The following is a 57016-nucleotide window of genomic DNA, read 5'->3' as shown; positions in this document are numbered from 1 at the left end:
GTCACGCCCAACGCATCGCGATCGGGCAGCGCGCCGACCTAGTGGTCCTCGACCGCCCGATGCGAGATGTGTTGGCCGACCCCTCACGCACCGCGGCGGTCGCCACCATCATTGACGGACGTAGGGTGTGACCGGACGGATCTCGTCGACGAGACCCCACTGCAGAGCTGTGGCGGCATCGATTATGTCGCCGCTGACGGCCATGTGGAAAGTCCGCCATCGACCTATACGTCGGGGAATGCTGACGGTACCGCCAGCCCCGGGGATCAACCCCATCGACACCTCCGGGAGCCGAAAGTATGCGCCGGGATCGGCTGTGATCCGGCAAGCGAATGCCGGGATCTCGATTCCCGCACCCACACACGCGCCATGTAAGAAGGCGTCGCTTCGATCCGCAACCTGCGCCAGCCGCACAGCTGCGCCAGCCGCGGTACGAACGAAATGGGCGGTTACCGGATCCGGAGTGGTACCGAACTCGGCGAGATCGCCACCGGCACAGAAAACCGGACCACTGGCGCGTATCTCCACCGATCTGATCGAGTCATCGATGATCGCGATGTCCAGCGCAGCGCAGAGAGAATCACGCAGCGCCGCCCCGTAGGCGTTACGACGCTCGGGTCGGTTCAACACGATGACCAGAGTGTCGTTGTCGCGCTCGACCACGACACCATCGTCGACCTCACCGGGCAGATCGCGGTCACCACGCCCGCCCAGCCACATGCTGAACTCGACGCCTCCGAGAAGAGTTGAGTACGCCCACGATTCAACATCGAGACCCGCACGCACCGACATCGAATCACTGGCCCGCAACACCGACGCCAAGATCGCCGACGCCTGCGGGTTGTCCTCGATGTGACTGCACAGCGCCTCAGCAGCAGCATGGACGTCCGGGACTGCTATGGCGCACCGCCTGACGGCATGGGCGCCCGATCGAATATAGACCAGGTCGCAGTAGTTCTGCATCGCGGCCCAATCACCGTCGCCTACCGAGCCGTCAAGGACACCGATCCGAATCGTCTTGTCGAGAGAATCACGATGATCGAAGTGACCCTGCGGCCCTGCGAGATCCACGACTTGAGTGGCGGGAACCGGGAACACGCTGGGAGCCTATCGTGAGAGCGAACCGACGACAACGCCTTCCTCGACGCCGGTAGCTCTCTTCGGTGCCACACCGATTATTGGACGAAAGCAGCGAGATACTGCCCCGCGGAGTGGTGGACTGCGGATCGGCGTGGACTCACGCGTTGTGATCAACGAGTTACGGTGAGTGCTAGTCGTTTTGGTGGGTTTGGTCCAGTGGCGGCGTGTTGTTTGGCGGCGATCACCTTCCTGAGTTCGAGCATGGAAACATCGGACAGGTAGCGGCGGGTGACCTGCCATTCGTCGTGGGCCTCGATCACGACCGCGGTCGCCAGCCGCAGGAACGCCGCTGGGTTGGGGAAGATATCCACAACATCAGCGCGGCGTTCGATCTCCTTGCTGCTCCGTTCGATGGGATTGTTCGACCAGATCTTCTGCCAGTGAGCGTTGGGGAACGCGGTGAACGCGAGCACGTCGGGTTTGGCTTCGGACATCATTGCCGCCACTTTGGGGAACGACATTTCCAGGGTGTCGGCGACCTGATCCCACCGCTCGGCGGGCTCGGTGTGAGTGACGATGGTCTTGACCGCCGCGGTGACCACCGGTGCCTGTTTCGCTGACACCGCCCCGTGCAGGTTCCGCATGAAGTGTACCCGGCATCGTTGCCAGGTCGCGTTGGTGAACTGTTGTGCTGCAGCGGCTTTAAACCCAGCGTAGGCATCGGAGATCGCCAGATGCACCCCGGACAGACCCCACGCTTTGAGGGAGGCGACAAATTCGCGCCAGAACTCGAAGGACTCCGAGTCGCCGACTGCGGTACCCAACACTTCACGCGTGCCGTCGATCGACACTCCCGTCGCTACGACCAACGCTCGTGAGAGCACGTGCACACCGACGCGAACCTTGCAGAAAGTGGCATCGGCGAACACGTAGGGGAACTCGGTGTGGGTGAGCAAGCGCTCGCGGAACGCGGCGATTTCCTGGTCCAGGCCGGCGCAGCTACGGGAGACCTCGGACTTGGAGATCCCGGTCGAGACGCCAAGGGCGTTGACGAGGTCATCAACGCTGCGGGTGGACACGCCGTGGACGTAGGCCTCCATCGCCCCTGCGTGCAGTGCTCTGTCGATGCGTCCGCGTCGTTTTAGCAGGCTCGGGAAGAACGATCCGGACCGCAGCTTGGCGATCTTGACTTCGACATCACCCGAGGTCGTCGACACGTTCTTGGTGCGATGGCCGTTTCGGTGAGTCGAGCGTTCCACGGAACGCTCATAGCGGCCGGCACCGCTTTTCTCGCTGGCTTCAGCCTCAACCAGGGCTTGTGGACCAGCTCGGATCAACCCGGCGAATACCGCCCCGGAATCAGCGGCCGTAAGTGCGTCGAGTTGGGCGAGCAAGGCAGAGTGGTCGTGGGTCATCGCGTACGTGTTCCTTCTGTGAGTCACCTTGGTCGGTAACTCACCGACCACTACGCGATGGCCCACCCACAGCCCCAACGACACGCCGCACCAGACCGAACCTGGCTCAGCTGACGTCACCCCCGAAACCCCACCACCCCAAGGGACTTACCCTTCACGAACCGCATCGCGTTGCGGATCAGGTGCACCACACACGTTTGCACCACCTCCAGCGGCCAGGTTGCCTCGATCGCCTCGGGGAACCCGCTCGGCCCGCTAAAGCACACGATCACCACGTCCTTGACGCCACAGTTGGCCAGATTCGCACACACGCCGGCCCAGAAAACTCAGACACGCTCCGACCGGAACTGCGCGACGACGTTGCGCCGCACCAGTTTGCCTGTCTCGGTCCGCGGCAACTCGTGCCAGAAGACGATCTGGTCAGGAGTCTTGCTCGACCGAAGGGTGCCACGAACAAACTCGCGCAACTCGTCGGACGTTGCGCTCGCCCCTTCGTGGAGAACGACCACGGCGACGACGCACTGGCCCCACTCCTCGTCGGGGATCCCGATCACCGCCACGTCCGAAACCGCCTCATGGCGGTAGAAGACGCTCTCGATCTCAGCCGGCGCAATGTTCTCGGCGCCCCGGATGATGGTGTCGTCAGTACGCCCGCCTACGAACAGGTAGCCGTCCTCGTCGAGGAAGCCCTCGTCTCGCGTGTCGAAGAATCCGCGCTCGTCGACCATGCGGCCGATGCCGGCGTACTCCGCGGAGACCTGCTCCCCGGAAATCCAGATGTGACCCCGTTCGCCGGCCCTTACCGCCCAGCCCTCGTCGTTGCGGATCTCGATCTCGACCCCAGGCACCGCGCGACCCACCGAGCCGAGCCGGACCCGCACGAAAGGGTCCGGCGACTCATACGCGGCCCGGTGGTCGTCGGGTGACAGCAGGGCGACCGTCGAACTCGTCTCGGTGAGCCCATACGCATTCACGAAGTTGACCTCGGGCCAGGTCTCCATCGCGCGACGGATGACCGGAGCAGGCATCGGCGCACCACCGTAGGCGAGGTTTCGCAGCGAGGGAGCGGACTTGTCACCGTCGAAGTCCACGATCCGAGCGAGCATCGTCGGCACCACCAGCGCGCTGGTGATCTCCTCCGAGCGCACGGTCCCGAGCCACTCGGACGGCTCGAAGCGGTCGAGCACGATGGTGCGGCGCCCGGCGAAGAGGTTCGAGATGACGTTGGCGACCGCGGCGATGTGGTAAGGCGGCACGCTGACCAGCGCTGCCTCCTCCTCGTCGGCGCTGGCGAACTCGACGGTGCCGAGGACGTACGAGGTCAGGTTGGTGTGCCGCAGCAGCACGCCCTTCGGCGCGGACGTCGTACCTGAGGTGTAGATGATCGCCGCCGGCGCATCACTCTCGACGAGACTCGCCTCAAGCTCGGCGCCGACGGTCGTCTCCGCGACCCACTGTTCGGTGGTCCGGGCACGCTCCCCACCGCGAGCGAGAAGGCCGGTCGCGGTGGGATCCACGATCATCAACGCGCCGGGGTGCTTGTCGAGGAGATCGACCAGCTGCTCCTCGCCGAGCCGGAAGTTCAGCGGCACCAGCGGCACACCGGCATATGCTGCGGCGAACATGGCGACCGGGAAGGCCGGTCCGTTGACCGCGACGTAGACGATCGCCTCGGCCTCGGTCGCGGCCACCAGCTCCGCACCGCGCAGCGCCGCCTGGCGCAGGTCGCCCGCGGTCAAACCATCGGTGCGGCGGCCGACGACCACCCGGTCGCCGAAGCCGTCCGCGGCCATTTCGAGCAACATTGTCAGGTTCATGCGGGGCAACTCCTTCTTCGTAGAGCACACTCGGCGGACGTGTCCGCCCAAAGATGCTAACCCTCGATAGGGACTTTTATCTATATCAGTTACCTAATTGGCGGGCGCGCGCCGGCATCCTGGAACTCCCCTGCGCCAAGTACGTGATGGTCGACATCTCCTGTTCCGCCAGTTCCTGATCGCACCCGTACGACCGACCTCACATGGCTGGTAGGGGCACCGTTGCGTCCGGCATAGTAGGTTGACTAGGCCGAGTATTCTTACGATGTATAAGCCGAGGAGGACCGATGGCGACGAGTCCGCTCACCGAGGACGCGATCGTTGACGCGGCGCTGGCGATCGTGCGTCGCGACGGCGTCGGCGCTCTGTCGATGCGTGCGCTGTCACGAGAGCTCGGAGTCTCGGCGATGGCGGCCTACTACTACGTCGCAAACAAGCAGGAACTGCTCGACCTCGTCGCAGCTCAAGCATTGGCGAAGATTCTCACCACCGACTTGGGCAATGAGACTTGGCCGGTCCGCCTGCGCACGCTGATCGACCGGATCGACGCCACCCTGCGACAGCACCGTGGCGTCGGCGAGGTGCTTCTGGACCGAATGCATAGCACCCAGCGCGACGTGATGCGAACCATCATGGAGTTGCTCTCCGAGGCCGGCTTCGACGACACCGATGTGGTGCGCGCCTACGCCCTGATCCACACCTACTTGTTCGGTCGCTACCGCGTGACTCTGCAAGGCGACACTCGACGCGACGACGTCGCCGACCCCACCGACATCGTCTCTCGCGCAAGCTCCGTCAGCGCAGAACTGCACGGCGCGGACTTCTACGACTTCGGGGTGGAGACCCTGATCCGCGGGCTGCAGACCCGCGTACCCGCACCGCAACCCGTTCTGGAAAGGACACAGGCATGAGTGAACCGACAAGACAACTCCCCCCGGAGGAGGAGGAGCCGATAGGCAACCCCAGCTTCGAGCTCTGGGTCCGTGATGGTGAGCCCGTCGTGAGCGGTTCGTACTTCCTTCATCCGCCGCTGCGCGCCGTGCAGGCGGAGTGGGACACCGCAGACGCCCACAAGTTACTCGTCCGCGCTGATGATGGCTCGGCGTGGTACGCCGATGACGTGCCGCGCGAGGGCCGGCTGAGCGTTGTACTCCACCCGGTCGACGGCGATCATCCGGCCCTACAGAAGGCCGAAGCGGTCGCCCACTTCGCGGCGGAATGACCTCACGACAATGGGTGGGCCGATCGTCCGATCAGCCCACCCATGCCAGCGGAGCCACTCAGCGATAACGGATTCGTTGTCTGCGCCGAGCGCTGCGGGGCGCCTCAGCCCGGAGCCGGCGCGCTCATCAACACGCTGCCAGCGGATCGGAAGCATCACGTAGGGCCACTGCCCGCGCTCGCGCTCCAGGAGGCCACGGGCGGTGAAGAGGTCGAATCGGGCGATTGCAGCACAGTGCTGCCGGGTACGTCCCAGTCGACGAAGCGCTGCTGCCGCGTCGCCGATGCGAAGACCGGCTTGAGCTGGCGGTGCAGTTCGTCGTCACCGAAGCCGAACTCGATGTCGTCGCAGAAGTGGTGGTCGACGAGGTCCGGTCGCCCGACGCCCGCGCGGAACCGCTCGAAGAACTTGAGTTCGACCGCGCCGAACAGGACGGAGCATCCATCGCTGCTGGGATGGACGCCGTAGAGCGGCCCCACCGCGCGGTCGTGGGCGATGGCGGAAGGTGCGCGGGTCGTCAGCGTCACGCAGGTCGGGCTCATCTGAGCGGCGCCCCCACATGTGCGACTTGGAACTGCTCGCTCTCCCTCTCCGCGTACGACGGGATGGGCGTAGGCGTCAGCCGCGGCGCCTCCCGAGCCGGGGACGATCTCGTCCAGCTGCACGAGCGTGTCGGCGCTGAGCCGGATGGCGATGGCGAGTGCGCCCAGCGAGTCGTCGAGCGGCCTTCTGCAGAACGCCGCCGAGGAATCCGCCACCCGAGGGGCTCCACGCGATCACGCCGAGGCCATAGTCCAGGCACGCAGGCAAGGAACTCCGAGCTCCACATCCCGGCCGTGAGGTTGTCGATGCTCTGCTCCGAAACCAAGCCGAGGAGTCCACGCCCCGTGGCGGCCTCGTTGCCCTTCGGATGTGCCGTACCGACGGGCGTTCGGCCAGTCGGGTGCGCCAGTCGTACAACTTGGCGGCGATCACGGGACTTGTCACGCCTCAGACCACCCTGCGCGAACCAGTGACCGATGATCTTCTCCGGGCCGCTGGGACCGCCGTACGCGTCGGCGGTGTCGACGAAACTGGTGCCCTGCTCACCACCACCCCTGGACCGACCAGTGCATTTATTCAGATCTTCCTGCATATAGTCGATCTATGACCGGAACAACCAGTTCACAGCGGCGCGGGCGGGCGATCGCAATGGACCAGGGCGAGCGCGATGCCTTCCTCGGCCAGGGGCGCATGTGCCGCGCGGCCCCCCTCGGTGCCGACGGCCGGCCGCACAACTCTCCGCTGTGGTTTGTCTGGGACTGCCAGTCGCTCTGGCTCAACTCGATCGTGAGATCGCAGCGCTGGGTCAACCTGCAGCGAGACCTTCGGGTCAGCGTCGTCATCGACGCCGGCACCGACTTCTCGGAACTGCGCGGCGTCGAGTTGATCGGATCGGTGGAGCAGGTGGGCAACGCGCCGCGGACCGAGAACGCCGACGAGAGCCTCGCAGTTCCGGAGGGACTGTTCGGCGACAAGTAGGCGGCGGCACGTTCTTCATCAACTGTCGGCCACGCGTAGCTGCGCCTCGTGCCTGCGCTCACAGTCAGTTGGGACTTCCACAAGACCGCTCACTGAGCGACGGTCAGGACCCGGCAAAAGCCACAGCGGCGGCGTGGACATCCACGCCGCCGCTGTTTTGTGCATCGCGCTCCGATCAGTTCAGGTCGAGGTTGCCCGGGGGCTCACCGATGTGCGGGAACAGGTCGAGGAACGATCCGATCGTGACTCGGTGACGGACCTTCTGATCGACCCCGTCGAACAACTCGTGCAGCGTCTTCTGAGTGTGCCCGTACGTGCCCTCGAGATGCGGATAGTCGCTGCCCCACATGACGTTCTGATAACCCATCGAGGTGACCGCGTCGACGGCCGTCTCATCATGCTGGAACGAGACGTACACCTGTCGATAGATGTACTCCTTGGGCAGCAGCGACAGCTTCGGGCGGACGAACATGCCGTGCTGGCGGTAGCCCTCGTTCATCCGGTCGCCTATGAAGGGAGCCCACGCGGCACCGCCCTCGGCGATGAGAACCTTGAGGCTCTCGTAGCGGTCAAGCACACCGCCCGCGATCAGCTGGGTGGTGGCGCGCTGGCCGCCGTACGTCGTCTCGACGTAGTTCATCACCGCGCCGCCTGGACCACGGTAATGGACCGTGACGCCGGCATCGGTGCCGATATGGATGGTCAGGATCAGGCCGGTCTCGGCGATCGCCGCCCACATCGGCTCCCAGACCGGGTCGTTGTAGGTGGGCATCCCCTGGGGCGGCACCGTGGGCAGGTAGACCGCGTAGAAGCCGCGCTCCTTCGCGCGATAGACCTCCGCAGCCGCGTCCTTGGCGTCCAGCAGCGGCAGCATTGCGGTAGCGATCAGACGGTCGGGGGCGACATTCTGGATCTCTTCCATTGCCCAGTCGTTGACGGCCTTGGACCCTTCCCGGACCAGCACCGGATCCTTGATCATGTTCGCCCACATACCGAGCGACGGGAACGTGATCTCGCCCCAGACGCCCTCCTGGTCGAGATCCTTGAGACGCTCGTAGGTGTTCGTCGCGCCCGGCGGGCGAGCGCTGAGGGTCTCGATTGTCTGCCCCTTGAACTCACCGTCCTTGATCGGACGCGGGAGAGGCCGCTCGAAGGAATCCCCGTCGATGTAGACGGTTTCCTTGGTGCCGTCCGCACTCTTCTCCGATCTTGGCATCCGCTCCGCGAGATCACGGGGCAGCCGCTCACTGAAGATATCGGCCGGCTCCAGGAAGTGCGAGTCACCAGAGTTTGCCCAGATCTTGCGTTCCATCAACATCTCCATTCGCTTGGCTCTGATAGTCACCTTACAGCGTAAGAACGCTAGGTCAAGGGACACTTGAACAGGTTCCGCTCCAGGACCCGCCCGCCGAGGAGGATCCTCCCGCGATCCCCTCCTATTATCTACCTTAGTCAGCGAGTTGAGATTTGCCATCGAACCACGGGAGGAATGACGAATGGGCAAGCCGGAGGGCCAGGTGGCCTTCTCTCCGGAGCCACGGGGTCGGGGCGGCGGGGCGGGGCACACGCCCTCCGTATGGCCCAGGAGGGCGCCGACGTCGCACTCGACGGCGTGTGCGGCCGGGTCGAGGCACTGGGCAGCCGAGTCGTTTGGACTGCGGTCGCTATCCGCGACCTGTCAGCGCTCGAGGAACTCGTCGGCCGCAGGATCGCCGAACTGGGCCGACGCGAACTGGGCCGACTCGACGTCGTGGTGGCGAGTGCCGGAATCTCGACCTGGGACGGACCTGAGAGATGCCGGCTGATCGTTGGCAGGACATGATCGACATCAACGTCACCGGCACATACACCACGTTGCGAGCGTCGATCCCGGCCATGATCGAGGACGACAACGGCGGGTCCATCATCTGCGCCAGCTCCGTCGCAGAACCAAGGGCCCGCCAGGACGCCGCAATCGCCTTTTCGCCCTACCGGGTCCGCGCGACCCCGGACCATCTGCGAGGCTCAGCTACCAGTGATGGCACTGGAAGGCGTCAAGGGAAGCGACAAGATGTTCACCGAGAGCCCGTAGTACCAGGCAGTGATGGGCCAGTACCGGTTAAATCCGCTAATTTCCAGCGCGGAGGACATCGCCAACGCTTCGACTTCCTGGCGAGCGACGACGCCCGAACCATCACCGGCACGCAGTGCCGACTGCCGACGACGGCGCCACCAAGATCTGACCGCCGCAGCCGGCACCGGTCAGGCACGGCGCCGGAGTCAAATCCCGGCGCCGCGCGCCAACTCGTCCTGCTCGGCGAGCCACGCCCGATGGCGCTCGAAGTGGGCACGGTCGCGCAGCACCATCGTGGCCTCGGCCCGCCCCAGGAGGGCTCCGGTGGTCGCCAGCCGAAGCTCCGCCTCGACGAACCACCGACCCTCCTCCTTGCGTACTGCCCACGCCTTGGCCCGGAGGGGCCGCTCGATCGGCACCGGCTTCAGGTAGGAGACCGTCATCTGGCCAGTCACTGCCAACCGACCGGAAAGCAGGGTGACATGGCCGGTCACCTCGTCGAACGTCGCTGCGATCCAGCCGCCGTGGGCAACCCCCGGGCCGCCCTCGTGCTCAGCACCGCACACGAGCGTCGTCTCGACCGAGCCGTCGGTCATGAGCTCCTCCCGTCCGAGACCGAGCTGGCAGCACCCGCGCCGCTCACACGCGCAACACAACGCGATGCCGACCTCCGACGGCGGCCGCGTGAAATCCGCACCTGCCCAAGCACTTTCAGCCATCATCACTCCTATTCAGATCATTTAACCTATGCAAAAGATTGTAATGTCGGTAGGCGCCCTTTACGCTATACAAAATGATGGGGGTCACACCCCCGTCATCCGATAGGAGGGTGGCTTGAACCGCTTCACGAACAAGGTCATCGTTATCACCGGTGCGGGTCAGGTCTCGGGCCGTGAAATCCCCGAGGCGTGGTCCATCAAACAGCAGGTGATGACTCTGTGATCTCAGACGAGGAACTGTTGGAGGCCTTCGCCGGCTATGGCGTCGAGCGGGACAACGCGTCGCACTTCCGCGGCCGTCTCGAGCACCGGCTACTGATCAACCGCTGCGGGGACTGCGGCGGTTGGCACCACCCGCCGCGGCCGGTCTGTCCTTCTTGCTGGTCTACCGACGTCAGCGCAGAGCCGGTCAGCGGCAACGGCAGCATCTACCTCTGCATCTTCATGCACCAGGGCCCGCCGATTCCGGGCGTCGACTACAGCACTCCGTACCCGCTGGTGACGGTCGAGCTCGACGAACAGCCCGGCCTGCGCTTCACCGCCACCGTCATCGGCTCCCCCAATGACGACATCGCGATTGGAGAGCGCGTCCACCTCGACTGGATCGAGCGCGGCGGCGTGCCGGTTCCCGCGTTCCGACTGGGAGATGAATCATGATCACGTCACGCAATCCGATGCGCGACAAGGTTGCCTTCGCGGGTGTCGCGACAACCGGAATGACGGCGACCAACAGTGGCCGCAGCCAGGCCTCCCTTGTCGCCGAGGCGTGCATCAAGGTGCTTCAGGAGTCAGGGCTCACAGCCAAAGACGTCGACGGCATCTGCGGCACCAATCCGAGCGCTCCGTCTGTTCAGTCCATGCTGGGTATCCCGGAGGTGACCTGGTTCGCCAATCCGATGATGCCGCTCGTCAACCACATCGCGGCGGCTGCGAGCGCGGTGGCCTCGGGGATGTGCGAGACGGTCCTCGTCTACCACGGTGCCTATCGTCTGCCGTGGAACACCGGCTCAGCGTGGAAGGACCCGTTCCGTCGCAGCGCCGCAGTCGGCGGACTGCCGATGAACGGCGTGGTCGACAGTGTGTCGGCCTCGTCCGGGTATACGGCCTGGGCTTCTCGTTACATCCACGAGTTCAAGGTGCCGCGAGAACATCTTGGCTATGTCGCCATCAACGGCCGCTCCAACGCCGTCCTCAATCCCGGTGCTGCGATGCGCGAGCCGCTCACCATGGACGACTACCTGTCGGCACGGATGGTGCGCTGGCCGCTGTGTCTTTACGACATGGACATCGCGGTGGACGGCGCAGACGCGTTCGTCATCACCACGCCGGAGCGAGCTCGCGATCTGCCGCACCCACCCGTCCTGGTCGACGCCGTCGCCCTTGGCATGGCCGCGAAAAACGACGAGGACCAAAGCGTCGATCTCGATCACCACGGCCAGCAGATCACGGTCCAGGCTCTCAAGGCCAAAAGCGACTTCTGGATCGAGGACTGCGACGTCTACTACCCGTACGACGGCTTCACGATCATCACGCTGAACTGGTTCGAAAACGTCGGCTGGTGCGGCCGCGGCGAGGCAGGCGAGTTCCTCGCCCAGCACTGGGACACCGAGAAGCAGCGCGTCCTGATCAACGGACGAGTGCCGATAAACACCCACGGCGGTTCGCTCTCCGAGGGTGGCACGCAGGGCTCGGGCCACCTTCGCGAGGCCGTCCTCCAACTTCAGGGCCGAGCCGGCTCGCGGCAGGTCGACGGCGCTCAGCGCGCCATCGTCACCGCCGGCGGATTCTTCTTCAACGCCCAAGGCGTCACACTCCACCGCTCGTGAGAGGTAGCAATAATGAATAACATCTGCGCTGAACTCACTGTTGTCGAGCTCGGCTCGGGCAGTCCCGCCGGTTCCATCGCCGGGATGATCCTCGCCGACGCAGGCGCACGCGTGATCAAGATCGAGCCGCCGAGGGGCGATGGCCTGCGGCGCCGTCTGCCAAGCGGCTTCCTCGTGTGGAACCGTGGCAAGGAGAGCGTCGTCGCCGACCTGACCACACTCGAGGGGCGCAAGGCAGTCCAGGGTCTCGCTGCGAGCGCCGACATCGTCATCGATGCATTGCCGATCGACCGGTCCGACGATTACGACGTCGGGTACGACCTGCTGTCGAAGGTGAACCCCCGCCTGGTGTATCTGGACATCACACCGTTTGGACACACCGGGCCGTACAGATACATCAAAGGCCACGACTCCCTCGTCGCGGCGAAGGCCGGGCTGTGGGCCCGCGGCGCATTCGGGCACCGGGACGGACCGATCATGTACCCGGTCCCGTGGGGCAGTTTCGGCGCCGCCCACCAGGGCGTCGCGGGCGCACTCGCCGCGCTGATGGTGCGCGAGACGACCGGCCGCGGCCAGAAAGTCGATGCCACCATCTGGGCAGGCCTCGAGCCTGCGGATTACTACGTCACGGTCGTCGCCCAGCTGATGAAGAAGCGCGGCGAGAAGCCGACGGGCGACTCCCGATCCGCCAACGCAGCGAGCCGCTACGGAGTTCTGCTCACGACCAAGGATGGACGCTTCATCCAGACCTCGACCTTGCTGCCGAAGCAGGGCTGGGCGCTGGTCGACGTCGCTGGCGTCCGCGACCAGTTGCAAGACGAGCGCTTCGCGGACCTACCCTCCTTCCCGACCGCGGAGATCGCCCAGGAGTTCGAGGACATCCTGCTCACGGCGTTCCGGGACAAGGATCTCGACCACTGGGTCCCGCGTCTGGTCGCGAGCCCCGACGTGGCCTTCGAAATCGCCGCAACATGCGAGGAAGGCCTCGACCACCCGCAGATCGTGCACAACGGCGACAGCATCTCGGTCGAGGACCCTGTACACGGCACGATCCGCCAGGTGGGCCCGGTCGCACACTTCACCGACACGCCACTGAGGGTGCTCGGTTCGGCACCGATCCTCGGTGCGCACGGCGAGCTCCCGAGCGGCCCGGCACCGGCGTGTCAGCCATCCCGTGATGAGACCGCCCCTGAACAGGCCCTTGCAGGCCTGACGATCGTCGAGATGGGTTCGTTCTACGCGATGCCGTACGGCGTGACCATGGCCGCCGCGCTCGGCGCGCGCGTCATCAAGCTCGAGGACCCGGCAGGCGATCCGCATCGTCGCTCCTTCGGTCCCGACGTCGCCACCGCGAAGACGACCCAGGGCAAGGAGAGCGTGTCGTTGGACCTTCGCACTCCGGAGGGCCAGGCCATCGCGCACCGGATCATTGCTCAGGCCGACATCTTCGTCAACGGCTACCGTGCCGGCGTCGCCGACCGTCTCGGCCTCGGGTGGGAGACGCTGCATGAGCTCAACCCGCGGCTGATGTACCTGCACGCCGCCGGCTACGGCACGGACGGCCCGTACGCGAAGCGCGCGCTCTACGCCCAAGCCGCTCAGGCGGCCGCCGGCAGCTTCAGTCGCCAGGTCGGCTACTGGTCGGCGGCCGAGCGCAACCTCGACATGTCACTCATCGAACTCCAGGCCATTGTCCTGCCCCGCCTCGGGCAGGTCGTCGACGGCGACTCGAACCCAGCCCTGGTGGTGCTCACCGCGATCGCGCTGGCGGCTTATCAGCAGCGTCGCACCGGGGTGGGCCAGTTCCTGTACACCTCGATGATCGGCGCCAATGCGATGGCGTACGCCGACGATTTCTGCACTTACGAGGGCAAGCCTCCCGCGCGCATCACCGATGACGACTACTGGGGCGTCAGCGCGCTCGACCGCTGCTACGAGGCGGCCGACGACACTTTCGTCTGCGTGGCCGTCTACAGCGACGTCGACTTCGGTCGCTTCGCCGAGCTCATCGGGGCTCCGGATCTGGCGAGCGAACCCCGCTTCGCCACTGTCGAGGCGCGCGCTGAGAACGACGCGGAGCTCCTCAAGGAGGTCACACCGCGCCTGGCGACGCGCCCCGCTCCGGAATGGGAGGCGGACGCGATCAAGCTGCGCGTCGGCTGTGTCGCGGTCAGTATGGTCGGACACGCCATCATGACCAGCTTCGACCCGGGCCTTCGCGAGAGCGGCCTGACGGTCGCCGTGCAGAATCCGAGGCTCGGCGAGCTGATCCAGGCCGCCGTCCCTGTCAGGTTCTCGGAGACCCCAGGACAGGTTCGGCCGGCGTCGAGCCGCGGCGAGCACAACCGCTCGGTCCTACTCGGACTCGGATACGACCAGAGCGAGATCGCGCAGTTCGAGGAGAACAAGATCGTTATCCCGCCCGACCAGACCGACTGAGCAGGGCAGAATCGAGAGGTCCCGTCGGCGATGCCGACGGGACCTCTTCGTTACGGTCAGCGCAATCGGGTGCCAGGGAGAGCCGCAACCCGGGTGCCGGGGAGAGCAAGGTCTCGATCGAGCGGTAGTGACGATCACGTGCCACCGGGGACGGTGCAACTCGCCCAGATCGCGCTATCGCTGATGCCCGTCCAATTCCCCCGGACCAGCTGCTGAGGTCACGGGTCTGAAACCCAGCAGCGAGACATTCATCAGACGGCGGTCGGTTCTTCCACCGATCCGAGGAATGATCGTCAGCGTGCGGTGACGCCGAAGTCCACCGGAACGACCTGTCCGGTGATGGAGCGGGCGGTATCAGAACAGAGGAAACCGACAACCTCGGCGACCTCCTCCGCCGTGGCCATGTACGGCGCCACCAGCGGACTGAAGCTGCCGGCGAACATGGCCGAGCGGTTCTCATCGCCGAAAATGCCCTGCAGGTCGTGACCCTCCGCCATCACGGTCGCCACTCCGCCCGGGGCGATCGCGTTGACGCGGATCCCGTACGGCGACAGCTCGACGGAGAGGGAGCGCATCAGCCCGACCAGACCGTGCTTGGACGCGACGTAGTGCGCCTCGAACGGGATGACCTTCACACCCGCGACGGACGCCGTCAGCACGATCGAGCCACCGTTGCCGAGGCGAGCCATGTGGGGCACCGCAGCGGAAAGAAGCCGGTGCGCTGTGGTGAGGTTGTTGCCGATCATGTCGTCCCAGTCGCTGTCGCCGAGCTCGAGGAACGGCCGGAAGCCTGAGACGCCGGCGTTCGAGACGACGACATCGAGTCGCCCCAGTTGCTCCACGGCGCGGTCGACCACCCCACGCACCTCGGGTCCGTCGCGCAGATCGACCTCCGCCGCGACGACCCGCGCGCCGAGCACCTCGCATGCTCCGACCGTCTCTGCCAGATCCTCGGAGGTCGCCGGCGGATAGGAGGTCGCTGCGACCCGGCCACAGACATCGAGGAGGACGATGTCGAATCCTCGCTGCGCGAACATGCGCGCATGGGCACGGCCCTGACCTCGGGCCGCCCCCGTGACGAGCGCTACCTGCTTATCCACCGAGCGGCTGGCGCTCACCGACGGTGCCTTCCGCCGCCTCCTCGACCGCATGGCCGAGGTAGCCCCGCATGACGGCCTCCTCGTCGAGCTCGCTTGACGAGCCGGAGAAGACGATGCCGCCGTGATTGAGCATGTAGACGTGGTCCGACATCTCCAGGGCCCTCTCGACATACTGCTCGACGACAAGGAGCGCGGTGCCCTGGGCGGCGAGCGCACGCAACGACTCGAAGATCTGATCCACGATCACGGGGGCGAGGCCCATCGAGACCTCATCCAGCAGGACGACGTCCGGCTTGGCGAGATAGGCCCTCGACAGCGCGACCATCTGCTGCTGACCACCGGAGAGACGGCCGGCCAGCTCGCCGAGACGCGTCTCGAGGGCGGGGAACGCCGCGAGTGCGACCTCGAAGGACTTGTCCTTTTCCCACGGCGGGATCTGCATGAGCAGGTTGTCACGAACCGTCATGCCCTTGAAGACGCCACGTCCCTCGGGGATGAGACATAAGCCGGCACGGCTCCGGAAGTGTGGCGCCGCCTTGTTGACGACCTCGTCACCGATCAACACGCGGCCGCCGGTGGGCCGGATCAGTCCTGCGGCGGTCCGGAGCAGGGTCGTCTTTCCGGCGCCGTTCGCGCCGAGGAGCGCGACGACTTGGCCGCTGCGGACCTCGAGGTCGATGTCGCGGAGTACGGTGCTGGCGCCGTAGCCGGCGGTGACGTTGTCGAAACTAAGCTGGGACTCGGTCATCGCTGTGCTTCCTTCTGCAGTTCCGGCGTCTCAGGAGCCGGGGTGGCAGTCTCAGTTGCCGTGTCATGGTCGGCTGTGATGCCGAGGTAGGCGGCCTGCACGTCCTTCGAGGCCATCATCTCGGCCGGCGTGCCGGAGAAGATGAGGCGACCGAATTCGAGGACGAAGACGTCGTCGCATATGTCGTTGACCAGGGCCATGTCGTGCTCGACCAGCAGAATGCCGACACCGCGCTTGCGGACCACCTCGGTGAGGATCTCGCCGAAGCGCAGGGTCTCGGCACGGTCCAGCCCGGAGGAGGGCTCGTCCAACAGGAGGAGCTGGTAGTCACCGGATAGGCAGCGGGCGAGCTCGACCAAACGCCGCTGGCCGGTGGACATGCCGACGACCGGCGTGTCCGCGAGCTCGGTCAGATCACACAGTTCCATCGCCTCGGCGACTGCACTGTCGACGTTGCGACCGTCCATCGGCTTCGGCAGCAGTTGCCTGAGCGGGTTGGCCCCCGCAATCCGGGACTCGGCGCCCAGGGCGACGTTCTCCCGCACGGTCAGTGAGTCGAACAGTTCCATCTGCTGGAACGTCCGGCCGAGGCCGCGACGAGCGCGGGCGGCGGGGGACTTCCGAGACACGTCGCTGCCGTTGATCGACACCCGGCCATTGGTCGGACGGTTCAGACCCGAGCAGGCGTTGAATGTGGTGGTCTTGCCTGCACCGTTCGGCCCGATGAGGCCGGTGATGCGACCGGTCTGGGCTTGGAAGCTGACGTCGTCCACGGCCACCAGACCACCGAACTGGACCCGCAGGCTGTTGACCTCGAGGGTCAACGGTGCGACCTTGACGGGGTTGGCCGCCGAAGGGGCCTTTGCGATCCGCTTTCCGCCACGGACGAACGGCGGCCGGCGGAACGCGCCGTCGAGCGACCGCTTGATCCACCGGGGCACACCACGCTTCTCCGGCGGGGTGAGAGCGAGCAGGATCGCGGACCCACCGAAGAGAATCATCAGCCAGTTCGAGGTGTTCACAGACGTCAGGTAGGACGGGATGACCGCCAGGCCGAGACCGGCCTGCAGGGCATACCACGGAGCATTGCCCGTGCAGATCACAATCAGCGCCAGGTAGGTCAACGAGACGATCGGTTGATAGCTGTCACCGGTGACGGTCAGCTGCGACATTCCGGCGAGAGCGCCGGCGATGGCGGCCAGGAAAGCCGAGACGCAGAAGACGAGCACTCGGGTGACGTTCACCGAGGCGCCGTTCGTGGCGAGTGCAACCGGCGAGTCCGCCATGCCGCGCAGCAGCCGGCCGAGACGGCTCCTGTTCAGGCCGACCACGAAAAGCGAGGTCGCGACGAGGAACACCAGACAGAGGTAGTAGAAGCCCTTGTCCGAGGTGAGATCCCAGCCGATGGTCACATTCGGTCGCGGCATCGAAAGTCCCAGTCCGAGCTCACCGAACATGTACTTCGACGTGTAGAACATCTGCGCCACGGCGATGCCGAAGCCGAGCGTGGCCAGGGCCAGATACAGACCCCCGAGCCGGATCGCGGGGATGACAAGAAGCGCGCCGATCGGCATCGCGATGACACCGGCACCCAGCAGCGCGACCAGCCACGGCCAGTGATGATCAACGGCGAGATGGGAGAACGCCGCCGCGCCGATCGCGGTGAACGTCACGTGACACAGCGATACTTGGCCCGAGGTCCGCACGAGCAGACCCAACGAGAGGAAGAGCATCACCATGGTCAGCGCGATGGTCCAGTCACCCAGGTGGAAGCCGCTCCAGCCAGGGACGGTGATGAAGAAGACCAACATGGCCACGCCGACAACGACCTGAAAGGGCCACGGCGTCGTCCACGTCTCACGCCGCATGGGACGCACCGGGATCTGGGAGGCCAGCCAGCGCTTCGGGAACACCACGAGGACCACGAACAGGACGATGAACGGCAGACTCGCCGGGACCTCGGCCAGGATGCCCGAGGTGAAGTACTTTGTGGCCAGCGCCCCGGCGACGCCGATTCCGATGCCTCCGATGAAGGTGATCGGCAGGCTGGTGAACGCGCCGATCGCGGCAGCGCCGAAGGCCTGGACGACCAGGAAGGTCAGCGTGGTCCCCGTGAGCGGAACGGCCGAGGCCAGCAGAAGGCCGGACAGGGTCGCGAATTCGACGCCGATGATCCAGGACAACCGGCGTGCACGCCCCGGACTGGTGCCCGAGAGATCAAGAAGGGCCGAGTCCTCGACGACGGCGCGCATCGCCATGCCGGTACGCGTGACGCGGAAGAACACATAGAGGCCCGCAGTGGAGATCAGAGCGACGGCGAAGATGATGATCTTCTCGTACGTGACGTTGGCGCCGAAGATGGTGACGGTCCCGGTGGGGAGGAATGACGGCACCGCGCGGTTCTGCTGCGTCCCGTAAATGATGGTGAACGCAGCCTGCACGATCAGCAGAATGCCGACGGTGCTCGTGACCCGGAGCGCGAGGCTTGCGCCGGCCAATGCGCGGGCGAGTCCCGCGAGCAGGAAGCCAAGGACCGGACCAACCACCACGAGAACGATGAGCGCGCTCAGCGGCCAGTTGAGACCCTGCTGGACGTGAAGGAAGTAGAAGGCGTATGCCGCGATGGTGGCCAGCGCACCGTGGGCGAAGTTGAACACGCCCGAGGTTTTGTAGGTGAGCACAAGGCCGACGCCTGCGAGGCCGTAGACGGCACCCGAGACCAGCCCAGCGATGATGAAGGACAACACGACTGGTCGAACTCCTTTTGCGAATCTGTGGACGAGATGAGTCGGTTCACGTGACGGAGTCGCCGTCTCTGAGTGGAGCAGGCCGGACCGCACGGCCACGCGGCGGCGGCCCGGCCTGTCTTACTACTGCGCTCTACGGGCCGATCAGCCTTTCGGCATCAGCGGAGCGAGCTTCGCCGGGTCGATGCAGGTCGGCTTGCCACCGTTGAGGGAGATGTACTTGCCGTCCTTGATCTGGATGTTCCAGTAGCACGTGTTGAGAAATGGTGCGCCCTTCGAGCCCTGCTGGTAGGTGGTCGGGGCGATCAGACCGCCGAGCGTCTCGTCCTTCAGCGCGAACAGGCCCTTGGTCACGTCCGCCGAGGTCGGGTTGTCACCGAGATTGCCGGCCTTGGCCGCTGCCTCGAAAAGCTTGCCCGAAATCCAGCCATAGAAGGTGCCGGGCCCGTAGAGGTCACTGTTGTAGACGTCCGGCGCGGACTTCTGCAGCGCGTCCTGGAACTCCTTGACACCCGGGATTGACGAGTCGAACCACGGCGCGGTCAGCTCAACACCGAGCGTGCCGTCGGTGTTCTTGTCCTTCGTCCAGGAGTTCTGGAAGGTGCCGTCGGCCTGAATCAGCGGGGCATTGAGGCCCTGCGACTTGCAGGAGTCGAGCACGCGCAGGACGACGTCCGAACCCGAGCCGACCTCATAAGTCTGGATGCCCGCATTCTTCATCTGCAGGCACTGCGCGGTGTAGTCCGGAGCCGTTGCGGAGACCTTCGCGGTCGTGCCCTCGACGCCGAGGAGCTTGGCCGCACCCTCGAACGCCGGCACTGACTGGGAACACTGCGGGCTCTCGGCGCAGTACAGGAAGCCGATTTTGTTGAAGCCGGCGTTCTTCGCGGTCTCGATGGTCGCGTAGTTCAGCGCCAGGAGATTGGTGCCGATACCGAAGAAGTTTGGATTAGAGATGAACGTCGTGCTGATCGGTAGGCCGCCGACAACCGGAACGCCCTTCGCCTGCGCATACGACGCCCAGGTCGCGTCGACGTTGCTCGAGTCCCCGACGATTGCGATCACGTGGTCCTTGTCGATCAACTCGCGGACCATCGACGTCGACGTCGTCGGGTTGCTCGCGTCGTCCTTGACGATCAGATCGATCTTGTGGCCGTTGATGCCACCCGCGGCATTGACCGAGTCGGCCCACACCTGCATTGTCTTGCAGACGCCGCCCAGGGAGCCGGCCTGGGTCCCACTGCAGCTGGCGATCGAGCCGATCTTCCACGCCGACCCGGAAGCGCCTGCGTCACCGTTCGCCGCGGATGTGTTCGTGTCGCCGCTGCTTCCGCACCCCGCCAGCGCCACTGCCGCAACGACTGCAGCCACGAAGGCCAAGACTTTCTTCGACCACATGAAGCTTCTCCCTTTCTGTGGCGCAACTCACATGTGCGCCCTACGTGGGGCTTAGTTAACCTCCAACCAACGAATGTGTCAATGATCTACCTGATCTGACTTTGGCATCTCTTGATGGAGCGAACTGCGCGCGTCGCAAAAGCGGGTCAGTCCGCACACAAGGCGGTGAAATCCAGCCCGGCGCCGCGAGCGACGGGCCCCAGCGACGCCACGCGCAGCCGAGCCTGCGTTGCGGTCGGCGGTCGGCGGTCGATGATCGGCAGCAAGAGTCGGCTGGGGCGCCCCTCCTTGGTGGATAGCATTGTCGGCAATCACCATCATGACCATCGCCGACTTGCCCGTCGCGGTCGCGTTGGGTGGCGACTGCCTGGCCGACATCAACCAGGTCCGCGCCCATTCGGGCGTCTTCGGTCATGTGGCCTCGGATTCGACAGTGGCCCGGCTGATCTCGACGCCGGCCGCCGATGCCACTGCTGCGCTGGCGGCGATCAACACTGCCCGAGTTGCCGCCCCTGCCACGGCATGGGCGGCCGCGGGGCAGGCCGCCCCGACCACCGTCGTGACGCCCGCACACCGGTGATCATCGACATCGACGCGGCCCTGGCGACTGCCCACTCGGAGAAGAAGCAGGTCACTTAGACCTGGAAGAAGGGCTTCGGGTTCCACCCGATGCGCGCCTTGGTTGACCACCAAGCCGTCGGTACCGGCGAACCGCATACCATCGAACTCTGAACCGTCCTGGACTGGGTGGACATCTGGTTTATGCCACCTCCGTCTCGGAGGTGATGCTCTCACGGTAGCGCGTCTCGTGCTCGATGGGTGAGTGGTAGTCCAGCGACGGGTGCAGGCGGTCGGTGTTGAACCAGTGCACGTAGGCTGCGGGCTCCCGTTCGACCTCGGCGCGGTCGGTCCAGGTGCGGCAGGTGTTGATGAGTTCGGTCTTGTAGAGCCCGATTGTCGATTCCATGAGCGCGTTGTCGAGGGCATCGCCAACTGATCCGATGGATCCGGTGATGTTGGCTTCCTGCAATGCCGCGGTAAACGCCGGCGACGTGTATTGACCAGGTTCAACCGGTGGACGCAACACCCGTAGGGAGAGAGGGTGTTTGGATGGGGCGTCGGCAGGGGTGGATGAAGTCGGTGACGGGCCGGCTGGCGATGCGTTCGCCGGGTTACCCGCCGTATCGGCGCGAGGTGGAGCGCCGATTCTGGCTGAGGATTGCTGACGGTCTGTCCAGTGATGATGCGGCTGATGCTGCGTGTGGCGTGTCGTCGGCCGTGGGCTCGCGGCGGTGGTTCCGCCAGGGTGAGGGCATGGCGCCATTGGAGTTGGTTGAAGGTTCTGGCCGGTACTTGTCATTCGCTGAGCGTGAGGAGATTGCGTTGGCGTGGGAGCGGGGTGAGGGAGTCCGCGCGATCGCCGAGTCGTTGGGCCGGTCGCCGTCAACGATTTCGCGTGAGTTACGGCGCAATGCGGCTACTCGTAGTGGCACGATTGCCTATCGTGCCTCGGTGGCGCAGTGTAGGGTCGGGGGCTGGCGCGGTGGCGATTCTTGATGGTAGGTCGTGAAGCCACATGAACCCGAGGGTTTCCCGTCTGGTTGTTCTTCTTCACGTCCGTGATCAAGGTGCTCCGTTTCCAGTCCCCGCCCGTCGAACCGTGCGTGCGGTTCTCCCGCACACGGCTCACCGAGGCCGTTCACCGCCAGCATTCGGTTTCTTCCGCCAGGCACGAAACGGCCTGGGCGCATAGACGATCCCATCAAGACTGATCAGCCCGAGCTGGTTGTCGGAGGAATAGAACACCACCGACCGCCCGTAACCTCGGCTGCGTTTATGCCGCTTGGCGATCACACCTGCCAATCGCATCAACGCATAATCTCTGATCGCGGCGAACCGGGCAGAGGAGTTCCCGAAACGGAAATATCCCGCCCACCCACGCAGAAATCGGTTCACCGATTCCACGATCGCGTTCACCGGCAACAACATCCGAGACCTAACCGTCAAACCACGGATCACCTCCCGGGCATGTGCCATCGCCTTGTCTGATGGCCAGCGAGCAAGGAACGCAATCCCTTTGGTGCCCGAACGTCCCTGACTGCGCACCCATCGATGGTGGAAACCCAGAAAATCCAGACCCTCACCACCGTCAACCAGATGCACGATCCTGGTCTTGCTTGCCTTCGGCGTCAAACCGAGCTCGCCAAGCACAGCCCGCAGAAACGCGAGTGCATCCTCAGCCTGCTGCCGAGTCCGGCACATGACCACCACATCGTCGGCATAGCGGACCAGCACCCCGTACCGACGCGTGTCCCACACCCGATCAACCTGGTGCAGATACACATTCGCCAGCATCGGAGACAGGACCCCACCCTGCGGGGTTCCGGTCACCTGCCTGCGCACCCACGCCGTCAGTCATCACCCCGGCACGTAACATCACGCGCAGCAGCTTGAGCACCGACTGGTCACAGACCCGTTCCTCGATCGCCTGCATCAACCGGTCATGCGGAATCGCCTCGAAACAGTTCGCGATATCCGTCTCCACCACCCACCGCCGCCCTCGCCATGCTTCATCGACAAGGACCTGCAACCCGTCATGGGCCGACCTCTTGGGCCGAAACCCGAACGAGCAGTCGCACATGCCTGCCTCGAAGATCGGCTCGAGCACGATCTTGGTCGCAGCCTGCACGATACGGTCACGAACCGCGGGAATAGACAACGGACGCTGCTCGCTCGTTCCCGGCTTCGGGATCCATACCCGACGCGCAGGCAACGGTCGATAACGCCCCTCCCGCACTTCGGCGGCCAACTCATCGAGCAACCGGGTCACCCCGTACTCGTTGACCCGGTCCACGGTGATGCGGTCAATACCAGATGCACCCTGATTACGTTGCACCTGAAACCACGCTCGCCGAAGGACATCACTGCGAATGATCTTGTCCCCCAACGAATGAAATCGCCTACCAGAATCAGCCTTGGCTGTCCGGTACAGCGTGTGCTGCAAGGCACGCACCGAATCAGACGGCACAACACCGCCAGCGGCGGGACTAGCCACACTCGTGGCACTCACCGGGCACCTCCTTCACATCACCACGCATCGACACACGTAGCGGCCCTTCCCTCACCCCGGGTTATGTTGTCCCGCAGGCTCAATCAGTACTACGGCCGCCTCCGACTCCCTCCCGACCGGCCACTCACTTCCCAGGATCACTGGTTATAGAGCGCCACCGCTTCCGGCCACCATGCCCACCACGTCACCGCAACGAGCACCTCGCAGATGACCGGGCCGGGGAGGGCCTCTCCAGTTCCCGTCGCCACTGTCAATACGTTCCACGCCCCATACGCCGGAGAGTTCCTCGGCACCTGCACATCCAGGTCTTCAGTGCCTTCCATAGGCCTTCACCGTGATTTCGGCGGCTCGGCTCTCTCTTCACCCCCACCCACACGGGCAGAGACCTCTAACGACGCCGCAGGCTTCGCTTCATGCTGCGGACCGCATCCTCGCTCCCCCTCACAGGGCTTTCGACACTGGGCTCCGACCCCACCCGTTCCCAGATGAAACCGCCAGTCTGCTACCGGGCCACCTGGCAGCTACCCGGACCGGACTCACACCGGCAAGCGACGACGAGCTTACGAACAGATCACCTACCCAACGGCAGACCTCCTGTTCTGCTGGACGCACGAATTTTCGTGGTTAACCCGCCCCGCGACCTGCCGATCCCGTGACCTGCGGGTTCACCTCCGTTCGGGGCGAGGTTCTTGTGATTCGATGCTGCCCCCTGTGTCCTGATCAGGGCGCGAGGTGTTCGTCGCGTGCTGATGCGCACGCGCGATCGTCGCGTCCACCGACAGTCTCCAGTCGATCCGCCCAGCCGTATCGGCCTCGGCGAGCACGTGCGCGAGCACACGGTCCCACGTGCCGTCCTGGGCAAAGCGGCGATGACGTTTCCACACCGTCTGCCACGGCCCGAACACCTCAACTGGCAAGTCCCGCCACGGAATTCCGGTCCGGTACCGATAGGCCATGCCCTCGACCACTCGGCGATGTTCACCACATGGATGCGCACGCTTACCCACATTCGACGGCAACAGTGGTTCGATCCGTGCCCACTGCTCGTCGGTGAACACTTGATACCTCGACGTCATCAGCGCCACGAAAACAGCATGCGCCCACCAGACCCACACATATGGGAAACACGCCCTAGATGATCATCAGAATTCTGCTGCTGCACCGTCGAGCGATTGATGAAAGCCGATGGGCTACCACGGGATACCGCGGTTGACGACACGTAAGACCACTCGCAGTGAGGGTGCCGAGACGCCACAGCCGGCTGATCGGGTCACACGGCAGTTCACCGCCCAAGCGCCGAATGACTTGTGGGTCGACCTGACCTACATCCGCACCCACTCCGGCTGGGTGTATGCGGCATTCATCCTCGATGTGTTCTCCCGCATGGCCGTCGGCTGGCAGGTGTCCACGACCATGCATACCGGCCTCGCACTCGATGCCCCGGACATGGGGTTGTGGGCGCTCGCGGGCCCGGCCAGGATGTGCCCGACAGACCCTCGACTTCTACACCCCACGCAAAAACTTCGAAGCCCTCCTACGAGACAACGTTGCTTGCACGGGTTGACATCGCCCAGACCACTGTGGACCTAATCCGCTAACTAAGTTGACGATTACTGGTACCTTCGGGCGAGTCATCCCACGACCTTGCGATCGATCATTTGACGCTCGAGCCGACGGTCTGGCGACCCGGTTCGCCGTGGGCACACCGAGTACCTGTGAGAGAGGGACCATGCGTGAGCACCACCGTTGAGGCGCCGGTCGGTGCCACTCCGCCACTCGATCGCACCTCGGTCGGCGACCGGTTGCTCGCGATCGCCGAGCGATGTCCCGAGGCACCCGCCCTGCTCTGGGACCTGGACACCGAGCCCGCCTCGATGACCTTCGCGGAGCTCGCCCGCCGAGCCCGCGTCTTGGCCGGCCGACTCCTCGAGGAGCTCACGCCGGGCGATAGGCTGGTGCTCTGGTCGGGCAACAACCCCGAGTGGGTGGTCGCCGAGTTCGCGGCCGCCCTCGCCGGTGTGGTGCTCGTGCCGATGAACCCGGCGCTCACCGACGACGAGGCCCGATACATCGTCGCGAGCAGTAGTGCTCGCGTTGTGCTCGCCGGTCCACAATGGCGCGGCCGGGATCTGATCACGTCGGCCGCCGCCCTGCAACCGGACCTGATCGTGCACGCGCTGGCCGAGTGGGCCGCGATCTCCGACGACGCGACCGTGCCAGGGACCCTCCCCGCTGTCTCCCCCGACGACGATCTCCTGATCCAGTACACCTCGGGTACCACCGGCACACCGAAGGGCGCGGTGCTCACCCACTTGGTCGGCACGAATGTCGGGCCGCTGTCCCACCGAGCGCTCGGGCTCACCGACGACGATGTCGTCTGCTCACCACTTCCGTTCCACCATGTCGGCGGCTCACTGTGCACCCTCCTTGCAACGATCCTGCGCGGCGGGACGTACGTCGTTCTGCCGGGCTTCGACGCCGAGCAGACGATGAGGGCTCTCCAACGCGGCGGCGTGACATTCTTCGGGGGCGTCCCGACGATGATGCTCGCACTGCTCGAGCTGGGCGGAGGCACCGCGCCCGACCTCCCCTCGCTGCGCATGACGATGATCGGCGGCTCGGTCGTGTCGCCCTCACTGATTGCGATGATCGAGGCGGCCTTCGCCGTGGAGGTCGCCAACGGCTACGGCCAGTCCGAAGCCCCGTCCTCGCTCCAGACCGTCCCGGGCGACAGTGCCGTCGTCAAGGCCGAGACCATCGGGCGGGCGAACCCTTACCGGGAGGTGGCGATCCTCGACCCATTGAGGAAGCCTCTGCCCGCCGGCACCGTGGGCGAGCTCTGCATCCGCGGCGAGCTCATTATGCGCGGCTATTGGGAACAGTTGCGCGACGGACGTCCGACGTCTGCGTACGACGAGCACGGCTGGCTCCACACCGGCGATCTGGCCGCCATGGACGAGGACGGCGTCGTCACCCTGCACGGACGGCTTCGGGACGTGATCATTCGCGGCGGCGAGAACATCTATCCGGCCGAGGTCGAGTCGGTACTGGCGACCCATCCGGACATCACCGACGTCGCCGTGGTCGCAGCGCCCGACGAACGCTGGGGCGAGGTGCCGATCGCCTTCGTCCGTACGACGTCCGGCACCATCAACGCTACTGCTCTCGAGGAGTTCGCCCGCACCCATCTCGCGAGCTTCAAGGTCCCGCGCACCTGGCACCGGGTGTCGGCCTTCCCACTCACCGCCTCGGGCAAGATCCAGAAGTTCAAACTGTCCCAGCACCTCCAGCGGCCATGAGCACCTCGCGGGCCTCGGCTTGGAGCATCTTGTCGTTGGGCGCGCGGGGCACGTCCGCGAACACCAGCGTGCCCGGCACCTTGTAGCCCGCCATCGTCGCGCGCAACGCCGTAATGATCCGCTCCGCTGCCCCCCCTACTCGGTCGACTCCGTGTCCGGAGAAGACGACGCTGTCGAGCTGGGTCAACAGCGCCAGGCCCCCTCCCCCATACCGGTAGTCGACTTCGACCGGCATAGCCCGGATCCTTCGCGCCGCGAAGAACGCCTCCAGGTACTCGTCGCCGTTGAACAGACCGATCGCGACGGTACCGCCCTGGCGAACGCCGCTCGCCAACATTGCGCCGCGCGGTCCTCGAAGTCGCGCCACCTACGAGACCGTCCACCATGCTGAAGAGCGACCGCCTCCGGCAAAACACCACTGATGTCCCACCACGTCGCGATGTGCAGCTCCGCTGAGGATCGCCTAGCTTCGCCGAGGCGTACACGCCGCGTCCGATGAGCATCGGGTTCACGCTGGTACTGCTCTGAGATTGATGATGACGCTATCGGCCGGGAGATGCGGCCGTGCGGCCCGCATCATCGGAAACGTCGCGAACGGGCCAGACTCCCAGTCCGCGACGTAGATCTCGTCGGCGATCGACCGCAGCGAGCCGTGCGCCGGGATCTGCACGTTGTTGACCAGGATGTCGAGTCCGCCCAGGCCCCGCGACCGCCTCCGTGACCGTGCGGCCGACGTCGTCGGCGACGGTCACGTCGCCGTCGATGACCACGGCCACGCCACCCAGCGCACGGATCTCGTGCGCGACGGCGGCGAGCTTGGCCTCGGTGCGTCCCATCCGGCCGCTGGCGGCCCCTTCTGCGGCGAGGTCGGGGCGATGCCGCGCCCCACGCCCTGCCCCGCCGGTCACCGGCGCTCACCGACCGTCCAGCGCTCCCGCGCTCCCATCGCGGCGCAAATCCGATGTATTATTAAGACTCGATAGATCAATGGAGGGCTCACGTTGACCGACGGCACGACCACCCGGCCTCGCGTGCTGGACCGCATCTGCACAGCTGCGGTCACCGATCAAGCGTTCATCGCGGTGCACGCCCGCTTCGGTGTTCGGGCGGCCCGGGCCGAGATCGGCTACGTCGAGGTCGCACAGGCGATGGGCAACTACTGTCTCGACCGGAAGGGACGCCTGAGCCCCGGCGCCTTCCTCGTCGGCGTGGACGCCGCGCTCGGCGCCGCAGTCGCCTCCCGCCTTCCCGATCTCGTGTCGGTGGCCTCGCTCACGATCCACCTGGAATTCATCGACCTGCGTCCTACCCGAACCGTCGACTTCGTCTTCCGCGGACGCGCGACCCACATCGGCGAGGACACCGGGTTCGCCGGCGGCGAGATCGTCACCGACACCGGCCGGGTCGTCGCCCACATGTCCACCCAGTGCGCGTTCGTCCCGATCGACACACCACCGCCCGTCATCCCCGGTTGCCCGATCGACGCCTCGCTACTCACCCTGAGCGATGGCGGTGACGAAGCGCTCGCACCGCTCGCCACAGCGCGGGCCGGCGCCCGGCTCCTCGCCGGGGGCGAGGATGAAGTACAGCTCACCGCGACCTCGAAGCCGGACATGTGCAACAGCCGCGGCACGGTCCAAGGCGGCGTCCTCGCCATGCTGGCCGAGCAGGCCGTGACCGCCGCGCTGGTCCGGAGCAATCCCGCGCTCGCCGAGGCCGACACGATGAGTCTTGACATCACCTTCATACGCCCGGTCGTACCGGAGCGGCCGCACGTCGAGATCGTGGCCCGCACCGAGCACGCGACCAGACGCTTCGCCTCGGCGCACGCCGTGGGCCGCGACAACTCCGGACGCGTCGTGATCACGGCCTCGGGCTCGCGCTACCGGGGCTGATCGCGCCACTCAGAGATATCAGAGATATAGGGCTCACCCAGCCAGCCGCGGCGGCCGGCCCTCGGATCGAGCAGGTCCTCGCCGTGCGTCACCGTGCTGGTGCGCTCAGCCGCGTGTACCGCGCAGTGCAACTCCACCGCATACACGAAGCGCCATCGGCAAGGTGTCTCCGACCTGCCCGCCGGAAGCGAAGACGACACCAGGTGTCTCGATGGTGAGCGACGGAATTAGCGCATTCACGGCCACACCGTGCCGCGCAAGCTCATAGCCGACGGTCCGCGTCAAGTGCTCCAGTGCCGCCTTGCTCGTGCCGTGCGCATGCAGAGGCAGTCCTCGCGTCTCCGGGTACGCCCCCCTCCCGGCGCCTGCGCCGCATCTGAGGAGATGTTCACGATGTTGCCGCCGTGGCCGCGGATCATGTGAGGGGCCACCAGCTGGATCGACCGGTAGACGCTGAACAGATTGACCTCGAAGGCGCGCCGATAAGTGTCCACGGGAAGTTGACGATCGGCAGGGCTTCGGCGACCGAGAGGCGCGGCCCGTCTTTCTTCGGCCCCAGCTGACGATCGGGGACCGTCAAGGCTGCGTTGTTGACCAGGATGTCGACCGGGCTGAAGGCGGTGCGCGCGGCTTCGACCAACTCGGCACACGAGTCCGGGTCGGCCACATCGCGGGCCACCGCCACCGCCGACCCACCGGCCTCCCGGATCAGCTGCTCGACCTCATGGATGGAGCCTTCGAATCGCCCTCCAACAGCCTCCGTCCGCGCCGCGACCACGACCACGACCACGACCGAGGCTCCGGCCAAGGCGAGTCGCTGCGCGACCGCACTCCCGATACCCGGCTCGCGCCCGAGACGATTGCGACCTTCCCCACGAAGCGGTCGGCCGGCTCCGCGGTCACCACGGCTTCGCCCCGTCCTCGACGCGGAGAACCAGCATCTCCTGGGCCAGCGTCGCGGCGAGTCGACCGTCCGCGGTGAAAATCGAGCCCGTGTAAAGGCCGCGCCGCCCGACCCGCACCTGACCGACCAGATCGACCAGCAACCACTCGTCCCCACGCGGGATGTGGTGGACCCATAAAGCGTGATCGACGCTGGCCATCGGCACCAGCCCGGGACTGATCCGCACGCCCGTCGACAAATCGGAAACGTAAGCCAGCGCGCAGGCGTGGACCAGATCGTCGGACGGGAGCGGTTGGGTGGCCCGCACCCAGAAACGTTGCGGCAGCCCGGACGGCGTCGGCAGCTCGGCGCGTACCTCGACGGTCGGATAGCGGCGCATCGGATGGACCGGCAGGTACTCCGGGGCGGCGATCTCCGGGGCCGATACATGCTGATCCATCGCCTCGCCCTCGTCCTGACCGAAGGATGCAGCCATGTTGAAGATCACTTTGCCCTGCTGCACCGCAACGACCCGGCGCGAGGAGACCGTACGACCGTCGCGGTCCCGCTCGACGTGGAAGACCGTCGGCAGATCGGCCGCGCCGGGCCGCAGGAAGTAGCCATGCAACGAGTGCGGGACACGTCCCTCCGGGACAGTCGCGCCCGCCGCAGCCAGGGCCTGACCAGCCACCAACCCGCCATAGAGGGAGTAGTCCTCGACCTGGACGAAAACCGAGCGGAACAAGTCGGTGTCGATCCGCTCCAGGGTCATATTGTCGGTGAGATGATCGCTGCGCAGCTCGCCGACGGCCCACTCGCGAGAGATCTGCTCGACCACAGTCAGTCGCTGGCCGGGAGGGGCTTGGACTCCTTCAGCGGCAGCGGCTCGCCGTCGAGGGCAAGCGCCCCGGCGCCACCCTTGGTGATCAGCACCTCCAGCTTGCCGCTCACGTCGGTGTAGCGCTTACCCAGCGCGCTGCCAGTGTCGGCGCCCGACTCGATGCTCAATCCGGGTGTCGGCTCGGCCTTGAGATCGATCGCCGGATGTCCTCCGATGGTCAGGTTGACATCCCCTGGAAGGGCCCGGACCACGATCAGCTCGGTGTCGCACACCTGACTGCGGTACCGAGCGCCAGTCTTCATCTCCATCAGTGTCAATGCCTTCCATGTGCGTTTCCGTCGGGCACTGCCACCCTCCGGAAATGATACTAACTATCTAACTATATTAAGTGTAGCGGGAGTCACACCACTGGAGAAGTGTCTCACCAAAACTCACCCGGTCCGGTAGCGTCTCTGCCCGTGCTCGCCGACCCCGATCCGATGGGTGCGCCAGGCAGCGCCCGGCGTACCGCTGGGCGCGAGACCCGCGACCATCTGCTCCTGACCGCGGAGCGCCTCTTCGCCCAGCGTGGCATCGACGCCGTCTCGGTGCGCGAGATCCTGGACGCGGCCGGCCAGCGCAACAAGAACGCCGCACAGTACTACTTCGGTGGCCGGGACGGCCTCATCACCGCCTTGGTGACGGCCCGGAGTGAGGCGCTCAACCAGCGGCGCGAGGTGCTGCTCGACGAGCTCGAGGCCGCCGGGAAAGAGCACGATCTGCGAGCACTGTGCGCCGTGCTGGTGACTCCGCTCGCGGAGGCCCTCGACGACCCGGGGAACCACTTCCTCGGCTTCCTCGCCCGCTACCAGCTCGACCACTCCCGGACGGTGCTCTCGCGCGCGGTGGACCGGGTGCACACCGCCAGCTACTGGCGCACAGCGAAATTCATCCGCGCGACCACCGGCACCCCCCGGCCCACCTTCGAGATCCGGTTCTCGCTGGCGATGGACATGTGCTTCACCGGCCTCGCCGGTCGTCAGGCACAGGAGGAGGCCGACGAGGTCGGCCTCCCTCCGCGTGATGAGTTCATCGACACCTTGATCAACGCTCTCTGTGGCGTCTTCGGCGGCGCCTGACCCCTCAATCAACCCGCGACCACCGGGGCCGGGATGAGGTCGAGGCCGGCGAGGTCGTCGAGCCACTTGGCGATGAAGCGGGCGGTCAGGTGCGGGACATCCGACTCCGAGGCGCTGCGCCTTACCGCCTCGACGAATCGAGTGCTGTCGACGGGCATCACACCGGCCCGGTCGGGGCGACGCAACGAATCCAGCACACCGAGCGAGGAGCGCTGGCGCTGCTCATCGGGCAATGCCTGCAGCGCGGTCTCGAAGCGGCGGACCCACTCCTCGTATCCCTCGACGCGCTCGATGCGATAGCCGGCGGCTTCGATCCAGTCGACCATCGTATCCAGCGAGATCCCGTCATTGTGCGGGTTCGTGACGTGGTACGTGTGGAACCCGTCCCCACTCTCGATCGCGACTGCTGCGGTGGCCGCTGCGATGAAGTCGACCGGCAGACCGTCGTAGTGGGCGCGGGCACCGGCCGGTTCGTAGAACGACGCGGGTGCCAGACCGGTGAGCACCAGACTCTGCAGCAGTCGCACGAAGACGTCCGGCACGTTGACCTGCCCGCGGAACGTCCGGTGCGGGAGCATCATGTCGCCGCGGAAGACGGTGACCGGCAGACCGAAGCGCTCGTGGGCGCTCAGCAGCACCGACTCGGCGGCCCACTTACTCGCGCCGTAGTGCGCGCTGTAGTAATCCTTGATCGTGACCTCCGCACCCAGCGGCGTGCTCTCGTCGATCGTGGCGCCCCGTTCGAGGAACGGGATGACGGCCATCGAGGAGACGAAGTCGAAGCGCTTGAGCCGTCCCGTGACGGCGAGGGCGATCAGCTCCGCGGTTCCCATCACATTGGGGCCGAAGAGGTACTCGTACTCCAGCACGTGGTTGACCAGTGCGCCCGGGTGGACGATGCGGTCGACCGTGTCGGCCAGCCGCTCCCACGTCGCGCCATCGAGCCCGAGACGCGGCACGGCGACGTCGCCGACCAGCACCTCGAGGTGCGGCGACAGCTGCTCGATCCGGGCGGCGAGATCGCCGTCTGCAGCGAAGTTCGCCCTGAGCCGCGCGTCGGCGTCGGCCTGGTCGCGTCCACGCACCAGGCAGATTACGCGTCCACCGACAGCCGACGTCCGCTCGAGCCATTCCACGAGCTGGAAGCGACCCAGGAAGCCGGTGGCACCGGTGAGAAGGACCGTACGGGTGGCGTCCGCCGCGGCTGCCGGCGCCGGTGCATCCGCGAGCTGCGGCTGAAGACGGACGATGTCCAGATCAGCACCCGCCAGCTCGCGAGGCTGGGGGCTTCCGTGGACGGAGACAACGGTGGGGCGTTCGTCGGTCCCACGGTCGCGCTCGCGCTCGATCGCGGCGACCCACGCCCCGACATGGCCGGCCGGGCTCAGGATCGCGTTGATGTCCACCGGGACGTCGAAGATGTCGGAGAGCAGTGCGGCGAACGCCGCCGCCCCGAGCGAGTCACCGCCGGCTTCGGCGAAGCTGCGCCGGTCTGCGGGGTCCACCTGGTCGAGACCGAGCGTCGCGGCGAGCGCACGCGCGACGCGCTCCGACACGCTGAGGTCACTGTCCGGATCGCGCAGCGCCAGGAGGTCGGCGTTCTGCTTGGCCTCGAGGTCCTCGTAGATCTGCTCGAGCCGGTCGCCATAGCGTTCCAGCAGACGTGGACGCATCCGCTTGGAGACGCTGGACAGTAGGCCATTGGCCTGACTGAAGGCTTCGTGCTCGACGATGAAGTCGCGCGGCACCTCGAAGGAGCGCAGCTTCTCCGAGGCCGCGACACGGGCGAACTCGGCCCGGATGAGCTCTTTGATCTGGGTCTCCGACGGGTTCTCACCGAGCCGGATCGCGACGACCTGAGGCTCCGGCACGACGACCGCGACGAGGAAAGAACGCTCGGAACTGCCGTAGACGAAGATCTGCTGGATAACGTCGCTGTTGGTCTCGAACGCGTTGCCGACCGCGCCGAGCGTGACGAACTCGCCGTGCGCGAGCTTGAGGACGTCATTGCGGCGGTCGATGTAGACGAGGTGGTCGGGCCCGCGCTCCTCCATGATGTCGCCGGTCATCACGTAGCCGTCCTCGTCGAACAGCTTCGCGGTGGCCTCCGGGTTCTTGAAGTAGCCCGGGATGGCGAGGCGGGTCTTCACACACAGTTCGCCGCGGGGGTATGGCTTGTCGGTCGAGTAGTAGCCGAGCTCGGGAACGTCGCGCAGCCGGTAGTCGAGCACCTCAGCCCGGTTGATGCGGTCGCGCACCGTCACCGATCCGCCCGCCTCCGTCGTGCCGTAGCCCTCGGCGTACCCAACCGGGAAGCAGTCCTTGATGAACTGGCGCACCTCCGGCGTGCTGGGGGCCGAGCCACCGTACAGCATCGAGATGCGATCGCCCAGATAGGTATAGCGCATCTCGGCCATCACCCTCTGTCGGATCTCCTCGACGTCCGGCTCTGGCTCCGCCGCCGTCCGGCGCGCGACCTCGTTCAGGAAGTGTCGGTGCGCCATGTCGAGGACACGGGGGAACACGACCGCCTCGGTGGGCCGGACCAGCTGCAGATCCTCGAAGAGGGTGGACATGTCGGACCTGGCGATGAAGTACGCCGTGCCGCCGCGCGCCATCGTGTTGTAGACAGCGCCTCGGCCCATGAAGTGGTTCATAGGGGCGAAGCAGAGCCGTACCGTCGGGAGCGGCACCGGCGGCAAGACCTGGAACTGGAAGCGCGCGTGCTGTTCGGTGACAATCGCACCCTTGGGCGCACCGGTCGAGCCGGAGGAGTGCACCAGCAGCGCCATCTGCTTCTCGTTGGTCACCGGCGGAAGCGACGACCATCCACGGCCGGACCCCGCGTCCATGAGCTGCTCGACGGTGACCAACCGGACCCGACCGCCGAGGGCGGCCTCAGCAGCAGTCCACTGCTCACGGTCAGCATCGATGCGCTGGTCGTAGTCGAACGCGACGAGGGTGTGCAGCCCCTTTGAGGACGCCGCGTACTCGGCCGCGATGAGGAGGTCATCGGTCGTGGCGGCGATGACCACCGGCTCGACATCACGGACGATCCCGGACAGGTCCTGCCCGGCGAGCGTGGTCTGGAGCGGCACCGCCATGCCCTGGGCGAGCATGCAGGCCAGGTCCAGGACGACATAGTCGGTGCTGGCGAACCCGAAGGTCAGCACGGTCTGCCCCGGCGCGATCTGCCATCCTTCGACCTGGGTCCAGACCGTCGCGATCGCCCGCGCACGCCGCGCGAGCTCGCCGTAGGTGACGGTCTCGAACTCCGGCCGGAAGGCGCGGACCTGCCGGCCGGATCCGTCGGTCACGACGTCGTAGACGCGCTCACCCAGAGCGGGACGGGTGGCATACCCGTCGAGCATCACCTCGACGATGCCGGCGAGCGTCTGGTCCTTGCGGGCGATCTCCGCCAGCACCACCTCGTCGGGCATCAACTCCTGGAGCTGAGGGTCATGGACGGCGAGATCGAGGACGCGCTGCGCGGCCTTCGAGATCTTGCGGGTGGTGGGTGTGGTCGTCATGGTGACGTGTCCTTCCTATGGCGTGAGGCGGCGAGCAGGTCGGCCGCGGTGCGCTCGACGAACGTCAAGCGGAGGGCTACGCAAGACCGCCGGCGACGCCAGTGGCCCTCTGGCGGGTTGTGGCCGATGGGGTGGACGACTCGAGTTCTCCGACCGGAGCCATGCGCGTTTCGACTCTTGAACTCAACTCAATATAAGGCACTCGCCTCAAAAACTCCAGAAGGCAAATTATTTGACTTTGAGGCTTTCTCCTCAGACTCTGTCCCGGCCTTGTCTGGCGTCCCGACATGGACCGCTCACTTGCAGGTTTCATGACCCAGGGCCCGCGCCGCGTCGCCGACTCGTGATGCAGTCCACGATCGGCGACAATCACGACCCGCGGATGCACAAAAGTGGTCTGGCCTCGGCGCCCCATACCGACCCAATCCGCGAGCTCATCGGCGACGACACCATCATCGAGTGACGCAGCAACCCCTGCTGTCAGGGGGCGTATCTGCGGCGTGAGGGCTTGATATTCATCGTTGATGACTTAGTGACGGCGTCTGCGTGAGGTGGCGTGCTCAGCGCTGATGACGCCGCCGCGGCTCGGGCTCCGCGCCGGTCGGGGATGAGCGCCGAGCAGAACCTGGGATATCACCAAACTCGCCGGCCTCGAGCGTCGGGTGTACTACGAAGGACGGCACCCTCGAAGCCGGCCACCTCATGCTCGGCAACGAGCGCTTCGGCTTCGGCATCCTCACCGACGAGTCCGGCAACATCACCCGTCGACAGCAAGGGTCACCTTCGCCGAGGACGGCTACTGGCAGACCGGCGCGAGCTTCGCCTTCGCCGGCAAGGACCTACGAGTTCCTATCCGATGACCGCGGCCGCATGCCCGACCGCGGCCAGCAGGTCGACGGTCGTTGGCGCCAGGTCGGCGACACCCGCGAACCCGACGTGTGGTTCCCCTCGGGCGAGGCGGTGCCGTCGAACGGCCCGCGCCTGGCCCGCTACCATTTCGACTGGTCCCGTCGGCGACTGGTCGCATCGGTGGATCCGCGGGCTATCAAGCCCTCGGTGACCTGGTGGACGTGGCCGGCGGGGATGCCGGCAGCACGTGAGGCCGCGACCTCGGCGTCCAGGGCCTCCTGGGCCGGCAGGTTGAGAGTCCGGTCGTACGCGGCGCGGATCGCGGCGATCATGTGCTCGCCCTGCCCGGCCATCGCGATTGCGATCTCCCTGGCCCGGGACAGCAGCTGCTCGTGCGGCAGCACCTCGGTCACCAGGCGATCGTGGAAGGCCCGTTCGGGAGAGACATACTCGCCGCTCAGGCTGATCTGACGTGCGCGCCGTACGCCGACTGCCTGTGCAAGGTTGACGGTGAGGCCCCCGCCTGGAACCACCCCGACCTCGGCATGGGAGTCCGCGAACCAGGCCCGCTCCGAGGCGATCATGAAGTCACAGGCCAGCGCGAGCTCGAAGCCGCCCGCGATCGCCGCCCCGTTGACCGCTCCGATCACCGGCTTGCTGACCGCTCGCATCGCCTCGGCGTAGTTCGTCGCACCATTGCCATAGCCCATCGCGCCGCTGCCGAGCTCGTGCAGATCCATGCCGGCGCAGAACGCCGGGTCGGACCCGGTGAGTACGGCGACACGCGCCTCCGACGCGGTGTGGAACTCCTGTAGTGCGGAGACGAGCTCTCCCTGGAGCTGCGGGTTGATCGCATTGCGCTTCTCGGGCCGGTTCAGCTTGATGGTCCACACCGGACCGTCCCGCCGGATCTCGACGACAGGCGTCTCCCCTGCGCTGATAGCAGGGCCCGTCACGCGTCGGCCTGCAAGTCCTCGCGGATGGCGGACTTCACCTCTGCGTCGAGCGGAGCCTTCAGGTACAGGTGCATCCGGGTGAAGACGTCGCGGTAGCGACGCAGCACCTCCGCGGCCACCTGATCCGGCTCGGCGACCACGGCGAAGGCGTTCAGCACATCGTCGTCGATGACGTCGCCCATCTCCTTCCAGCGCCCGGCCTTTGTCATCGCGTTGAGCTCCGTCTGGAGATCGCCCCAGCCGTGCAGCTCGAGGACCGGTCGGTACGCGGGCGTCGCGGCGTAGAACGCGATCTGGTCTCGGACCCCGGCGGCCGACGCCGCCATCTCCTCCTCGTTGGTTCCGGTGACGACGAACGGCAGTCCGCTGATCTCGAACCCGTCGAGATCACGGCCACTCTTCGCCCGACCGGCACCCAGGCTCGGCACGACCACCTCGCGCAGGTAGCGCTCGGTGGCGAAGCCGTGACACATGAATCCGTCGGCGACCTCACCGGCAAGAGTCGTCATCTTCGAGCCGACGCCGGCGAGCAGCACCGGCGGCGGGCCGTAACGGTTCGGGCCGGGATTGAAGAACGGCGTCATCAGGGTGTGGGAGTAGTAGCCGCCCTGGAAATCGAGCGGCTCGTCCTCGTGCCAGGAGCGCCAGATCGCGCGCATGGCGAGGACGAACTCGCGCATCTGACCGACCGGTTGCGTCCACGGCATCGAGAAGCGCCGGGTGATGTGCGCCTTCACCTGCGAGCCGAGCCCGAGGATCAATCGTCCCTCGCTGACCAGCTGCAGGTCGTTGGCGGAGACCGCCATCGTCATCGGGGAACGTGCCAACGCGATCGTCACCCCGGTGCCGAGCATGACGCGCGAAGTGTCCTTCGCCGCGAGCGCGATGGAGACCATTGGGTCATGGCTGGTCTCACCGAACCAGACGGCATCGTACCCACGTTTCTCGGCGTCGACCGCCAGCTCGGGGTCGAGCGCCTGCTCGGCTGTGATATCGACTTTCATGCGATCCCCTCCGGATCTTCCTGGGCACCCCGTACGAGTCGGCCGGGCAGGGCGCCGGTTGTTTCACCATTGCGATAGGTGATCGACCTGGACACGACCGTGGCGCGGTAGCCGTCCGCGCCACGTAGTTCCCCATCGGTCGATAGAGCACCTCGTGGCCGTCGCGCTCGAGCAGCGTGTCGTAGATCAGCTCCAACGGATCGACGCCGGCGGCGCGGGCTCGGGCGCCTATGCTTTCCGAGACGTCCGGGTTGCAGTTCGGTGGGTCGCCGAGGACGAACAGTTGATCGTGCTCGGAAACGACGTAGGTGAAGAACGGGTTCGGATCGGTCGGCGACTCCGACAGCAACCGCAGCCTTGTCCCCAGCTTGCCCAGCTCGCGCACCTTCTCCGCCAGCGGCAGCGGCTCGAGTTCCCGGAAGGAGGGGTTGAGCGAGAACGGGTGCAGGCTCAGCTCGAGACCGAGCAAGCTGCCGGTCGGGCGGGGAATCACCTGTCCCCGGATCTCGAGGCCGTCGCGCTTGGCATCCTCGAGACCGGCGAGGATCGTGCGCCACTGCTCTTAATACCCTGGCGTCTGCATGAAGGTGAAGGAGACCTTCCTGCCGCAGCGCTCGGCGATCCGCCGCAGCAGGTCCAGCTGCACCTCCGGCGGGTGGCGGGTGTCCGGCACGAGTTGGAAGACGCCCGTCCCGGCGTCGCCCAGGGCGAGTACCTCCTCGTCCTCGGTGTTGACCGACGGCGCCGGCCGGCCGGCCGGCCTTGAAACGATGCGCGTAGGTGCGTGAAGTTGACACGCCGACCGCCCCGGCGCGGATCGCCTCGGCGGTGAGCGTGCGCATCGCCGCCAGGTCGTCCATCGCGGGCGGTTCGAGCTCGACGCCGCGATTGCCCATCACCACTGTGGTGACCCCGTGTCCACTCGATGGTGCAAGAGTGTCCTCCCAGGTGACCTGCCCGTCGTAGTGGGTGTGGACGTCCACGAAGCCCGGCGTGACGATGCATCCGGCAGCGTCGACCTCCTCGGCGGCGGTACCTGCCATGTCTCCGACAGTGACGATGACGCCGTCCTGCACGGCGACATCCGCGGAGCGGGGTACACCGCCGGTGCCGTCCACGCGAGACCGCCGCGGATCACCGGGTCGTAGCTGTGAGACATACCTGCCTCTCCCGTTTGGTCAGAGAGCCTTCTCGAGGATGTGGGCCCCGCAGGCCGAGCCCAGGCCGCTGACGTGCGCGAGGCCGGACCTTGGCGCAAGCGATCTGACGCAGGGCCTCACCGCGCAGGTTGGTGGCGACCTCCCGGATGTTCGCCTAAGGTGAAGGCCCGCAGGACACCCTCGGTGAGGATCTGCGCGATACCGAAGCAGGCGCGCACGCATTGCGACGGTCGAAGTACTGTGCGTCGCAGGTGACCCAACTCAAGGGCGACGAGGCGCGGAGTATCCCGATCGGCGAGGTCCAAGTAATCGACCAGCCGGATCTGAGACACAATCACTCTCCTGTCAAGATCAATAAGTTATACACTTTATGCCGCAGGCCGCAACAACACAACAAGGGGTAAATCGAGTATCACGCAGCCGGTGCGGGCGTTGAACTCGCCACAACGGTTCAATCATCCTGCTGATCCAACCAGATTTCACCTAGTCTTGGCTCTCAGGTACCGCCTCCACCGGGATTTGGGGCGGACGTCAACGAGAGGTAGATATGACCACGGCCAAGACCGACGCAGGAGAGACCGGCGCACTGCGCGTACCCAAGATGGCCGAGTTGGTGGCCCAGCGCCTGCGTCGTCAAATCGTGCGTGGCGAGCTGAGCGAAGGCGATGCGCTGCCCTCTGAGGCGGAGCTGATGGCTCAGTTCGGCGTCTCTCGCCCCACGCTTCGCGAGGCGTTCCGCGTCCTCGAGTCCGAGGGCCTGATCAACGTCCGCCGCGGCGCCCACGGCGGTGCCCGCGTCCAGACTCCGAACGGCGACATCGCCGCTCGCTACGCCGGTCTCGTACTCGAGTTCCGTGGGACGACCCTTGAGGATGTCTACGACGCCCGCAACATCATCGAGCCGCCGCTCGCCGGTCTGCTCGCTCGCAAGCGCACCAACGCCGACCTCGAGAAGTTGAAGGCCGCGCACGACGCCGCCCGCGAGCACCTCGACGACGGCAACGCCCTCATCCGGGTGCACAACGAGTTCCACGCCGTGATGATCGATCTCGCGGGAAACCAGACGATGGCTGTGCTCAACGGGATGGTCCGTCACATCATCGACCTGTCCAGCTTCCGGCACGTCGCCTCTGACGCCGGATCGCCCGCGAACATCGCGTCGATCCGCAAAGGCTTCCGGGCGCACGAGTTGCTTATCCAGTACGTGGAGGCACGCGACGCCGTTGCCGCGGAGAAGTTGTGGCGCAAGCACGTGACCGAGGCCGAGAAGTACATGCTCAGCGATGCCAACCCCAAAACGGTCCTGGATCTGTTGGAATGATGTCGGCGGCGTCGGTGGCCTCGGCACCCGATCTCACGCTTGGGACCGCGAATCCCGCCTGACCTGTTCAGTGACGTCCCGTCGTTGCGGGAGTTCCTGTCGTACGTCGATGCGAGTTCGCTGGAACGGGTCTGCGTCGGCGACCACGCCACCTTCCGCGAAGGCATCGGCTTCGACGGTCAGCCACAGCCGCCCCGACCGATCGTGTGGCGATCGAGGTGGCGGTCTACCTCCTGCCACTGCGCCACCCGGTGCCGGTCGCCCGGCAGATCAGCACCCTCGCCACGCTGGCCCCGGGCCGCTTCACGTTCGGCGTCGGAGTCGGCGGCGAGGTACTCGCCTGTGGCGCGGACACGACCACCCGGGGACGTCGTTTCGACGAGTCGCTCGAGATCCTGGCAGAACTTCTCGCCGGCCGCCCGGTCAGTCGCGCCGGCGGACACTTCGAACTGGACGAGTTATGTGTCCTGCCTGCTCCCCCGATCCGCGTGCCGTTCCCGGTCAGCAAGCCGTTTTGATGCGGCACTGCGGCGTACGGTCGGCTCGGCGACGGGTGGATCGCCGTGTGGCTATCACCCCGGCGCTTCGACGAGGTACGTGAACACGCGGCGGACGAAGCCGGCCGAGTCGTCTCTCGCTGGAGCCACGCCGTGCATGTGTGGGACGGGTTCGGCCCAGACCGCGCCTTGGAACGCGCAGGGCTGGCAGGGCAGATGGAGTCCCTCTACCGCATCCCGTTCGAGCGGCTCGAGCGCTACTGCCCGTACGTCTCCCCAGAGGAGACCGGTGCGTCGATCCAGCCCCATCTCGAAGTCGGTTGCGCGAGGCCGCAGACGGTGCGATACGGGTCCGCGCGTTGCTGCGCGGCGAGGCCCGAGCTCAGAGGCCGAGCGAACGGCCGATGAGGTCTTTCATGATCTCGTTGGTCCCGCCGTACACGCGCTGTACACGGCTGTCGCGCCACAGGCGGGCGATCTCGTACTCGTTGACGTAGCCGTATCCGCCGTGGAGCTGCAGGCAGCGGTCGAGGATCTCCCACTCGGTCTCGGTGATCCACATCTTCGCCTCGGCCGCGTCCACTGCGGTGAGTTCACCGGCGATGAGATCCTCGATGCAACGGTCCAGGAAGACCTGCGCGACATCGACCTTGGCCTTCATCTCCGCGATGTAGAAGCGGTTCGCCTGGAACGACCCGATCGGCGTACCGAACGCCTCGCGGGTCTTCGCGTAGTCGAGGGTGATCTCGAGCGCGCGCTTCGCGCGGGCGACACCGTGCACCGCGATACCGAGACGCTCGGAGGGGATGTTGCGCATCAGGTTGTAGAAGCCGCGGCCGAGCTCGCCGAGGACGTTGTCGGCCGGGACACGGACGTTCTCAAAGAAGAGCTCCGAAGTGTCGGCCGCCTTGGCGCCGATTTTGTCGAGCTTGCGACCGCGGGTGAAGCCATCCATACCCTCCTCGACCACGAGCAGTGAGATGCCCTTGTGGCCGGCGCTCGGGTCGGTCTTACAGACCACGATCACGAGGTTGGCGAGCTGGCCGTTGCTGATGAAGGTCTTCGAGCCGTTGAGGATCCAGTCGTCGCCTTCACGTACGGCGCTGGAGCGAATGCTCCGGAGGTCCGAGCCGGCGCCGGGCTCCGACATCGCGATGGCGGTGATGATCGAGCCGTCGACCATTCCCGGGAGCCAGCGAGCCTTCTGCTCGTCGGTGGTCAGGTCGGTCATGTACGGCATCACGATGTCGTTGTTGACCGCGAACCCGAGTCCACTCGTGCCACTCGCGACGATCTCCTCGGCCAGGATCGCGTTGAAGCGGAAGTCGCGGATGCCGAGCCCGCCGAATTCCTCTGGGACCTCCCATCCGAGCAGACCGAGCTCACCAGCCCTCTTCCAGACCTCGCGGTTCGCCTGGCCGTCAGCCTCCCATTGTGCGGCGTGTGGCTTGGCCTCCTTCTCGAGGAAGGCACGAACGGTGGCACGGAACGTGTCGTGGTCTGGGGTGAAGATCTTGCGACGCATGGGGTCTGCCCTTCTGGAACGGTTGGCCTTGCGGAGCCATGAGCGTTACGTGCAATAGTTTACCTATCTACCGAATTAACGGTAGCCCCGTACCGGACGCTAAACCCCTACCGGAAAGGATGTCGTCGTGACCGAAGCATCTCCGACGCCCCGTCGCCACCCCGGCCCACTCGCGGGCATCAAGATCGTCGAGATCGCCGGGCTCGGCCCGACGCCGTTCGCCGGCATGCTGCTCTCCGACATGGGAGCCGACATCATCCGGGTCGACCGGCCCGGTGTTGGCCGCCCGAACGACGACAAGTACGCCCTGAGCAGGGGCCGGCGCTCGATCGTGGTCGATCTCAAGAAGCCGGAGGGCGTCGAGACCGTGCTCGCCCTGGCCGAGCGGGCCGACATCCTGATGGAGGGATATCGCCCCGGCGTCACCGAGCGACTCGGCATCGGCCCCGACGACTGTCTCTCCCGCAACCCGGCGCTCGTCTACGGCCGGATGACCGGCTGGGGAAACCGAGGCCCCCTGAGTCAAACGGCCGGACACGACCTGAACTACCTGGCGCTCACCGGCGTGCTCACCCTGTTCCAGCGCGGCCCCGGCGCGCGACCGGCAACCCCTCCTGGACTACTGGCCGACTTCGCCGGCGGCGGCCTGATGTTCGCCTTCGGCATCGTGTGCGCGGTCTTCGAGGCGCGCCAGTCCGGCAAGGGCCAGGTCATCGACGCGGCGATGGTCGACGGCGTCGCCTCGCTGACCACCCTGATCTACTCGATGACCGCACAGAACCGCTGGAAGATGGACGCACCCGGCTCGAACTTCTGCGATGGCGGTTCGAACTATTACGACATCTACGAGACCGCCGATGGCCAGTACCTGGCGGTCGCCCCGACCGAGCCGCAGTTCTACGCGATACTCGTCGAGAAGCTCGGCCTGGATCCGGCTTCCCTGCCCGACCGCGACAACGCCGCCAACTGGCCCGCCCTGAGCGAGACCTTCGCCGAGGTCTTCCGTTCTCGCACGCGCACGGAATGGGAGGTGGTCTTCGACGGCTCCGACGCGTGCGTTACCCCGATCCTGTCCTTCGCCGAGGCGCGCCGGCACCCGCACAACATCGAGCGCGGCACCTTCGTCGAGGAGTTCGGCGTGGTCCAGCCGGCGCCGGCGCCGCGCCTCTCGCGGACCCCGGCCACGATCGCCGGGCCGCCACCGCGCGGTGGCCAGCACTCGGCGGAGATCCTCCGCGACTGGGGCTTCCCCTCCGACCGGATCGACGCCCTCCTCGCCGACGGGACCGTCGTCAACGGCGATTGACCAGCAACACTGTGCTGTCGATAAGTTAGATGATAAACCTATATGCGTCACGTCTCGTCAGCGCGGCTTCGACCGCGCCCTTCTCCCGGAGGCCCCTGCCTTGTCTGATCGCCACACACAGTTCCCATCCCTGCGCCTGGAGTTGGCCGACTCGGGTGTGATGCACCTGATCCTCGACGGCCCGGCGCTGAACTCGGTCGGCCCGCAGATGCACCGCGACATCGCCGACGTGTGGCCCGCGCTGGCCGCGGACCCCGACGTCCGCTCCGTCGTCGTGTACGGCGCCGGTCGCGCCTTCTCGGCCGGCGGCAGCTTCGACTCGATCGAGGCGATGATCAACGACTACGAGACCCGCGTTCGCGTGATGCGCGAGGCCCGTGATCTCGTCCTCAACCTGATCAATTTCGACAAACCGGTCGTCTCCGGCATCCGCGGCCCGGCCGTCGGTGCCGGCCTCGTCGTCGGCATGCTGGCCGACGTCTCGGTCGCGGGTCGCACCGCCAAGATCATCGACGGCCACACCCGCCTCGGCGTCGCCGCCGGCGACCACGCCGCCGTCTGCTGGCCGCTCATGGCCGGAATGGCCAAGGCGAAGTACTACCTGCTCACCTGCGACCCGCTCACCGGCGAGGAGGCCGAGCGCATCGGCCTCATCTCCAAGTGCGTCGACGACGACGAGGTCCTCGACGAGGCGATCCGCATCGCCGAGCAACTGGCCGCCGGCGCCCCCACGGCGATCGCGTGGACCAAGCACCACCTCAACCACTGGTACCGGTCGGCGATCCCGGCCTTCGAGGCCTCCCTCGGCGCCGAGTTCCTCGGCTTCGGCGGTCCCGAGGTCCGCGAGGGCCTCGGCTCACACCGCGAAAAGCGCAGCCCCGAGTTCACCGGCCTCCCGCGCGTCACCACCGCCACCACCATCGAGGAGAACTGATGACCGAGCAGTCCATCACGCCCGACCTCCCGACCGCGCCCGGCGGCATCGCCGTCGTCACCGGCGCCGGCGGCGGCATCGGCGGCGCGATCGTCACAGAGCTCGCCCGGGCCGGCTACACCGTCGCCGCGTGTGATCTCAACGTCGAGGCCGCTCAGCGCGCGCTGACCGAGGCCGGCACCGACAAGGGCGGCGCGTACCGCGTGGACGTCTCCGACAGCGCCGGCGTCGCCGAGGTCGTCACCGCGATCGAGCATGACCTGGGTCCGATCCGGGTCCTGGTGAACAACGCGGGCATCGACAAGATCGAGCCGTTCGTCGACTCGACCGAGGAGACCTGGCGCCGCATAGTCGACGTCAACTACCTCGGCACCGTGATCGTCACCCGCTCCGTGCTCGACCACATGATCGCCCGCAGCTACGGCCGCATCGTCAACATCGCCTCGGACGCGGGCCGCGTCGGCTCCTCGGGCGAGGTCGTCTACTCCGGCACCAAGGGCGCGGTGATCGCCTTCGGCAAGGCCCTCGCTCGCGAGACCGCGACACAGAACATCACGGTCAACACCGTCTGCCCCGGCCCGACGGACACCCCGCTGCTCGACCAGGTCGCGCAGCAGAGCCAGAAGCGGTACGACGCGCTCTCGCGCGCGGTTCCGATGAAGCGGATCGGCACGCCGGCCGACATCTCGCCGGCGGTCTCGTTCTTCGCGCACCCCAATGCCGGGTACGTGACGGGCCAGACCCTGTCCGTCAGCGGCGGATTGACGATGGCATGAGCACGGCGACCGACATCGAGCTCCGTCGCGAGGGGTCGATCGCGTATCTGCAGCTCACCGGCGCCGACCGTCTCAACCCGATCGGCAGCCACACCAGCCGGGCGCTGGCCGACGCAGTCCGCGCGATCGACGCCGACCGTGAGATCCGCGCGGTGGTCATCCACGGCGAGGGCCGCGCCTTCAGCGCTGGTGCCGACATCGACGAGATCAACGGCTTCGCCGACGGCTCGGACTTCTCCGGATTCGTGAAGGGCATCACCGACGCACTCGAGCTGATCGAGCGCAGTCCGGTGCCGTTCATCGCGGCGATCCAGGGTGCGGCGATGGGCGGCGGGCTCGAGCTGGCCCTCGCCTGCGATCTGCGCGTCACTGCCCGGGGCGTCAAGCTCGGCCTGCCCGAGGCGAAGCTGGGCGTCCTGCCCGGCGCCGGCGGCACTCAGCGCCTCCCGCGGCTGGTTCCGCACACCGTCGCCTTCGAGATGCTGGTGACAGGGCGACCGATCACCGGTGAGCGCGCCTATCAGATCGGCCTGGTGAACGAGGTGTACGACTCCCCCGACGAGGTCCTGGCCGCAGCCACCGTGTTGGCCCAGGAGCTGGTTGCGGGAGCGCCGCTGGTGCCGGAACTGGCCAAATCGCTACTCTCGGAGACGCTGACGATGTCGCTCTACCCAGCGGTCGAGCGCGAGCGCGAGATCGCAACGGAGCTCTTCGCCAGTGAGGACGGCCGCGAGGGCTTTGCGTCCTTCGTCGCCAAGCGCCCCGCGCAGTACCGCGCCCAGCGCGGATGACCGTGGCTGCAGCCGACGCAAATGGCGGCCTTCTCGTCACCGATCGGGACGCCGCTCGCGTCCTCACGCTCAATCGCCCCGAGGTTCTCAACGCAATCGATCCGCAGCTCGGGTCCGCACTCCATGCCGCGCTCGTCGCAGCCGATGCCGATCCCAGCGTGCGGTGCATCGTGCTGACCGCCACCGGGTCGCGGGCGTTCAGCGCCGGTGGCGATCTCAAGAAGATGGCCCGGACAGACGGCCCGACCATCGGCGGCGCGAGCCACGCCATCACCGAGGCGCTGCAACACCGCCCCGGCAAGCCGATGATCGCCGCGGTGAACGGCCTGGCGTACGGGGGCGGGCTGGTTCGCCTTCCCCGTCTCGTCGGTGAGCGTCGTGCGCGCCAGATGATCCTGTCCGGCGCCCCGGCCCCGGTCGATGCGTCCACCGCGCTGGAGTGGGCGTCGAAAAGTCACACCGCCTGTAAATGACTTCGCATCTTTTCGCAGGTTCGATGCTCGTAGATGTGGCGGAGGCGCACGTCATAACGACCTGAGGAGCGTGGAGCGCACCGGACGCGAACGCTACGAGACCAACCTGAACGACCCCGACCTCGCCACCGTGGAAGACGGGACCCGGTTCGCGGCCTTCTGCCTGGGTGACGGCGATGCCGAGCGGCGCTCTTCCCGATGGAGGTGACGGCTGGCTACAAGTTTCGCTCCGCCACCACAAGACCCACTACATGTCGATCATCCTGCGCGGCTCTCGGCGGGTGGGGAAGAAGTGGCAGGCCTCCGGCGACGTCCGGCTCCAAGAGAGGGGCTCCATCCACGGCTCCTCTTGATCCGCCAGGATGGGCACGTGCACTGTCAAGCAGGGATCTCCCCGACCTGGACCGTCGCCGCTCGAGCGGGACGAACTCTGTATCGGGGCCACCTTCAGTCGCAGCGAGGATCACAGGGGAAGCAAACGCACAGGAGCATCGAGCTCGATCGTGCGTACGGCCGTGTGGAGGTCAGCACCGTCACTGCCGAGTACAGGGAAAACGGTGGCGGAGAACTTGTCTGCCAGTGCCGCCGCACTCAGCGGACGCTCGGGGCTGCCGGAGCGATCTGGCACATCGACGGCGAACTGCTCGCCCTCGGCATACACCACCCTGACCCGTGCGCCACGGTGGGCGGGGAAGCGACCGTCGTACGCGTCATCGACGGAGAGCCGGACACGAGGCACCAAGCATCGCACGGCCGGATCGGTGATCGCGTCCTCGGTGAACATCGCCTCAGCCCCGCGCACCAGCCCTGCCGACACGAGGTGAGCCAGGCTGAAGCGCCGCTCCGCATCCGTTCGCGGATCAGCGATTCCCGCCGTGCTGACGGCAGCGGAGTAAGTGTCGATTTCGATCCGCTCGATCCGCGAAGGGTCGATCCCGTTTCCACGCAGTTCGAGCGCGGCATCGATCGCGGCGAAGGTGTGCCCGCAACACTGATAGGGCTTGACCGTGATCCGCTCGATCACCAGGGGCCCTTCGGCCTGCGAGCGGCTCCGCGACCAGTCGGTCGTGGTCCCGGTCGCAGCTGCGAAGCCGGCCGGCCCCTCCAGAACATCGACGGCGCCGGTGACACCACCCCGGGCCGCGGCGACAGCAACCACGCCCGCTTGGGCGGCTGCACCGGAGTGCAGGGGTTTGCCGGCGGCGTCGCTACGGAAGGTCTGCTGCACACCTCCGCACATCGTGACCGCGAGTGAGAGCGCATGCGCCAACTGTTCTTCGCTGAGCTCGTAGAGGTCGGCCACAGCTGCTGCCGCAGCGACCGCCCCTGCGGTACCAGTGGTGTGCCAGTGACGGTAATGGGTGGGGCCAAGGTCAGCCGAGAGTCGGCCGCCCACTTCGTACCCGACGACGATCGCACGCAGGAATCGCCCGAAGGTCACGTCACACTGGTCCCCGACCGCGAGCGCGGCCGCGACGACCGGTGCACCTGGGTGGAAGAGACCAGGAGCGTAGATGTCGTCGAGCTCGAGGGCGTGCGCGGCCGTCCCGTTGATCAGTGCGGCCAGCGACGGCACCGCTGTCAGATCGTGCCCTACGACGCGGCTCGAGCCGGAGCCCGGCTCGAGGCCGTTGAACAGAGCAGTGACAATGGGCTCCGCCGAACCGCCAACGGTCGCGGCCACCCAGTCGACGAGTGCGTTTCGCGCGGCGTTCTCGACCTCGACGGACAGAGGCTGCTGCCGAAGCTCGACGGCGCGTCGGCCCAGATGGGCGATGACTCCGTCAGTCATGATCAGACCTCCACCACGGTCACCACGGCATCCACCGCACGAACGCCCTCACCCTCACGCAAGACCAGGACGGGATTGGCTTCAGCCTCGATGACGACGCGGTCCGTCGACACGGCGAGCCGCGAGACTGCAACGATCGCCTCCGCAAGGGCGTCGAGGTCGCCGCGCGGAGCTCCGCGGAACCCCTTCGCGACCGCAAGGCCACGCACCTCGCCGATCATCTCCTGCGCCTGGTCGAGGTCGACCGGCGCCATCCGTACCGAACGGTCGTGATAAACCTCGGCGAGCACACCCCCGGCGGCGAGCACGACGACGGGCCCCGCGTCCGCGTCGCGGCGCAGACCGATGAGGACCTCGGCGACGCCGTGGACCATCTGCTGCACCATCACCCGGTCGATGGTGAGGTCGGGACGGGCCGCGCCGACCGACGCGCGGATGTCGGACACTGCGGCGGCGAGACCCGCACCGTCCGCGACGCCGAGCACCACGCCGCCGAGATCGCTCTTGTGCGCCAACTGGTCCGCGACCACCTTGACGACGGCCGGTGCAGGTAGCGGCAGATCGGCCGGGAGGTCATCGACCGAGAGGATCACGCGCGGCGCGCCGGCCAGACCGACGCTGTCGAACACCGCATAGGAGGCGTCCTCGTCGAGCGTGCGCCCGTCGGTGCCGGGCGCCGGAGCCGTTATCTCGGCACGCACCGGTGCGCGGTTGAAGACCGCGGTCATCGCGTCGGCGAGAGCTTCGGCGGTACGGAACGCCGGCACCCCGCTGCCTCGGAGCAGCTGCAGGGCCGCGGGTGCCGAGGGGACCACAAAGACCGCGAGCGGCGTCGCGGCATCGGCGGAGTCGACGATCGGCTTGACACTCACGTCCGGGGTGAATCGGGCCGAGCTGCCCGGCACGGCGACGACCGCGTCGAACTCAGGGGCTGCGAGCAGCACGTCGAGGGCCGCCTTGATGGTGTCGTACGTCGCCCCGGCGAGGGTCAGGTCGACGAGCGCGCCGTGACCGGCGTCGACGCCGATCTCGGCGAGCCGGGCGGCGGTGGCCGCCTCGGGTGCGGTGACCCGCAGGCCCGCGTGCGCCAGGCAGTCGACAGCCATCGCACCGCCGCCACCGGTCGTGGAGACCACGGCGATGCGCCGCTCGGAGCGGGTCGGCGCGATCGGCACCCGGCGAGCGAGCAACTGCCCCTCGAGCAGGGCGTCGAAGGTGGTCACGCGGGCGATTCCGTGGGCCCGCAGGAAGGCCTCGGCGACAGCGTCGTCGCCCGCCAGGGCACCGGTGTGGGAGACGGAGAGTCGCGCACCGTCGTCGGAGCGGCCGAGCTTGTAGGCGATGACCGGCTTGCCTCGTTCGGCGGCGGCGCGCGCGAACGCGGTCAGGTCGTCGGCATGGGAGATGTTCTCGAGGAAGAGCGCAAAGCTCTTCACGGCCGGGTCGGCGACGGCGGCCAGGCAGACCTCGCCCAGGGAGATGTCGAACTCGTTCCCGACCGACACCATGCCGGCGAAACCGATACCCATCTCTGCGCCGCGGGACAGCAGAGCGCCCAGCACGCTGCCGGACTGCGAGGCGAGGAAGACGTCGCCCGTCGGGAGAGAGCCCTCGGCGAAGGCGGCGTTGCCGGTGAACGCGAACCCGGATGCGACCGTGGCGACACCCAGGCTGCTGGGCCCGAGCACTCGCAGCGAGGAGCGCTCCACGATTTCGCGAAGCTCGCGGCGCCGCCGGTCCCCGTCGGGCGTACCCGGCAAGAAGCCGTCGGCAACCACGGTGGCGACGGTGACGCCCAGCTGGGCGCACTCGCGCACGGCATCGACCGCAGCGTCGGCCGGCGTGAGGATCAGCGCATGGTCCGGAACGGTCGGCAGGTCAGTGAGGGACGACCAGGTGCGCTCGCCGAGCACTGTCTCGCGCTTGGGGTTGACGGGAAAGATGTCACCCTTCCAACCGTGCTGCCGCAGGAACTCCAGCGGCCGCGCGGTCGGCTTGCCGCGTACGTCGGAGGCGCCGACGAGGGCGACCGACGCCGGCGCGAACATGGCCCGATGGAGATCGGCACTCATCTCAGCGCGCCCGGGACGAGAACCGGCGGCCGAAGACGTCCTCGGCGATTCGGTTCTTGAGGATCTCAATCGAGCCGCCCGCGATCATCCAGCCCCGGGTACGTCGGAAGCAGTACTCGACCAAGCTGTCGTCGCAGAAGCCGGACGCACCCATCGCCTGCATGGCGACGTCCGCGGCGGCGAACCCGGCCTGGTTGGCGGCAAGCTTGGCCATTGCGGTCTCAGCGGCCGTCGGCAGACCGAGCCTGTCGCCGTTGGCCGCCGCGCGCTCGAGCAGCAACTGGGCCGATTCGAGCTTGACCGCTGCCTCGGCGAACATCCACTGCAGGCCCTGGAACTCGGCCAGCGGCCGGCCGAACTGCTCACGGGTCAGTACATGGTCCCTGGCCACGTCGAAGGCGTAGCGACCCACGGCGATAGAGCGTGCACTGTTGCCCAGGCGCTCGACGTTGAACCCGCTGATCTGCTTCTTGAAACCACCCTGGCCCAGGAGTACCTGCTCGGGGCCGATCCGGCAGTTGTCGAAGTAGAGCGGACACCAGTGCTCGCCGTTCATGTACCCGACCGGCTTACCGACCTCGAGACCCGGCGTGTTCCGGTCGACCAGCACCGAGCCGATGCCGTCGATACCCTTGGCGAAACGCACGTAAACGAGGTAGACGTCTGCGTCGGCGCTGTGGGTGGAGAACACCTTGGTGCCGTTGATCAGCCAGCCATCGCCGTCCGGGGTGGCCGCGGTGGTGAGCTCGGTGGCGGCTGAGCCGGCACCGGGCTCGCTCATGCCCAGCGACATCAGCAGATCGCCGGAGAGCAAGCCGCCGAGGTAGCGCTCGCGCTGGTCCTCGGTGGCGTACTGCGCGAAGGTGCGGATCGGGCCGAAGTTGCCGGCCTGCACGATGTCCGCGCTGCGCGGACACCGACTGGCGACAGCCTGGATCGCGGTGATGGCGGCGCTCAGACCCGCGCCCTGACCCCCCAGCTCCTCCGGGATACTGAGGCCGAGGAGACCCTGGCCGGCCAGCATACGTGCGAGATCGCGGGGGTAGTCCGTCTCGTGGGCACGTGCGAGCGCACCGGGTGCGAGTTTGCCGGCGGCGAAATCCACCACCGAGGCGCGGAACTCCGCGAGGGTTTCCGGGTCAGTGATCATGTTGTGCCTGTGTGCCTTTCTCCGGCGCCGATCGGCGTCGTGTGTAGGGCTGCGATGACCTGTCCTGCCTGGTTGGGCACTCTGTCGTACAGCTCGAACAGTTGTGGGTCGTGACCCGGGATGATGTGGGCCGGCGAGGAGGCCAGGTCCTCGATGCGCTCATAGCCGTCGAAGACCTGCTCCAGGTCGACCAGCGCGGGGAACGGGTTCCGCTCGCAGATGTTGCCGAAGTAGTGTGCGCCGTCACAGGCGAGCACGATCCACCCTCGGTCAGTGCGGATGCGCGCGATCTGCGAGCCGCGGGTGTGACCCGCGACCAGACGGAGCTCGAAGCCCGGCAGCAGGTCGTGATCGCCATCGAGCAGCGTGACCGTGCCCGCGTACAGCCGGCGAACGATCGTGGCGACGTCCTCGGCCTCGAAGAAGTGGCTGAGGCGGTGGTGGCGCATCGCGGGTCCGGCGGCGTATTCGAGTTCCGCCTGCTGCAGTACCACCTGCGCGTCGGGGAAGTCGTTCACGTTGCCGGCGTGGTCGTAGTGCAGGTGACTGAGCACCACGGTCTTGACCGCGGCCGGATCCAGGCCCGTGGCAGACACGGCCTCCGCGGCAGTCAGCTCGAGGTGGCGTCCACGGCGAGCACCGGCCACCCGGTCAAAGCCGGTGTCGATCACGACCACGTCGTCGCCGCAGGCGGCGACGAAGACGATGAAGTCGATCGCCTGCTCCCCCGAGCGGTCACCCGGGTAGAGGTAGTTGTCGCGCGCCGGCCGGCCACCGGTGGCGGTCCGGACCGCCCACACCTGCCAGACCGGCCCAGCACCGGCTCCGCTCTCAGGCACGGCCCTCGATCACCTTGATCATCACGGGGTAATACGCGGCGCCGAGTCCGGCGTCGTGCGCCCGCTGCAGCAGATCCATGGTCTGCTGCGCGGATCCGATCGGGACCTCCGAGTCGGCGGCCAGCTGCAGCGCGAGCTTGAGGTCCTTCATCGCGTAGTCGACCGGGAATGCGCGCTCGGGGTACTCGTCGGGAATCATCGTCGCGGTGGCAGTGTTGCGCAGCGCGAAGCTGTCGGCTGAGCCGAGCGCCAGTGTCGAGAACAGGGTCTGCGGATTCACCCCGGCGGCCCGGCCGATGGCCAGCGCCTCGGCGACAGCGTTCATGTTGATGAACAGCACCATGTTGTTCATGATCTTGAGCACCTGGCCGGCGCCCACGTCGCCCGCCTGTACGATGTCGGTGCCCATGCACGAGAGGTAGGGCTGGAGCAGCGCGAACGTCTCGTCATCTGCCCCTACGGTGATGAGCAGGGTGCCGGCGGCGGCGGCCTGGCGCTGCCGGGCGACCGGCGCGTCGACGAGGGCGATGCCCTCCGCGCGCAGCCGCTCCGCGAGCACCCGGGTGCGGGTCACGTCGCTGGTGCTCATGTCGACGACGATCTGGGGCCGGGACGGGCCCGCGAGCAACTCCTCGCAGACCGACTCGACCTGGACGATCGAGGGCAGCGAGAGGAAGACGATGTCCGCCTCGCCGCCGACCGCGGCGACGCTGCCACGCGCCTGGGCGCCGACCTCGACCGCGGCGGTCATGGCGGTCTCGTCCGGGTCGTAGACGACGAGAGTGCGCTGGGACTTGCGGGCGAGGTTCGAGGACATGCCCGAGCCCATGACGCCCAAGCCGATGAATCCGAGGGTGTGGTTCATGCGATATCCATGATGACGGCCTTGACTTGGGTGTAGTGGTGGATCGCGTCGATGCCCTTCTCGCGCCCCAGACCACTGTTCTTGTAACCGCCGAAGGGAACTTCCACCCCGGCGCCGGTGTATCGGTTGACCTGGATCTGACCGGCCTGCAGCTGAGCGGCGACCCGGTGCGCGGTCGCGACGTTGCCGGTGAACACACCTGCCGACAGGCCGTACTCGGTGTCGTTGGCGATCGAGATCGCCTCGTCGAGGTCGTCGAACTCCAAGACGGACTGGACCGGCCCGAAGATCTCCTCCCGCGCCACAGGCATGTCGTTGCGCACGCCCTGGAGGAGGGTCGGGGTGACGTAGTGTCCGCCGATGCCACCCGCAACCTCGGCGCGCTCGCCGCCGACGACCAGCTCGGCGCCGCTCGTACGGGCCGAGTCGAGGTAGCCCAAGACCTTCTCGAACTGCGGGTTCGAGATCAGGGGACCGACGTCCGGCTCGTCGAGGCCATGACCGACCGACAGGCCATCCATCCGAGCCGCCAGCCGCTGGACGAACTCGTCGCGCACTCGCCGGTCGACCAGCAGTCTGGTGGTGGCGAAGCAGGACTGGCCCGAGTTACGAACCACGGCGAGGGCGCCGGCCTTGGCCGCGGCGTCCAGATCGGCATCCGCGCACACTATTGTCGGCGACTTGCCGCCGAGCTCGAGGTTGACGCCGATGATGCGGCGGGCGGCGACCGCGCCGACCCTGCGGCCGGTGCCCACCGAGCCGGTGAAAGTGATGTGGCGGACCAGTTCGTTCTCGATGAGATCGGAGCCCGTTGACGCGCCGCGGCCGAGCACGACGTTGCACAGCCCAGCGGGGATGCCGGCGGCCACCATGAGACGAGCGGTGTAGATGCTCGTCAGGGGGGTGAGCTCGGAGGGCTTGGCCACCACGGCGTTGCCGGCGGCGAGACTGGGCGCGACACCACGGGCCAATTGGGTCAGTGGCGCGTTCCACGGCGTGATGTGCGCGATGACACCCAGGGGCTCGTGCAGCGTGTACGAGAACGTGCCCGCAGGCTGCGGCAGGGTGTCGCCGTGGATCTTGTCGGTGAGACCCCCGTAGTACTCGAAGTATCGCGCGCTGCCGGCGATGTCGGCGCGCGACTGCGACAGCGGCTTGCCGGAGTCGATGGTCTCCATGTGGGCCAGCAGGTCGGCGTCCGCGCGGATCGCGGCCGCGACCGCCAGCATCCGGCGACCGCGCTCGGCTGGGTCGAATCGCAGCCAGGCCGACTGGGCCTCGTGTGCGCTACGGACGGCGTCGCCCACCTGCTCCGCCGAGGACTCGACGACATGGGCGACGACGATGCCGGTGGCAGGGTCGTCGACGTCGAGGACGGTGGCGCCCTGACGAGGCGCGACGAACTCACCGTCGACAAACGCGGTGAGCTCGCTCGGAAGCTGGGATTTCGCCAGGATTTCGGCGACATCGGATCGGGCGGTGGCCGTCACGGTCTCCCTCACAATCCTAAGTTGTGTTATGCCCCATCCGCGGGGCCGGTCGTTGAAAACGGTATATTATTAACCGTTATCGCGCCACCCCCTGGACGACCCGTAGGAGCGGTCGGGCTGGCCACGAATCCCACCCTGCCGAGGAGAACGTGTGTACGAGGACTACGCCCCATCCACCCGAGCGACCTGGACCCAACGGGTCCTCGGCCACCTCGCCGACGACCAGGATCAGCCCGCGCTCATCGAGGCCACGCCCGACGGCATCCGCATATGGACGCGGGCGGAGCTCCTGCGGATGATCGCCGGCTCATACGAGCTGCTCACCGATTCGCTCCTCGCCGGCCAGATCGCGCCGGCGCTGTTCACCACCCGGCCGGCATCGGTCGCGATGCTGGTCGCGGGTGCTCTGGCGGGCCGGCCCCTCGCCCCGCTCGCTCCACGCATGACCCTTCCCGAACTGCTCGGCTGCATCGGCGACATCCCCGGCGAGATCCTGTTCGCAGAGGAATCGTCGGCCGAACTGGCGCACGAGGTCGCCGAAGCGATCGGCAAACGGGTCGTGCTGGTCGACGCCGACATCGCCGGCACCACCGAGTTGCGGCCCAACGACGACCCGGATGCCACTGCGCTGATCATGCATACCTCGGGGACGACCGGGCGGCCCAAGCGCGTGGCGGTCCGCGAGTTCCCCCTTGGCCGTCGCGCCGACGTCAACGGCTACCTCCTGGGCGTCACCCCCGGCGATCGGGTCGTGACCACCTCGCTCTTCCACCACGTTGGCGGACTCGGCAACATCGCGGTGGCGCTCGGCAACGGCGCCGCCGTCGTGCTCTTCCCGACCTTCTCCGTCGACGCCTGGCGCCAGGTGGACGCCGCAGCGCCGACCCAGTGCGTCACCATCCCCTCGGTCTTCGAGACCCTGCTCGCGGCCGACGCGCTGAAGTCGAGCACTCTGCGCACCCTCGGCTACGGCGCGTCGCCGATCCACCCTGACACGATGCGTCGAATCCAGGAGGTCTTGCCTGACGTGGACTTCGTCAATCTCTTCGGCCAGACCGAGGGATCGCCCGTCGCCACACTGAGCCCCGCCGATCACCGCGCGGCGGTCAACGGACGCGAACATCTCCTCAAGTCGGTCGGCCGCGCCGCTCCGGACGGCGAACTCAAGATCCACGAACCGGATGCCGACGGTGTGGGCGAAGTCTGGGTCCGGTCCCCGCATTCCTTCCTCGTCGACGAGGAAGGCTGGCAGCACACCGGAGACCTCGGCCGCATCGACGAGGAAGGGTACCTGTTCTTGGTCGGCCGTCGCGGAGACAAGATCATCCGCGGCGGGGAGAACGTATACCCGGTCGAGGTCGAGCAGGTCCTCACCACCCATCCCGACGTCCAGGACGTCGTTGTGGTGGGCGTGCCCGATCGACGCCTGGGTGAGACGATCAAGGCGTTCATCGTCGCCTCCCCGGGCGCGACGCCCGATCCCGAGACGCTGCGCGCTTACACCCGCGAGCGCCTCGCCGGTTTCAAGGTGCCGGTGATGTGGCAATTCATCGACGAGATGCCCCGGAACGCCAACGGGAAGATCATGCGCCGGGCACTGCCCGTCGAGCCCGTCGACTGACCGGCCAAGCCGGCCGGCCACCGTGGTGACCGTCCAACCGGGCCGATCAGCTCAGGGGCACGCGGTCTGAACTGGGCACCAGCTGGTTGCCGCGTGCACGACGCGCATCACGCTCGGCGATCTCGTTGGCGAGGCCCTCGCCCATCGTCGAGTCCAGACTGGCCCGATAGAGCCGCTTCAGCTCCCGCACGATCGCGCCGTTGCGAGCGGCAACAGCTTCACCGAGTTCCTGTGCCTTGCCGAGAAGCTCATCGTGCGGCAGGACATGGGTGACCAGGCCCTTCTGGAGCGCCTCCGCCGGCGTCAGCAGCCGGCCGGTGAACGACATCTCGAGGGCGAGCCGCTGCCCCACGGCACGTGGGAGGTGGGCCGTCATGCCGCCGCCGGGCAGGATGCCGACCTTGGCGTGGGTGTCGCCGAAGACGGCCCGCTCGGAGGCGATCAGGATGTCGAGACCGAGCGCGAACTCCAGTCCACCGGTCAGGACGGGACCGTTGATCGCGCCGATCGTCGGCTTTGTCAGGACGGGCATCCGCTGGATGAGGTCGTTGACGCCAGCCGGCGGCCGACCGGTCTCGCCGAACTCGCGGATGTCCAGCCCGGCGCAGAAGGCAGGATCGCTTCCGGTGAGCACGATCACAGCGACGTCGGGGGCCTGCTCCGCCGCGCTCAGAGCCGCGTCGACCTGTGCGACCATCGCGGCGTTGAGCGCGTTGCGCGCCTGCGGCCGGTCGAACGTGATGGTCGCGACGCCGGCCCGCACGACGTACTGCGCGACCGGCGCGTCGGATGTCGTCTCCTCGGTCATCAGCTGTCCTTCCAGCGCTCGAAGCGGTCCTCGGTGTATCCCGCCAGAACGGCCTTGCCTGCGATC

General features: G+C 66.8%; 52 protein-coding genes and 7 pseudogenes (2 of these 59 only partly in view). 24 read left to right on the top strand and 35 right to left on the bottom strand.

The annotated features are described in order from the left end of the window. Positions 1-131 carry the end of an amidohydrolase family protein gene (locus tag J6U32_RS11110; RefSeq protein ID WP_208795490.1) on the top strand. The gene continues 1291 nt to the left of window position 1, outside the view, so only the last 131 of its 1422 coding nucleotides appear in the window; the start codon falls outside the window, past its left edge; the stop codon is at positions 129-131. Here J6U32_RS11110 and J6U32_RS11105 read toward each other — a convergent pair. From J6U32_RS11105 to J6U32_RS11090, 4 genes and pseudogenes are all read right to left on the bottom strand, one after another. Then, positions 109-1098 carry an enoyl-CoA hydratase/isomerase family protein gene (locus J6U32_RS11105; protein WP_244332808.1) on the bottom strand — a complete coding sequence of 330 codons (990 nt, stop codon included), beginning with the start codon at positions 1096-1098 and terminating at the stop codon, positions 109-111. The two genes, J6U32_RS11110 and J6U32_RS11105, sit on opposite strands and share 23 nt — an antisense overlap. A 152-nt stretch (positions 1099-1250) precedes the next feature. Beyond that, positions 1251-2495 carry an IS256 family transposase gene (locus J6U32_RS11100; RefSeq protein ID WP_208795489.1) on the bottom strand — a complete coding sequence of 415 codons (1245 nt, stop codon included), beginning with the start codon at positions 2493-2495 and terminating at the stop codon, positions 1251-1253. A 155-nt stretch (positions 2496-2650) separates the two neighbouring features. Continuing rightward, a pseudogene (locus J6U32_RS11095) lies at positions 2651-2818 on the bottom strand (transposase); the annotation flags it as partial. Between the two features lie 3 nt (positions 2819-2821). Next, complete coding sequence (locus tag J6U32_RS11090) at positions 2822-4312, bottom strand: class I adenylate-forming enzyme family protein (RefSeq protein ID WP_208795488.1); 1491 nt, start codon at positions 4310-4312, stop codon at positions 2822-2824. 287 nt (positions 4313-4599) lie between these two features. Between J6U32_RS11090 and J6U32_RS11085 the strand changes: the two genes are divergently transcribed. Continuing rightward, positions 4600-5223 (top strand): TetR family transcriptional regulator, encoded by a 624-nt coding sequence (locus J6U32_RS11085; protein ID WP_208795487.1) that lies wholly within the window; start codon positions 4600-4602, stop codon positions 5221-5223. Continuing rightward, positions 5220-5534, top strand: a complete 315-nt coding sequence (locus J6U32_RS11080) for a hypothetical protein (protein WP_208795486.1) — start codon at positions 5220-5222, stop codon at positions 5532-5534. The genes J6U32_RS11085 and J6U32_RS11080 overlap by 4 nt, the downstream gene beginning before the upstream one ends. Positions 5535-5689: 155 nt before the next feature. Here the strand turns inward: J6U32_RS11080 and J6U32_RS11075 are convergent, their stop codons facing one another. Next, a complete protein-coding gene (locus J6U32_RS11075; RefSeq protein ID WP_208795485.1) occupies positions 5690-6292 on the bottom strand; it encodes a hypothetical protein in 603 nt (200 codons plus the stop codon). Positions 6293-6680: 388 nt separating this feature from the next. Here J6U32_RS11075 and J6U32_RS11070 point away from each other — a divergent pair, with 388 nt between their 5' ends. Next, positions 6681-7055 carry a pyridoxamine 5'-phosphate oxidase family protein gene (locus J6U32_RS11070; protein ID WP_244332806.1) on the top strand — a complete coding sequence of 125 codons (375 nt, stop codon included), beginning with the start codon at positions 6681-6683 and terminating at the stop codon, positions 7053-7055. A gap of 175 nt (positions 7056-7230) precedes the next feature. Here the strand turns inward: J6U32_RS11070 and J6U32_RS11065 are convergent, their stop codons facing one another. Further along, complete coding sequence (locus tag J6U32_RS11065) at positions 7231-8367, bottom strand: amidohydrolase family protein (RefSeq protein ID WP_208795483.1); 1137 nt, start codon at positions 8365-8367, stop codon at positions 7231-7233. Positions 8368-8631: 264 nt separating this feature from the next. On the opposite strand from J6U32_RS11065, the gene J6U32_RS11060 reads away from it, so the two are divergent. Further along, positions 8632-8877 (top strand): hypothetical protein, encoded by a 246-nt coding sequence (locus tag J6U32_RS11060; RefSeq protein WP_208795475.1) that lies wholly within the window; start codon positions 8632-8634, stop codon positions 8875-8877. Further along, positions 8850-8924: pseudogene (locus tag J6U32_RS27865) on the top strand (hypothetical protein); the annotation flags it as partial. The gene J6U32_RS11060 and the pseudogene J6U32_RS27865, both read left to right, overlap by 28 nt. Before the next feature lie 390 nt (positions 8925-9314). On the opposite strand, the gene J6U32_RS11050 reads toward J6U32_RS27865, so the two are convergent. After that, entirely contained in the window at positions 9315-9704 is a 390-nt protein-coding gene (locus tag J6U32_RS11050) for a PaaI family thioesterase (protein WP_208795473.1), read from the bottom strand. Between the two features lie 342 nt (positions 9705-10046). On the opposite strand from J6U32_RS11050, the gene J6U32_RS11045 reads away from it, so the two are divergent. The 3 genes from J6U32_RS11045 to J6U32_RS11035 are packed head-to-tail and all read left to right on the top strand — an operon-like array spanning position 10047 to position 14092. Then, the gene (locus tag J6U32_RS11045; RefSeq protein ID WP_244332805.1) at positions 10047-10484 is read left to right on the top strand and encodes a Zn-ribbon domain-containing OB-fold protein; all 438 of its coding nucleotides are present in this window, start codon (positions 10047-10049) and stop codon (positions 10482-10484) included. Continuing rightward, positions 10481-11653 (top strand): thiolase C-terminal domain-containing protein, encoded by a 1173-nt coding sequence (locus J6U32_RS11040; RefSeq protein ID WP_244332803.1) that lies wholly within the window; start codon positions 10481-10483, stop codon positions 11651-11653. The genes J6U32_RS11045 and J6U32_RS11040 overlap by 4 nt, the downstream gene beginning before the upstream one ends. 12 nt (positions 11654-11665) lie before the next feature. Then, positions 11666-14092: a CaiB/BaiF CoA transferase family protein gene (locus tag J6U32_RS11035; protein WP_208795469.1), complete on the top strand. Its 2427-nt coding sequence runs from the start codon at positions 11666-11668 to the stop codon at positions 14090-14092. A 293-nt stretch (positions 14093-14385) separates the two neighbouring features. On the opposite strand, the gene J6U32_RS11030 is transcribed toward J6U32_RS11035, so the two are convergent. From J6U32_RS11030 to J6U32_RS11010, 5 genes are all read right to left on the bottom strand, one after another. Continuing rightward, on the bottom strand, positions 14386-15243 hold the full coding sequence (locus tag J6U32_RS11030; RefSeq protein ID WP_280118982.1) for an SDR family mycofactocin-dependent oxidoreductase: 858 nt from the start codon (positions 15241-15243) through the stop codon (positions 14386-14388). Further along, positions 15185-15940, bottom strand: coding sequence for an ABC transporter ATP-binding protein (locus J6U32_RS11025; protein WP_208795465.1), 756 nt, complete (start codon positions 15938-15940; stop codon positions 15185-15187). The genes J6U32_RS11030 and J6U32_RS11025 overlap by 59 nt, the downstream gene beginning before the upstream one ends. Beyond that, on the bottom strand, positions 15937-18687 hold the full coding sequence (locus tag J6U32_RS11020; RefSeq protein WP_208795463.1) for a branched-chain amino acid ABC transporter permease/ATP-binding protein: 2751 nt from the start codon (positions 18685-18687) through the stop codon (positions 15937-15939). Before J6U32_RS11020 ends, J6U32_RS11025 begins: the two co-directional genes overlap by 4 nt. A gap of 144 nt (positions 18688-18831) precedes the next feature. Continuing rightward, entirely contained in the window at positions 18832-20085 is a 1254-nt protein-coding gene (locus tag J6U32_RS11015; RefSeq protein WP_208795461.1) for an ABC transporter substrate-binding protein, read from the bottom strand. Positions 20086-20231: 146 nt separating this feature from the next. Further along, positions 20232-20387, bottom strand: a complete 156-nt coding sequence (locus tag J6U32_RS11010) for a hypothetical protein (protein ID WP_208795459.1) — start codon at positions 20385-20387, stop codon at positions 20232-20234. A gap of 47 nt (positions 20388-20434) precedes the next feature. Between J6U32_RS11010 and J6U32_RS27385 the strand changes: the two are divergent. Next, a pseudogene (locus J6U32_RS27385) lies at positions 20435-20799 on the top strand (transposase); the annotation flags it as partial. A 46-nt stretch (positions 20800-20845) separates the two neighbouring features. On the opposite strand, the pseudogene J6U32_RS11000 reads toward J6U32_RS27385, so the two are convergent. Next, positions 20846-21145, bottom strand: a pseudogene (locus J6U32_RS11000) (integrase core domain-containing protein); the annotation flags it as partial. A 71-nt stretch (positions 21146-21216) separates the two neighbouring features. Here J6U32_RS11000 and J6U32_RS27380 point away from each other — a divergent pair. Further along, positions 21217-21606: pseudogene (locus tag J6U32_RS27380) on the top strand (helix-turn-helix domain-containing protein); the annotation flags it as partial. A 165-nt stretch (positions 21607-21771) separates the two neighbouring features. On the opposite strand, the gene J6U32_RS27655 reads toward J6U32_RS27380, so the two are convergent. The 3 genes from J6U32_RS27655 to J6U32_RS10985 all read right to left on the bottom strand — a co-directional run bounded on the left by J6U32_RS27655 (position 21772) and on the right by J6U32_RS10985 (position 24213). After that, positions 21772-22428 carry a group II intron maturase-specific domain-containing protein gene (locus tag J6U32_RS27655; RefSeq protein ID WP_280118981.1) on the bottom strand — a complete coding sequence of 219 codons (657 nt, stop codon included), beginning with the start codon at positions 22426-22428 and terminating at the stop codon, positions 21772-21774. Next, a complete protein-coding gene (locus J6U32_RS27650) occupies positions 22409-23155 on the bottom strand; it encodes a reverse transcriptase domain-containing protein (protein WP_280118980.1) in 747 nt (248 codons plus the stop codon). Before J6U32_RS27650 ends, J6U32_RS27655 begins: the two co-directional genes overlap by 20 nt. Positions 23156-23820: 665 nt before the next feature. Further along, positions 23821-24213 (bottom strand): IS5 family transposase, encoded by a 393-nt coding sequence (locus J6U32_RS10985; RefSeq protein WP_208795457.1) that lies wholly within the window; start codon positions 24211-24213, stop codon positions 23821-23823. Between the two features lie 127 nt (positions 24214-24340). On the opposite strand from J6U32_RS10985, the pseudogene J6U32_RS27860 reads away from it, so the two are divergent. Together J6U32_RS27860 and J6U32_RS10975 are read left to right on the top strand one after the other, a co-directional pair. After that, positions 24341-24568, top strand: a pseudogene (locus J6U32_RS27860) (DDE-type integrase/transposase/recombinase); the annotation flags it as partial. 320 nt (positions 24569-24888) lie between these two features. Next, positions 24889-26454: a class I adenylate-forming enzyme family protein gene (locus J6U32_RS10975; RefSeq protein WP_208795455.1), complete on the top strand. Its 1566-nt coding sequence runs from the start codon at positions 24889-24891 to the stop codon at positions 26452-26454. Here the strand turns inward: J6U32_RS10975 and J6U32_RS10970 are convergent. Both J6U32_RS10970 and J6U32_RS10965 read right to left on the bottom strand, forming a co-directional pair. After that, on the bottom strand, positions 26423-26791 hold the full coding sequence (locus tag J6U32_RS10970; protein ID WP_208795454.1) for a hypothetical protein: 369 nt from the start codon (positions 26789-26791) through the stop codon (positions 26423-26425). The genes J6U32_RS10975 and J6U32_RS10970 overlap by 32 nt on opposite strands. A gap of 205 nt (positions 26792-26996) precedes the next feature. Next, positions 26997-27362, bottom strand: a complete 366-nt coding sequence (locus J6U32_RS10965; RefSeq protein ID WP_208795453.1) for a hypothetical protein — start codon at positions 27360-27362, stop codon at positions 26997-26999. Between the two features lie 93 nt (positions 27363-27455). On the opposite strand from J6U32_RS10965, the gene J6U32_RS10960 reads away from it, so the two are divergent. Then, positions 27456-28349 (top strand): PaaI family thioesterase, encoded by an 894-nt coding sequence (locus J6U32_RS10960; RefSeq protein WP_208795452.1) that lies wholly within the window; start codon positions 27456-27458, stop codon positions 28347-28349. A gap of 281 nt (positions 28350-28630) precedes the next feature. Here J6U32_RS10960 and J6U32_RS27855 read toward each other — a convergent pair whose 3' ends face one another. The 4 genes and pseudogenes from J6U32_RS27855 to J6U32_RS10935 form a co-directional block, all read right to left on the bottom strand. After that, complete coding sequence (locus J6U32_RS27855) at positions 28631-28843, bottom strand: SDR family NAD(P)-dependent oxidoreductase (RefSeq protein ID WP_208795450.1); 213 nt, start codon at positions 28841-28843, stop codon at positions 28631-28633. Next, positions 28765-29190: pseudogene (locus J6U32_RS10945) on the bottom strand (SDR family NAD(P)-dependent oxidoreductase); the annotation flags it as partial. The gene J6U32_RS27855 and the pseudogene J6U32_RS10945, both read right to left, overlap by 79 nt. A gap of 58 nt (positions 29191-29248) precedes the next feature. Continuing rightward, positions 29249-30004, bottom strand: a complete 756-nt coding sequence (locus J6U32_RS10940) for an acyl-CoA thioesterase (RefSeq protein ID WP_208795448.1) — start codon at positions 30002-30004, stop codon at positions 29249-29251. A gap of 68 nt (positions 30005-30072) precedes the next feature. After that, positions 30073-30381: a hypothetical protein gene (locus tag J6U32_RS10935; protein WP_208795439.1), complete on the bottom strand. Its 309-nt coding sequence runs from the start codon at positions 30379-30381 to the stop codon at positions 30073-30075. 150 nt (positions 30382-30531) lie between these two features. Here J6U32_RS10935 and J6U32_RS10930 point away from each other — a divergent pair, with 150 nt between their 5' ends. Further along, positions 30532-31191, top strand: a complete 660-nt coding sequence (locus J6U32_RS10930; protein WP_208795437.1) for a TetR/AcrR family transcriptional regulator — start codon at positions 30532-30534, stop codon at positions 31189-31191. A gap of 8 nt (positions 31192-31199) precedes the next feature. Here J6U32_RS10930 and J6U32_RS10925 read toward each other — a convergent pair whose 3' ends face one another. The 4 genes from J6U32_RS10925 to J6U32_RS27850 all read right to left on the bottom strand — a co-directional run bounded on the left by J6U32_RS10925 (position 31200) and on the right by J6U32_RS27850 (position 38513). Beyond that, positions 31200-34721 (bottom strand): thioester reductase domain-containing protein, encoded by a 3522-nt coding sequence (locus J6U32_RS10925; RefSeq protein ID WP_208795436.1) that lies wholly within the window; start codon positions 34719-34721, stop codon positions 31200-31202. A gap of 989 nt (positions 34722-35710) precedes the next feature. Next, positions 35711-36526 (bottom strand): enoyl-CoA hydratase, encoded by an 816-nt coding sequence (locus J6U32_RS10920; RefSeq protein WP_208795435.1) that lies wholly within the window; start codon positions 36524-36526, stop codon positions 35711-35713. Further along, positions 36523-37530 (bottom strand): TIGR03617 family F420-dependent LLM class oxidoreductase, encoded by a 1008-nt coding sequence (locus tag J6U32_RS10915; RefSeq protein ID WP_208795434.1) that lies wholly within the window; start codon positions 37528-37530, stop codon positions 36523-36525. The genes J6U32_RS10920 and J6U32_RS10915 overlap by 4 nt, the downstream gene beginning before the upstream one ends. Next, a complete protein-coding gene (locus tag J6U32_RS27850; protein ID WP_425324154.1) occupies positions 37527-38513 on the bottom strand; it encodes a hypothetical protein in 987 nt (328 codons plus the stop codon). The genes J6U32_RS10915 and J6U32_RS27850 overlap by 4 nt, the downstream gene beginning before the upstream one ends. Here J6U32_RS27850 and J6U32_RS27360 point away from each other — a divergent pair. The 3 genes from J6U32_RS27360 to J6U32_RS10900 all read left to right on the top strand — a co-directional run bounded on the left by J6U32_RS27360 (position 38445) and on the right by J6U32_RS10900 (position 40529). Beyond that, positions 38445-38678, top strand: a complete 234-nt coding sequence (locus J6U32_RS27360; protein WP_244332800.1) for a hypothetical protein — start codon at positions 38445-38447, stop codon at positions 38676-38678. The genes J6U32_RS27850 and J6U32_RS27360 overlap by 69 nt on opposite strands. A gap of 559 nt (positions 38679-39237) precedes the next feature. Next, positions 39238-40011, top strand: a complete 774-nt coding sequence (locus tag J6U32_RS10905) for a FadR/GntR family transcriptional regulator (protein ID WP_208795432.1) — start codon at positions 39238-39240, stop codon at positions 40009-40011. A 206-nt stretch (positions 40012-40217) separates the two neighbouring features. Beyond that, positions 40218-40529, top strand: coding sequence for an LLM class flavin-dependent oxidoreductase (locus J6U32_RS10900; RefSeq protein WP_208795431.1), 312 nt, complete (start codon positions 40218-40220; stop codon positions 40527-40529). Positions 40530-40890: 361 nt separating this feature from the next. On the opposite strand, the gene J6U32_RS10895 is transcribed toward J6U32_RS10900, so the two are convergent. Then, complete coding sequence (locus J6U32_RS10895; RefSeq protein WP_208795429.1) at positions 40891-42033, bottom strand: acyl-CoA dehydrogenase family protein; 1143 nt, start codon at positions 42031-42033, stop codon at positions 40891-40893. 127 nt (positions 42034-42160) lie between these two features. On the opposite strand from J6U32_RS10895, the gene J6U32_RS10890 reads away from it, so the two are divergent. From J6U32_RS10890 to J6U32_RS10870, 5 genes are all read left to right on the top strand, one after another. Next, positions 42161-43339, top strand: coding sequence for a CaiB/BaiF CoA transferase family protein (locus J6U32_RS10890; RefSeq protein WP_208795427.1), 1179 nt, complete (start codon positions 42161-42163; stop codon positions 43337-43339). 160 nt (positions 43340-43499) lie between these two features. Next, complete coding sequence (locus J6U32_RS10885; protein ID WP_244332927.1) at positions 43500-44273, top strand: enoyl-CoA hydratase/isomerase family protein; 774 nt, start codon at positions 43500-43502, stop codon at positions 44271-44273. Further along, positions 44273-45049 (top strand): SDR family NAD(P)-dependent oxidoreductase, encoded by a 777-nt coding sequence (locus J6U32_RS10880; RefSeq protein ID WP_208795423.1) that lies wholly within the window; start codon positions 44273-44275, stop codon positions 45047-45049. The genes J6U32_RS10885 and J6U32_RS10880 overlap by 1 nt, the downstream gene beginning before the upstream one ends. Next, on the top strand, positions 45046-45840 hold the full coding sequence (locus J6U32_RS10875; RefSeq protein ID WP_208795421.1) for an enoyl-CoA hydratase/isomerase family protein: 795 nt from the start codon (positions 45046-45048) through the stop codon (positions 45838-45840). Before J6U32_RS10880 ends, J6U32_RS10875 begins: the two co-directional genes overlap by 4 nt. A 2-nt stretch (positions 45841-45842) precedes the next feature. Beyond that, a complete protein-coding gene (locus J6U32_RS10870) occupies positions 45843-46313 on the top strand; it encodes an enoyl-CoA hydratase/isomerase family protein (RefSeq protein ID WP_208795420.1) in 471 nt (156 codons plus the stop codon). A 463-nt stretch (positions 46314-46776) separates the two neighbouring features. Here J6U32_RS10870 and J6U32_RS10865 read toward each other — a convergent pair whose 3' ends face one another. Genes J6U32_RS10865 through J6U32_RS10840 form a run of 6 tightly spaced genes read right to left on the bottom strand, consistent with a single transcriptional unit; the run spans position 46777 to position 54521 of the window. Next, positions 46777-48105 (bottom strand): MmgE/PrpD family protein, encoded by a 1329-nt coding sequence (locus J6U32_RS10865; RefSeq protein WP_208795418.1) that lies wholly within the window; start codon positions 48103-48105, stop codon positions 46777-46779. 2 nt (positions 48106-48107) lie between these two features. Beyond that, entirely contained in the window at positions 48108-50177 is a 2070-nt protein-coding gene (locus J6U32_RS10860; protein ID WP_208795416.1) for an acetate--CoA ligase family protein, read from the bottom strand. Between the two features lies 1 nt (position 50178). Further along, a complete protein-coding gene (locus tag J6U32_RS10855; RefSeq protein ID WP_208795414.1) occupies positions 50179-51327 on the bottom strand; it encodes an acyl-CoA dehydrogenase family protein in 1149 nt (382 codons plus the stop codon). Then, a complete protein-coding gene (locus tag J6U32_RS10850; protein ID WP_208795412.1) occupies positions 51324-52166 on the bottom strand; it encodes an N-acyl homoserine lactonase family protein in 843 nt (280 codons plus the stop codon). Before J6U32_RS10850 ends, J6U32_RS10855 begins: the two co-directional genes overlap by 4 nt. Then, positions 52159-53031, bottom strand: a complete 873-nt coding sequence (locus tag J6U32_RS10845; RefSeq protein WP_208795411.1) for an NAD(P)-dependent oxidoreductase — start codon at positions 53029-53031, stop codon at positions 52159-52161. The genes J6U32_RS10850 and J6U32_RS10845 overlap by 8 nt, the downstream gene beginning before the upstream one ends. Further along, positions 53028-54521, bottom strand: a complete 1494-nt coding sequence (locus tag J6U32_RS10840; RefSeq protein ID WP_244332798.1) for an aldehyde dehydrogenase family protein — start codon at positions 54519-54521, stop codon at positions 53028-53030. Before J6U32_RS10840 ends, J6U32_RS10845 begins: the two co-directional genes overlap by 4 nt. Before the next feature lie 151 nt (positions 54522-54672). Here J6U32_RS10840 and J6U32_RS10835 point away from each other — a divergent pair, with 151 nt between their 5' ends. Further along, entirely contained in the window at positions 54673-56142 is a 1470-nt protein-coding gene (locus J6U32_RS10835; RefSeq protein WP_208795409.1) for a class I adenylate-forming enzyme family protein, read from the top strand. 46 nt (positions 56143-56188) lie between these two features. On the opposite strand, the gene J6U32_RS10830 is transcribed toward J6U32_RS10835, so the two are convergent. Beyond that, complete coding sequence (locus J6U32_RS10830; RefSeq protein ID WP_208795407.1) at positions 56189-56950, bottom strand: enoyl-CoA hydratase; 762 nt, start codon at positions 56948-56950, stop codon at positions 56189-56191. After that, a protein-coding gene (locus tag J6U32_RS10825; RefSeq protein WP_208795405.1) for an acyl-CoA dehydrogenase family protein crosses the window boundary here: on the bottom strand, positions 56950-57016 show its 3' end. It continues 1097 nt past the right edge of the window; 67 of the gene's 1164 nt are visible here — the last part of the coding sequence; its start codon lies off the right edge, out of view; the stop codon is at positions 56950-56952. The genes J6U32_RS10830 and J6U32_RS10825 overlap by 1 nt, the downstream gene beginning before the upstream one ends.

The sequence above is a fragment of the Gordonia polyisoprenivorans genome (assembly GCF_017654315.1).
Lineage (GTDB): Bacteria > Actinomycetota > Actinomycetes > Mycobacteriales > Mycobacteriaceae > Gordonia > Gordonia polyisoprenivorans_A.
Note: the sequence above shows the minus strand (reverse complement) of the source record. Positions and strands in the feature narration are given on the sequence as shown.

Excerpts from the sequence above, each read along its gene's own strand:
- J6U32_RS11100 (WP_208795489.1), bottom strand. The coding sequence starts at position 2,495 with ATGACCCACGACCACTCTGCCTTGCTCGCCCAACTCGACGCACTTACG.
- J6U32_RS11090 (WP_208795488.1), bottom strand. The coding sequence starts at position 4,312 with ATGAACCTGACAATGTTGCTCGAAATGGCCGCGGACGGCTTCGGCGAC.
- J6U32_RS11085 (WP_208795487.1), top strand. The coding sequence starts at position 4,600 with ATGGCGACGAGTCCGCTCACCGAGGACGCGATCGTTGACGCGGCGCTG.
- J6U32_RS11080 (WP_208795486.1), top strand. The coding sequence starts at position 5,220 with ATGAGTGAACCGACAAGACAACTCCCCCCGGAGGAGGAGGAGCCGATA.
- J6U32_RS11070 (WP_244332806.1), top strand. The coding sequence starts at position 6,681 with ATGACCGGAACAACCAGTTCACAGCGGCGCGGGCGGGCGATCGCAATG.
- J6U32_RS11065 (WP_208795483.1), bottom strand. The coding sequence starts at position 8,367 with ATGGAACGCAAGATCTGGGCAAACTCTGGTGACTCGCACTTCCTGGAG.
- J6U32_RS11060 (WP_208795475.1), top strand. The coding sequence starts at position 8,632 with ATGGCCCAGGAGGGCGCCGACGTCGCACTCGACGGCGTGTGCGGCCGG.
- J6U32_RS11050 (WP_208795473.1), bottom strand. The coding sequence starts at position 9,704 with ATGACCGACGGCTCGGTCGAGACGACGCTCGTGTGCGGTGCTGAGCAC.
- J6U32_RS11040 (WP_244332803.1), top strand. The coding sequence starts at position 10,481 with ATGATCACGTCACGCAATCCGATGCGCGACAAGGTTGCCTTCGCGGGT.
- J6U32_RS11035 (WP_208795469.1), top strand. The coding sequence starts at position 11,666 with ATGAATAACATCTGCGCTGAACTCACTGTTGTCGAGCTCGGCTCGGGC.
- J6U32_RS11030 (WP_280118982.1), bottom strand. The coding sequence starts at position 15,243 with ATGCGGTCGAGGAGGCGGCGGAAGGCACCGTCGGTGAGCGCCAGCCGC.
- J6U32_RS11025 (WP_208795465.1), bottom strand. The coding sequence starts at position 15,940 with ATGACCGAGTCCCAGCTTAGTTTCGACAACGTCACCGCCGGCTACGGC.
- J6U32_RS11015 (WP_208795461.1), bottom strand. The coding sequence starts at position 20,085 with ATGTGGTCGAAGAAAGTCTTGGCCTTCGTGGCTGCAGTCGTTGCGGCA.
- J6U32_RS11010 (WP_208795459.1), bottom strand. The coding sequence starts at position 20,387 with ATGCTATCCACCAAGGAGGGGCGCCCCAGCCGACTCTTGCTGCCGATC.
- J6U32_RS10970 (WP_208795454.1), bottom strand. The coding sequence starts at position 26,791 with ATGTTGGCGAGCGGCGTTCGCCAGGGCGGTACCGTCGCGATCGGTCTG.
- J6U32_RS10940 (WP_208795448.1), bottom strand. The coding sequence starts at position 30,004 with ATGACCCTGGAGCGGATCGACACCGACTTGTTCCGCTCGGTTTTCGTC.
- J6U32_RS10935 (WP_208795439.1), bottom strand. The coding sequence starts at position 30,381 with ATGGAGATGAAGACTGGCGCTCGGTACCGCAGTCAGGTGTGCGACACC.
- J6U32_RS10925 (WP_208795436.1), bottom strand. The coding sequence starts at position 34,721 with ATGACGACCACACCCACCACCCGCAAGATCTCGAAGGCCGCGCAGCGC.
- J6U32_RS10915 (WP_208795434.1), bottom strand. The coding sequence starts at position 37,530 with ATGAAAGTCGATATCACAGCCGAGCAGGCGCTCGACCCCGAGCTGGCG.
- J6U32_RS10905 (WP_208795432.1), top strand. The coding sequence starts at position 39,238 with ATGACCACGGCCAAGACCGACGCAGGAGAGACCGGCGCACTGCGCGTA.
- J6U32_RS10895 (WP_208795429.1), bottom strand. The coding sequence starts at position 42,033 with ATGCGTCGCAAGATCTTCACCCCAGACCACGACACGTTCCGTGCCACC.
- J6U32_RS10885 (WP_244332927.1), top strand. The coding sequence starts at position 43,500 with ATGCACCTGATCCTCGACGGCCCGGCGCTGAACTCGGTCGGCCCGCAG.
- J6U32_RS10880 (WP_208795423.1), top strand. The coding sequence starts at position 44,273 with ATGACCGAGCAGTCCATCACGCCCGACCTCCCGACCGCGCCCGGCGGC.
- J6U32_RS10875 (WP_208795421.1), top strand. The coding sequence starts at position 45,046 with ATGAGCACGGCGACCGACATCGAGCTCCGTCGCGAGGGGTCGATCGCG.
- J6U32_RS10865 (WP_208795418.1), bottom strand. The coding sequence starts at position 48,105 with ATGACTGACGGAGTCATCGCCCATCTGGGCCGACGCGCCGTCGAGCTT.
- J6U32_RS10860 (WP_208795416.1), bottom strand. The coding sequence starts at position 50,177 with ATGAGTGCCGATCTCCATCGGGCCATGTTCGCGCCGGCGTCGGTCGCC.
- J6U32_RS10855 (WP_208795414.1), bottom strand. The coding sequence starts at position 51,327 with ATGATCACTGACCCGGAAACCCTCGCGGAGTTCCGCGCCTCGGTGGTG.
- J6U32_RS10845 (WP_208795411.1), bottom strand. The coding sequence starts at position 53,031 with ATGAACCACACCCTCGGATTCATCGGCTTGGGCGTCATGGGCTCGGGC.
- J6U32_RS10830 (WP_208795407.1), bottom strand. The coding sequence starts at position 56,950 with ATGACCGAGGAGACGACATCCGACGCGCCGGTCGCGCAGTACGTCGTG.